This is a genomic window from Streptomyces sp. NPDC048349 (assembly GCF_040651925.1).
GTDB lineage: Bacteria > Actinomycetota > Actinomycetes > Streptomycetales > Streptomycetaceae > Streptomyces.
Window position 1 is genome coordinate 1 of sequence record NZ_JBEZLA010000038.1, and the last position, 55,826, is coordinate 55,826.

Here is a 55,826-nt window from a genome sequence, read left to right on the forward strand (position 1 = left end):
CCCCGGCCGGCGAGGCCGGCGGGGGCTGCGGGACGCGGTGGGCGCAGCGCCGCCGCTACTGGCGGACCTTCAGGACGTCACCCAGGACGTTGTCCGGAAGGAGCGAGTTGCACTGGAGTTCCGCCGCGTTCGTCAGGGCGTCGTCGCGACAGACGTAGAAGTCCTTGTAGGCCAGCTGCACGGCGTACGAGCTCATCGCCAGCAGGATCGCCAGCGAGGCCGTGACCAAGCCGCTCACCGCCGCCGTGCGCTGGGGGCGGGCCGCCTCGCCCAGGGCCGCCAGGCCCCCCGGGGCGGCCTCCCGGCCGGGTTGCGCCGATGCCGCCGGCTTGCCCCGCAGCGCGCTGACGCCCCAGTACAGGGCCAGCGCCCCCAGCAGCAGCCCCACCGACGGGATCCCGAAGATCCCGAAGAAGAAGCCCCACATGCCGGCGAGCAGCGCGTAGCGGGCCCGGCGCTGGATCGGGTCCGTCGGGTCCCAGCGCGCCGGGCCGCCCGGGCCGCCGGGACCGCCCCGGCCGCCGCCCTCGGGGTCCTGCCGGCCGTCGCCGCCACCGCCTTCGCCGTTGCCACCGCGGCGCGGCTGCCACGGCTGGTCGGGCCGGCCTTCCGGGGGAGCCGCGAAGGGGTTGTCGTCGGTGGGGGAGTCGGGCTGGCGGCGGTCCGGCATCGGGTGTGTTTCTTCCCCTGTGTCATGGACGTCCGGGCGACGTCGCGGCGGAGGCCAGGTGGGTGAGGCCTGTGCGGCTTGTAGGCCAGACGCTACCGCCCGGCCGTCACCCCGTCCCTCGGGGGCCGTCCGGTGTGCCGGTATCGTTGCAGGCGGTCGGTGGCTTCGTATGGTTCCCCGTATATCGGTACCCCGAAGTTTCGTATGACCACACAAAGACGAACACCGCATTCCCGTGAGAAAGGGCCTCCCATGGCCGCCTCCCGCCTGGTCGTGCTGGTCTCCGGTTCCGGCACCAACCTCCAGGCCCTGCTCGACGCCATCGACGCCCACCCCGGCGGCCCCGAGGGCTTCGGCGCCGAAGTCGTCGCCGTGGGGGCCGACCGCGAGAACATCGCCGGTCTGGAGCGGGCCGAGAAGGCCGGGATCCCCACCTTCGTGTGCCCGGTCAAGGCGTACGGCAGCCGAGCGGAGTGGGACACCGCCCTCACCGAGGCGACCGACGCCCACGCCCCCGACCTCGTCGTGTCCGCCGGATTCATGAAGATCGTGGGCAAGGCGTTCATCGACCGCTTCGGCGGCCGCTTCATCAACACCCACCCCGCTCTCCTCCCCGCCTTCCCCGGCGCCCACGGCGTACGGGACGCGCTCGCCTACGGCGCGAAGGTCACCGGCTGCACGGTCCACTTCGTGGACTCCGGCGTGGACACCGGTCCGATCATCGCCCAGGGTGTCGTCGAGATCCGGGACGAGGACGACGAAGCCGCTCTCCATGAGCGCATCAAGGAAGTCGAGCGCCAGCTGCTCGTCGACGTCGTGGGGCGCCTGGCCCGGCACGGCTACCGCATTGAGGGACGAAAGGTAACAATCCAGTGACCGCCGTAGAGACCGCAGAGAGCAACGAACCGACCACGACCCAGCGGCCGATCCGGCGTGCGCTCGTCAGCGTCTACGACAAGACGGGACTGGAAGAGCTGGCCCGCGGGCTGCACGAGGCGGGCGTCGCGCTCGTCTCCACCGGCTCCACCGCCTCCAGGATCGCCGCGGCCGGGGTGCCCGTCACCAAGGTCGAGGAGCTCACCGGCTTCCCCGAGTGCCTCGACGGCCGCGTCAAGACCCTGCACCCGCGCGTGCACGCCGGCATCCTCGCCGACCTGCGCCTGGAGGACCACCGCAACCAGCTCGCCGAGCTGGGCGTGGAGCCCTTCGACCTGGTGATCGTCAACCTCTACCCCTTCCTGGCCACCGTCCAGTCGGGTGCCACCCCGGACGAGTGCGTGGAGCAGATCGACATCGGCGGCCCGTCGATGGTCCGCGCAGCCGCCAAGAACCACCCGTCGGTCGCCGTCGTCACCAGCCCGGCCCGCTACGCCGACGTGATCGCCGCCGCCCGGGGCGGCGGCTTCGACCTCACCGCGCGCAAGCGGCTGGCGGCCGAGGCCTTCCAGCACACCGCCGCCTACGACGTGGCCGTGGCTTCCTGGTTCACGAACGCGTACGCCCCGCAAGAGGGAGCCGTCCTGCCGGAGTTCCTGGCCGGCGCTTGGGAGCGCAAGTCGACCCTCCGCTATGGCGAGAACCCGCACCAGGCGGCCGCCCTCTACACGGACGGCCGGCCCGGCGGGCTCGCCAACGCCGAGCAGCTGCACGGCAAGGAGATGTCCTTCAACAACTACGTGGACACCGAGGCCGCCCGCCGGGCCGCCTACGACCACGAAGAGCCCTGCGTCGCGATCATCAAGCACGCCAACCCGTGCGGCATCGCCGTGGACGCGGACGTCGCCGCCGCCCACCGCAAGGCGCACGCCTGTGACCCGCTGTCGGCCTTCGGCGGCGTCATCGCCGTCAACCGCCCGGTGACCGTCGAGCTCGCCGAGCAGGTCGCCGAGATCTTCACCGAGGTCATCGCGGCCCCCGGCTACGAGGACGGCGCCGTCGAGATCCTGGCCAAGAAGAAGAACATCCGCGTCCTGAAGGTGGACGGCACCCCGCACCAGCCGGGCGACCTCAAGCCGATCTCCGGCGGCGCACTGCTCCAGCAGTCGGACACGTTTGAAAAGGGGAGGGGCCAGGCCGAGGGCGACGACCCGGCCAACTGGACGCTCGCCACCGGCGACGCACTCTCCGCCGAGGAGCTCGCCGAGCTCGCCTTCGCGTGGAAGGCCTGCCGGGCCGTCAAGTCCAACGCGATCCTGCTCGCCAAGGACGGCGCCTCCGTCGGCGTCGGCATGGGCCAGGTCAACCGCGTCGACTCGGCGAAGCTCGCCGTCGAGCGGGCGGGCGCCGAGCGCGCGCAGGGCTCGTACGCCGCCTCCGACGCCTTCTTCCCCTTCCCCGACGGGCTGGAGATCCTCACGGCGGCCGGCATCAAGGCCGTGGTCCAGCCGGGCGGTTCGGTCCGTGACGAGCAGGTCGTCGAGGCCGCGAGGAAGGCCGGCGTGACGATGTACTTCACCGGCACCCGGCACTTCTTCCACTGATCCCGACGGACCGGTGAGAACGGCGAAGGCCGCGACCCGCACTGCGGGTCGCGGCCTTCGCCGTACGCGGTCTTGCGAGGATCAGAAGCGCGGACGCTTGAACCAGGCGACACCCGGCGCGGTGACCATGGCGGCGAGGATCAGGCCGCCGATGGCCAGGCTGATGACGCCGGCCGCGGGGCCGCCGCCCTCGGAGGCGCTGTTGGTGAAGTTGGCGAGGCCGCCGAGGATGGACAGCGCGCCGTAGACGATCGTCGTGATGCGCACGCCGTTGCCGCCCTTGGCGAACTTGGCGCCGAGGACGATGGCGAGCACGCCGAGGGCGAGCACGAAGACGCCGAGGGCGATCACGACGCCGCCGACCACGTCGCCCGCGGCGCCGCTGTCGGTGGTGGACAGCGCGGCGCCGCCGAGCAGCGCGAGAAGGCCGACGATGATCTGCAGGCCGCCCACGACGAAGAGCAGGACGCGCGCGGTCTTCACCAGACCCGGCATCTGCATCGGCGCGCCCGGGTAGCCGCCGGGGCCACCGGGGTAGGCCGGGTAGCCCTGGGGGGCCTGCTGCTGGGGGTAGGCGTAGCCGCCCTGCGGCGGAACGCCCTGCGGTGCCTGCTGCGGGTAGCCGTAGCCGGGCTGGCCCTGCGGGGCCTGGGGCTGCTGTCCGTACGGGTTGTTCGGGTCGCCGAAGCTCATCTTGGGGTGTTCCTCCGTGGAAGTGCGGGGACGCACGGCACGCGCGGAGGAAAGCTGTGTTCTACGGTCCGCCCCCCGGCACTGCCCGCGGCACTCTTTCCGGTCATCGTCGTCCGACCGGACCGGACTTGTCCAGCCGGGCGCTGCGGGGCCGGTGACTTGTTGTGCAAGTGCAATGAAGCCCATGGACCCGCGGGGCCGCGAGCGCCTTGACTGGAACCGGGGGCACTCCATCCGGGAGGATGGACACATGACCGCCCAGATTCTCGATGGCAAGGCCACCGCGGCCGCGATCAAGTCCGAACTGACCGCCCGTGTGGCGGCCCTCAAGGCCCGGGGCGTCACGCCGGGCCTCGGCACCCTGCTGGTCGGCGACGACCCGGGCAGCCGCTGGTACGTCAACGGCAAGCACAAGGACTGCGCCGAGGTCGGCATCGCCTCCATCCAGCGCGAACTGCCCGCGACGGCCTCCCAGGAGGACATCGAGGCGGTCGTACGGGAGCTCAACGCCAATCCGGAGTGCACCGGATACATCGTCCAACTCCCGCTGCCCAAGGGCATCGACACCAACCGGGTCCTGGAGCTGATGGATCCGCTGAAGGACGCCGACGGCCTGCACCCCATGTCGCTCGGCCGGCTGGTGCTGAACGAGCCGGGCCCGCTGCCCTGCACCCCGTACGGGATCGTCGAACTCCTGCGCCACCACGGCGTCGGGATCAACGGCGCGCACGTCGTCGTCCTCGGACGGGGCATCACCGTCGGCCGCTCGATCGGCCTCCTGCTCACGCGCAAGTCCGAGAACGCCACCGTGACGCTCTGCCACACCGGTACGCGCGACCTCTCCGGGCTGCTGCGCCAGGCGGACATCGTCGTCGCCGCGGCCGGCGTCCCGCACCTGGTCAAGCCGGAGGACGTGAAGCCGGGCGCGGCCGTGCTCGACGTGGGCGTCAGCCGCGACGAGAGCGGGAAGATCGTCGGCGACGTCCACCCCGGGGTCGCCAACGTGGCGGCCTGGATCTCCCCCAACCCGGGCGGCGTCGGCCCGATGACCCGCGCCCAGCTCCTCGTCAACGTCGTCGAGGCCGCGGAGCGGAGCACCAGTGCAGGCTGAGCGGGACGACGAGCACCCGGCGTCCGCCGCCGACGCCTTCCGGTCCCGCCGCTTCCCCTCGGTCACCCGGGACACCGCCCGTCCCGAGGGCAGCGGCCGGGCCGTGCCCGGAGCCGTGTCCACGCCCGCTCGGCAGTGGCCGATGCTCAGCGTGCTCACCGCGACCGCGGCCGGGCTCCTGGCGACCGCGATGGGGCATCCGCGGATCGGCTGCCTGGTGATCGGCGTGGCGCTGATCGCGGCCTCGGTGCTGCGGCGCGCCCTGCCCTCGGTGGGCATGCTCGCGGTGCGCTCCCGCTTCACGGACATGGTCACGTACGGGCTGCTCGGTGTGGCGATCACGCTGCTCGCGCTGGCGATCGAGCCCAAGCCGGTGCTGAACATCCCGTTCCTGGAGACGGCGGTCCGCTTCACCGTCCGCTGACCGCGCCGACACGGCGCTGCCGGAGCCGAATGGGCCCCCGGGGCTCCGGCGGCGCCAGGGTCCGATAGCCTGACCGCGGATGTCTCTTCACGTCAAGATTTACTGGGAAGCGGCGTCCTCCAGCACATGGGGCGGGGACGCCCCACCGCCAGCTGTCTAACGGAGAAGGCCATGACCCGCACTCCCGTGAATGTCACCGTCACCGGCGCCGCCGGCCAGATCGGCTACGCGCTGCTCTTCCGCATCGCCTCCGGCCACCTGCTCGGCGCGGACGTGCCGGTCAAGCTCCGCCTTCTGGAGATCCCCCAGGGCATGAAGGCCGCTGAGGGCACCGCCATGGAGCTCGACGACTGCGCCTTCCCGCTGCTCCGGGGCATCGACATCTTCGACGACCCGAACCAGGGCTTCGAGGGTGCCAACGTCGCACTGCTCGTCGGCGCCCGCCCGCGCACCAAGGGCATGGAGCGCGGCGACCTGCTCTCCGCCAACGGCGGCATCTTCAAGCCGCAGGGCAAGGCCATCAACGACCACGCCGCGGACGACATCAAGGTCCTGGTCGTGGGCAACCCGGCCAACACCAACGCGCTCATCGCGCAGGCCGCCGCCCCGGACGTACCGGCCGAGCGCTTCACCGCGATGACCCGCCTGGACCACAACCGCGCGATCTCGCAGCTGGCCGCCAAGACCGGCGCCGCCGTCTCCGACATCAAGCGCCTGACCATCTGGGGCAACCACTCGGCGACCCAGTACCCCGACATCTTCCACGCGGAGATCGCCGGCAAGAACGCCGCCGAGGTCGTCAACGACGAGCTGTGGCTGGCCGACACCTTCATCCCGACCGTCGCCAAGCGCGGTGCGGCGATCATCGAGGCCCGTGGCGCCTCCTCGGCGGCCTCGGCCGCCAACGCCGCCATCGACCACGTGCACACCTGGGTCAACGGCACCGCCGAGGGCGACTGGACCTCCATGGGCATCCCGTCGGACGGCTCCTACGGCGTCCCGGAGGGCATCATCTCCTCCTTCCCCGTCACCACCAAGAACGGCACGTACGAGATCGTCCAGGGCCTGGACATCAACGCGTTCTCCCGCGCCCGCATCGACGCCTCCGTGCAGGAGCTCGTCGAGGAGCGCGACGCGGTCCGCGAGCTCGGCCTCATCTGACGCGCGGCTCCACCCCCTTCGAAAGGCTCCGGCGCACAGCGCGCCGGGGCCTTTCGGCATCTTCCGGGCGCGCCCCTTTGGCGTGATCCGCCCTGTCCGGGCCGTGCCCGGCCCCGTACGGTTTCCTCCCACACCTGAGGGGGGACTCGGTGAGTGGCAGAGATCCGGACGGCAGAGCGCCCGTCCACCCGTCGCAGACGGAAGCGGGACGGCTCTTGTGCGCCGGGGCCTATCTCGACCCCGCGTACCGCGACCGGGTGATCGACGAGCTGTACGTCCACGAGGAGCGCTTCACCGCGCCCTCCTACGGATTCGACGCGGCCCGCGTCCTCGCCCACGCCCTGCGCGCCCGGCGCATCGAAACCGCCTGGGCCGCGGGGGTGGTGGCGGTGTGGGCGCTGGGCCTGCTGCTGCTCCAGACCTTCACCGTCTTCCTGGTCGTCCCCGCGCTCCTGCTCGGCGGCGCCGGCCGGATCAGGCGCCACCGCGACCGGACCGGCCGCGGCAGCCGCATCGTCGAGTACCTCCTGCGGGGTTACGCCGTCTGGATGCTCGGCAACGTCCTGTGGGGAGTCGTCGCCGGGTTCGCGGACAGCCCCGTCACGCCCCTGCGCTTCTCGGACGCGGACTGGTTCTTCCCGTACCTCGGCGAGGTGATCGCGCGGGACCCGCTCGGCATCTTCCTGCAGTGGCCGCGGATGGGACGGTTCCACGGGGAGGCCTACGCATGGACCGCCGTCCTCGTCTTCCTCCTGCTCACTACCGTTGCCGGGCTCCAGCGGGGCCACTTCGCCCGGGTCCTGCACGACTCGCTCGACCGGGAGGGCTACGCCGCCGGGGCGGGGGACCTGGTGGTGACGGGCCGGCGCTTCGGGCGGGCCCGCGCCCGGATCCAGCGGATCCAGCACGCGCCCCTGGTCCTGTACGACGTCGGCAACCCGTTCTGCGGCGCCGGGCGGGCGCACCTGCCCTGGCAGTTGTCCGTCGAACTGCGGCCGCGCGGCGACGGCGAGCCCGACCAGCTGGACAACGCGCAGATCGTGGACCGGATCCGGCCACGGCTGGAGGCCCTGCGCGTGCCGTCACCCCACGGCTCCCCGGACGCGGAGGCCTCCGTACTGGACCGGCTGCGCGAACTGGTCGTCGACGAGTGCGTGTTCCTGCCGGCCGACGGGCTGCCCGACGTCGACTCCCTGGACCTGTCGGACGAGGCGTTCGCCGAGCATCGGGCCGCCGCCGTCGAGGAGGGCGGCGAGCGGCGCCGGCACTTCCTGCGCGTGCGGATCGGCGGCTGGGACGAGAACCTCGTCCTCACCGTCTTCATCCGCGTGCACACGCAGGGCGGAATGCTGATGCTGGAGGTGGCGCCGCACGTCCTGCTGCCCGTCCGGCCGGACTTCCAGCGGGCCGACGACACCGTCCAGCGGCAGCGGCGCAGCACCCTTTTCGCCAAGGTGGTCTGGGCGGTCGTGAACGGGGCGGGCGCCCTCGGCCCGGCCCTGCTGACCCTGGCGCGCGCGGTCCGCATCCCGTGGCGGATGGCCACCGCGGGGCACGGCGTGGCGATTCCGGCGGGACCGGCCGTCTCCGTACGGGAGCTCGCCGCGCAGGCCGACGGCTCGCTGTTCCAGCTGATGGACCTGGACCGGTACGTGAAGACGGTCCAGGAGCGGATCGTCGGCGGGGTGGCCGTGGCCCTGCACGAGGCGGGCTGGCACACCAAGGAGTTCGCGGAGCGGGCCGTCAACGTCGCGGAGGGCGCGGTGTTCATCCAATCGGTGAACAACAGCGCCTTCGGCATCGGCGGAGTGAGCCACAACAGCGCGGTCAGCCACCAGGCGCCGGAGACGGACCGTGGCGCGGGCGCGGGCAAGGAGAAGGGGAGAGGCCGTGGCAACGAGCGGTGGTAGCGGGGGCGGCGGCGCGGAACAGTCCGCGGTACGGATCGGCGACATCCACGGCAGCAGCTTCAGCATCGGCGGCTCGCACAACACCAACAGCACCGTCCACCAGGGCGGTACGGGGGAGCGCGCGCAGCCGGGCGCCGAGGAACTGCTGGAGGCCGTACGGGAGCTGCGCGCGGCCCTCGTACGGCTGCCCCGCAGCCCCGAACGGGCGGCGCTCGACGGGGAACTGGACGAGGTGGCCGGTGAGTTGGAGGCCGGCGGCGAGGTGCGTCCGGGTCTGCCGGCCCGGTTGCGGGGGGCGCTCGAGAGATGGGCGCCGCTGGTGGACTCGGTGAGCGCGGCCACCGCCCTGGCCGGTCTGCTGACCTCACTGGGCGGCTGACGGTGGCCCAGGGGGAGGACGGGGCCCGCTGGAATCCGCGGTCGCAGCGGTGGGAGCGGGCGGCGCGGGCCGCGGCCCCGGCCGCCTCGGCCCCGGCCGCGGGGCAGCCGCCGGGCACGCCGCCCCCGACCGCTCCCGCGCCCCCGACCGCTCCGCCGCCCCCGACCGCTCCCGCGGCGCCGACCGCTCCGGCGACGCCGACCGCCCCCGCTGCGCCGGCTGCTCCCGCCGCGCCGGTCAGGTCCGCGCCGGGGGACGTGCCCCCGCCCTGGGCCACGTCCCCGTACGCGTACCCGCCGGTGCCGGCCCCCGCGCGGCGCCGGCGGATCTGGGTGGTGGGGACGGCGGTCGGCGTGGCCGTGCTCGCCGGCGCCGCCGTGGCCGGCCGGCTCTACCTGGGCGGCGAGGACCGGGGACCCGGTTCCGCGCAGGCCGAGTCCACGCAGGTGCGCGATACGGCGGCCGGTTTCTCGGTCCGCATTCCGGCGGGCTGGCAGGCCAGTCCGGGCGAGACCGGGTACGGCACCGTCTACCGCCCCGCCGGAGGCGACCGGAGCGCCGGCCTCCAGGTATTCCGGGCCACGGAGGACGCACAGACCGCCTGCGAGGTCCTGCGCGAGTCCACCGCGGAGCTGAGCAAGAGCCCCGGCTACCGGGAGATCTCGAGGGAGCCGGTGGCCGGGGAGGGCTGCGAGCAGGTCTACGAGTACGACGACCCCGCTTCGTCCGAGCCGGCCGCCCACGCCGTCGTCCGGCTCCTCGTCGCCGACAACGACACCCGCTGGGTGGTCATGGTGTACGGCCCCCGGACCGACGCCCCGCTCGTGCGCGAACGGCTCGCGGCGGCCGTCGGCTCCTTCCGGGCGGACTGAGCCGGGGGCGGCCGGGCCCACGCCGTCAGCTCTTGTACATGCCCGGCGTGTAGTGCCCGGGCACCATGCGCGTGGTGACGCCGATCCGGTTCCAGACGTTGATCGTCGCGATGACGCCGATCAGCTGGGCCAGCTCGCGCTCCTCGAAGTGCTTCGCGGCCTTCTCGTACACCTCGTCCGGCACGAAGCCGTCGGTCAGGACCGTCACCGCCTCCGTGAGCTCTATCGCGGCGAGCTCCTTCTCGGTGTAGAAGTGCCGCGACTCCTCCCAGGCGCCCAGCTGCACGATCCGCTCGACGCTCTCACCGGCCGCGATGGCGTCCTTGGTGTGCATGTCCAGGCAGAAGGCACAGTGGTTGAGCTGCGAGGCGCGGATCTTGACCAGTTCGACGAGGGCCGGGTCCAGACCCTTCTTGGCGGCGATCTCCAGGCCCAGGACCGCCTTGTAGACCTCGGGGGCGAGCTTCGCCATGTGCATGCGGGGGGTGTGCTCGGGCGCGTTCTGTGTGTGCGTCATGTGATCCACCGTAGGAGGCGGGCGGCCCGCCGCTATGGTCCATATCCATGACGGAATCCTGGGCCACTTTCGGCGCCGACCTGCACCTGGACCTCTCCTCCGGCCGCGGGTTGCGGGCCGGGCTCACCGAGGCGCTGCGCGAGGCCGCGCGCAGCGGGCGGCTGGCGGCCGGGACCCGGCTGCCGTCCTCCCGGTCGCTCGCCGCCGACCTGGGGATCGCACGGAACACGGTCGCGGAGGCCTACGCCGAACTCGTCGCCGAAGGCTGGCTGACGGCCCGCCAGGGCTCCGGCACCCGGGTCGCGGAGCGGGCGAGGCCGCGCCGGGCCGCGGCGGCCGCCCGGGTACGGCGTCCCGCGCGGCGCGGGCTCGCGTACAGCCTGCTGCCCGGCTCCCCGGACCTGAGCGGCTTCCCGAGGGCGGCCTGGCTGACGGCGGCCCGGCGGGCCCTGACCGACGCGCCGAACGACGCCTTCGGGTACGGGCCCGACGGGCGCGGCCGGCCCGAGCTGCGCGAAGCGCTGACCGGCTACCTGGCGCGGGCGCGCGGCGTGTACGCCGACCCGGAGCGGATCGTGCTGTGCGCCGGCTTCGTGCACGGGCTGACCCTGCTGGCCCGCGTGCTGCGGACGCGGCGGGTGCGCGAGATGGCGGTGGAGGGGTACGGCCTCGACATCCACCGGAACCTGCTCGCGCGCGCGGGCCTGCGCACCCGGCCGCTGGGGGTGGACGGGGACGGGGCGCGGACGCAGGAGCTGACCGCCGGGGCCGGCGCCGCCCTGCTGACCCCGGCGCACCAGTTCCCGACGGGAGCCGCCCTCACCCCGGCCCGCAGGGCAGCGGCCGTCGACTGGGCGCGGACCACCGGCGGGCTGATCCTGGAGGACGACTACGACGGGGAGTTCCGCTACGACCGCCAGCCGGTCGGCGCCCTCCAGGGACTGGACCCGGACCGGGTGGTGTACCTCGGCACGGCCAGCAAGTCGCTGGCTCCCGGGCTGCGGATGGGCTGGATGGTGGTCCCGCCGGGACTGCTGGAAGAGGTGCTGGCCGCCAAGGGCCTGAGCGACTGGACCTCCAGCGCCCTGGACCAGCTCACGCTGGCGGAGTTCATCACCTCGGGGGCGTACGACCGGCACGTGCGCGGCATGCGCCTGCGCTACCGCCGCCGCCGCGACGAGCTCGTGGCAGCCGTCGGCGACCGGGTCGGGGTTTCGGGGATCGCCGCGGGACTGCACGCGGTGCTGGACCTCCCGGCGGGGACGGAGCGCTCGGTGCTCCAGTCGGCGGCCTGGCAGGACCTGTCCCTGGACGGCCTGTCCGCCTTCCGCCACCCGGAGGCGGCCTTGCCGCCCCGCGACGCCCTGGTCGTGGGCTACGGCACCCCGCCGGACAGCGCCTGGACCCCGACCCTGGCGGCCCTGTCGGCGGCGCTGCCGTGACGGGGCGCCCCGGCCCGTCACCGCGCCGGCAGGGGCTCCGCGGCCTCCGGCGGCTCCCCGAAGCGGGCCAGTGCCAGTGCTCCGGTGACGGCCACCGCGAAGCCGAGGACCGCCAGCCAGGTCAGGCCCTCGCGGGTGCGGTCGCCGAGCCAGGCCACGCCGACCACCGCCGGGCCGACCGTTTCGCCCAGGACCAGGCCGGCCGTCGCCGCCGTCACCGAGCCGCGCTGGAGGGCCGAGGTGAGGAGGAGGAAGGCCGCGCCGCCGCCCAGGAGGAGGGCGTACAGGGCCGGGTTGCCCAGGTCCGTCACGGAGTCGATGAGGCGGACCGCGACTTCGACGACGCCGAAGCCCGTGCCCGACGCCAGGCCGAGTACGAGCGCCCGGGGCCCGTCGGGAAGCCGGCCCGCCACCGCTCCGACCAGCAGCACCAGCCCCGCCACTCCCAGCAGCCCCAGCTTCAGGGCGAGCGACCCGGCCCCCGTGCCCTCCGCCCCGGAGGCCAGCCCCAGCATCAGCAGTCCCGCGCACACCACCGCCACCGCGCCCCACTCGGTCCGCGACAGCCGGACCTTCAGCAGCCGGGCCGCGACCACCGCCGTCACCGCCAGGCTCGCGGCGAGCGCGGCCCCGACCGCGTAGATGGGGATGTGGCGCAGCGCGATGATCTGGAGCACGAAGCCCACCGCGTCCAGGCCCAGACCGGCGAGATAGCGCCACTGCCGCAGCGCCCGCAGCAGCAGCGCCGGGTCCACCCCGGAACCCGTCCCCGGCTCCGCCGCCCGCGCCGCGACCGCCTGCAGAACGGATGCCGTACCGAAGCAGACCGCCGCACCGAGCGCGCAAATCATCCCAATGAGCACGAACTGACTCTAGGTCACGGATCTGAGGACGGCCGGATTCCATCGGCCGGGGCCCCCGCTCTAGTCTGTCGGCAGCACGCCAGGACCTAGGGGGAGCAGCAGGTATGGACACCAGCAGCACCAACAAGCGCCGTATGCGCTCCGGCGCCGTCGCACTCGGCGGCATGGGCCTGCTCGCGGCCACGCTCGTGGCCTGCGGCAGCAGCAGCGAACCGGACAAGCGCTGCGCGTCCCGCTCCACGCTGGACCACCTGAACAACAAGGAGTGCAAGAAGGGCGGGACCGGCGCGTACTACTACGGCGGCACCGTGAAGAACGGCAAGGTCACCGGTGGCAGCTTCGACAAGTCCGCCGTCACCCGCGGCGGCATCGGCGGCCACTCCAGCTCCGGCTCCAGCGGCGGCTGAGGACACCGGAACCCATGCAGCGGCACACCATCGAGCCCCGCCCCGACTGGCAGAAGACCGTCGAGGAACAAGGGCTGATCTACCCCCTGACCCGCTACCCCGACGACTCCCTGCGCCCCTACTGGGACGAGAGCGCGTACTACTCCTTCTCCCTCCCCGAGGTGGAGGCGCTGGAGAACGTCGTCGAGGAACTGCACGCCATGTGCCTCGCCGCGGCCGCGCACATCGTCGAGCACGACCGCTTCGCGGACCTCGGCATCACCGACCCGAAACTGGCCGCGCTGATCGCCGAGTCCTGGCGCCGCCGCGCCGAACAGCCCTCCCTGTACGGCCGTTTCGACCTGCGCTACGACGGCACCGGCAGCCCGGCCAAGATGCTGGAGTACAACGCCGACACCCCCACCTCCTTGGTGGAGGCGGCCAGTCCGCAATGGTTCTGGATGGAGGAGCGCTTCCCCGGCGCCGACCAGTGGAACTCCCTCCACGAGCGCCTCGTCGACGCCTGGCGCCGGCAGGCCGAGCTGCTGCCGCCCGGCCCGCTGCACTTCGCGCACTCCGAGACCGACGAGCTCGGCGAGGACCTGATGACGGTCGCCTACCTCCAGGAGACCGCCGAGCAGGCGGGCCTGGACACCCAGGCCCTGTCCGTCGAGCAGATCGGCTGGGACAGCCTGTCCGGCCGCTTCGTGGACGAGAAGCTCCGCTTCATCCGCAGCTGCTTCAAGCTCTACCCGTGGGAGTGGCTGGCCACCGACCAGTTCGGCCCCCAGGTCCTCGGCACCTACGACCACGGCGGCGGCTCCGGCACCACCTGCTGGATCGAGCCGCTGTGGAAGATGCTGCTGTCCAACAAGGCGCTGCTCGCCATCCTGTGGGAGCTCTTCCCGGAGCACCCGAACCTGCTGCCCGCCTACCTCGACGGCCCGCGCGAGCTGGCCGCGGAGGGCGGTTACGCCGCCAAACCGCTGCTGGGCCGGGAGGGCGCCGGCGTCACCCTCCACGAACCCGGCGGTGAGCCGTTCACGGCCCGGGACGACGAGAAGTACTGCTTCCAGGGCCTGGCCCCGCTGCCCGACTTCGACGGCAACCGGGTGGTGCTCGGCGCGTGGGTCGTCGAGGACGAGGCGGCGGGACTGGGCATCCGCGAATCGGCGGGGCCGGTCACGGACGAGTACGCCCGCTTCCTGCCCCACGTCATCCTCTAGTGCTCCGACCGGTTTCCGGTCAGAGCACTGGACACCCCCGGCCGGGCCCAGGGGGCCGGGTGGGGTCCTGCCCGGCAGGGGCCGGTCAGGCGCGGCCGGTCAGGCGAGGACCGACCTGAGCTGCTCCAGCCCCCAGTCCAGGTCCTCCTTGCTGATCACCAGCGGCGGGGCGATCCGGATCGTCGAGCCGTGGGTGTCCTTCACCAGCACGCCCCGTTCCATCAGCTTCTCGGAGATCTCCCGTCCGGTCCCGCGGGACGGGTCGATGTCCACGCCCGCCCACAGCCCCCGTCCCCGTACGGCGGTCACCGCGCCCCCGCCGACCAGCAGGCCCAGCTCCCGGTGCAGGTGGTCGCCGAGCTCGGTGGCGCGCTGCTGGTACTCGCCGGTCTTGAGCATCGCGATGACCTCCAGGCCGACGGCGCAGGCCAGCGGGTTCCCGCCGAAGGTCGAGCCGTGCTCGCCCGGCCGGAACACCCCGAGCACGTCCCGGTCGGCGACCACGGCCGAGACGGGGACCACGCCGCCGCCGAGCGCCTTGCCGAGGACGTACACGTCGGGGACGACCCCCTCGTGCTCGCAGGCGAACGTCCTGCCGGTGCGGCCCAGCCCCGACTGGATCTCGTCCGCCATGAACAGGACGTTCCGCTCGCGCGTGAGCTCCCGTACGCCGCTCAGGTACCCGGCGGGCGGTACCAGCACCCCCGCCTCGCCCTGGATCGGCTCCAGCAGGACGGCGACCGTGTTCTCGGTGACGGCGTGGGCCAGCGCGGTGAGGTCGCCGTACGGGACGATCTCGAAGCCCGGCGTGTACGGGCCGAAGTGGTCGCGGGCCTCGTGGTCCGTGGAGAAGGAGACGATGGTCGTCGTCCGGCCGTGGAAGTTGTCGGCGGCGACCACGATCTTCGCGTGGCCGTCCGGGACGCCCTTGACCTCGTACCCCCACTTGCGGGCGGTCTTCACGGCCGTTTCCACGGCCTCCGCCCCCGTGTTCATGGGCAGCACCATCTCCTTGCCGCACAGCGAGGCGAGTTCGGTGCAGAAGTCGGCGAAGCGGTCGTGGAAGAAGGCGCGCGAGGTGAGCGTGACCCGCTCCAGCTGCGCGCGGGCGGCGTCGAGCAGACGGCGGTTGCCGTGCCCGAAGTTGAGCGCCGAGTAACCGGCGAGCATGTCCAGGTACCGGCGGCCCTCCACGTCCGTCATCCACGCGCCGTCCGCGGACGCGACGACGACGGGCAGCGGGTGGTAGTTGTGCGCGCTGTGCGCTTCGGCGGAGCGGATGGCATCAGCAGTTGTCGACACGGGGTCTCCGATCGTCCGTCAGGCCTGTGACGAGGGTGGCGTCACTGTCCATCCTCGCTCGCGAACGGGACGGAGAAACCTTTCTTGCGGCGCGCCCGCTAAGGTGGTCGGTACGCACGGCGACTGGCGTACGGAGAACGAACTCCGGGGGAGTCGTGCGCGCTCGACCGCAGACAGGGCCGCTCGCCTGGGCCTCGCGGGGTACCGATCACATCGACCCCGGAGGAGCCCGCCGTGTCCGCGAGCCGCCATCCCGCCCTGTCCGCGACCGACCCCGAGCTGGCGTCCTTCGTCGCGGCGGAGGAAACCCTGCAGGCCGAGACCCTGCGCCTGATCCCCAGCGAGAACTACGTGTCCGCGGCCGTCCTCGAGGCGTCCGGCACGGTGTTGCAGAACAAGTACAGCGAGGGCTACCCGGGCCGCCGCTACTACGAGGGCCAGCAGAACATCGACCGCGTCGAGGCGCTGGCCGTCGAGCGGGCGAAGGGCCTGTTCGGGGTGGACCACGCCAACGTCCAGCCGTACTCGGGTTCGCCCGCGAACCTGGCCGTCTACCTGGCCTTCGCCGAGCCGGGCGACACGGTGATGGGCATGGCGCTGCCGATGGGCGGGCACCTGACGCACGGCTGGGGCGTGTCGGCGACGGGCTCCTGGTTCCGGGGCGTGCAGTACGGGGTCCGGCCCGGCACCGGGCTCATCGACTACGACGCGGTGCGCGACCTGGCCCTGGCGGAGCGGCCGAAGATCATCTTCTGCGGGGGTACGGCCCTGCCGCGCACGATCGACTTCGCGGCGTTCGCGTCGATCGCCGAGGAGGCGGGCTCGGTCCTGGTCGCGGACGTGGCGCACATCGCGGGCCTGATCGCGGGCGGGGCGCACCCGTCCCCGGCGGGCCACGTGGACGTGATCTCGACGACCACGCACAAGACGCTGCGCGGGCCGCGGGGCGCGATGCTGATGTGCCGGGAGGAGCACGCGAAGGCCATCGACAAGGCCGTGTTCCCGGGGCTCCAGGGCGGGCCGCACAACCAGACGACGGCCGGCATCGCGGTGGCGCTGCATGAGGCGGCGCAGCCGTCCTTCACGGCGTACGCCCACGCGGTCGTGGCGAACGCCAAGGCCCTGGCGGAGGCCCTGCTGGAGCGGGGCTTCGACCTGGTGTCGGGCGGTACGGACAACCACCTGATCCTGATCGACCTCACCGGCAAGGACGTGCCGGGCAAGGTGGCGGCGAAGGCGCTGGACCGGGCGGGGATCGTGGTGAACTACAACACGGTGCCGTTCGACCCGCGCAAGCCGTTCGACCCGTCGGGGATCCGGATTGGCACGCCGTCGCTGACGTCGCGGGGGCTGGGGGTCGGGCACATGCCGCAGGTCGCGGAGTGGATCGCGCGGGCGGTCGGGGCGGCGGCGAAGGCGGACGAGGCTGCGCTGGCGGGGGTCCGCGCGGAGGTCGCGACCCTGATGGCCGCCCACCCGGCCCCGGGCCTCCCCCTGTCCTGACCGGGGCTCCGCCCCGCCCCCCCCCGGTTCGGGGCTTCGCCCCGTACCCCGCGCCTCAATCGCCGGCGGGGCTGGATTGTCTCCTGCCGTCCGGCGGTGCGGTCGGGTTGCCCGCGGGGGCAGGGGGCCCGATGCCGGGAGCGGCGCTCAGTCCCGGGGCTCGGCCCCGTGCCCCGGCGCCTCAATCGCCGGCGGGGCTCACAGTGCGGGGCTCCGCCCCGTACCCCGCGCCTCAATCGCCGGCGGGGCTGGATTTGCCTCCGGTCGTCGCTCGGGTGCGGCTGGGTTGCCCGCAGGGTAGTCCCAGCGCCCGGTGCTGGGCTGGCGGAGCCCTGGACCGGCGGCCCCGCGCAGCGGCACCCCCGCGGCGGAGCCGGGCCGGATCTTCAGCCTCGCCGGCGTTGCAGCGCGGGGGCTGGGCAGTGCCCTGCGAAGCCCGGCGCAGTGGCACCCCCACGGCGAAGCCGGGCCGTACCTTCAGCCTCGCCGGCGTTTGAGGCGCGGGGCCGGGCAGCGCCCCGCGAAGCCCCGCGCAGTGGCACCCCCGTGGCGGAGCCGGGCCGGATCTTCGGCCTCGCCGGCGTTTGAGGCGCGGGGGGCCGGGCAGCGCCCTGCGAAGCCCGGCGCAGCGGCGCCCCCCGGGGCCGGGCCGGGGCCGCATCTTCGGCCTTGTCGGCTGCCGGGGGTACCCCGGCTCCGCGACCCGGAAGGATCCGGCCGGCGGCGGGCCCGAGCCCGCCCCCGCACCTGAGAGAATGAAGCCATGGCTTCTGATCGTCCTCGCGCGCTCTCCGGCATCCAGCCCACCTCCGGCTCGTTCCACCTCGGGAACTACCTCGGTGCCATCCGCCAGTACGTCGCCCTCCAGGAGACGCACGACGCGTTCTACATGGTCGTCGACCTGCACGCGATCACCATGCCGCAGGATCCGAAGGACCTCCGCGCGAACACCCGCCTCTCCGCCGCGCAGCTGCTCGCCGCCGGCCTGGACCCCGAGCGCTGCACGCTCTTCATCCAGAGCCACGTGCCCGAGCACGCGCAGCTCGGCTGGGTCATGAACTGCATCACCGGCTTCGGCGAGGCCAGCCGGATGACCCAGTTCAAGGACAAGTCCGCCAAGGGCGGCGTGAACAACGCCACCGTCGGGCTGTTCACGTACCCGATCCTCCAGGTCGCCGACATCCTGCTCTACCAGGCGAACGCCGTCCCCGTCGGCGAGGACCAGCGCCAGCACATCGAGCTGACCCGCGACCTGGCCGAGCGCTTCAACCAGCGCTTCGGCCGGACCTTCACCCTCCCCGCCGCGCACATCGTCAAGGAGGTCGCGAAGATCTACGACCTCCAGGACCCGGCGATCAAGATGTCGAAGTCCGCGTCGTCCCCCAAGGGTCTGATCAACCTCCTCGACGAGCCCAAGGTCACCGAGAAGAAGATCAAGAGCGCGGTCACCGACACGGACACCGTGATCCGCTTCGACACGGAGAACAAGCCCGGCGTCAGCAACCTGCTCACGATCCTCTCCACCCTGACGGGCGAGTCGATCCCGGCCCTGGAGGCCTCGTACGAGGGCAAGGGCTACGGCGCACTGAAGACCGACCTGGCCGCCGTGATGGTCGATTTCGTCACACCCTTCAAGCAGCGCACCCAGGAATACCTGGACGACCCGGAGACGCTGGACTCCCTCCTGGCCAAGGGCGCGGAGAAGGCCCGCGCCGTCGCCGCCGAGACCCTCGCGCAGACGTACGACCGCCTCGGATTCCTGCCGGCCAAGCACTGACGCGGGCACTGACGGAAAGAGGGCCCTGGCGAGACCGGGGGTGCTGCCCTCACACTGGCGGCAGCAGTCCATCCAGACACACGGAGGAGAGATACGTGGGGACCGTAACGCTCGGCGTTTCGATCGCGGTCCCGGAGCCGTACGGCAGCCAGCTCCAGCAGCTGCGCGCCGGCTTCGGGGACGCCGCCGCGCACGGCATCCCCACGCATGTCACCCTCGTCCCGCCGACCGAGGTCGAGGCGGACCGGCTCCCGGGGATCCGCGCCCACCTGACCGAGGTCGCGGCCGCGTTCCGGGCCTTCCGGATGCGGCTGGCCGGGACGGGGACCTTCCGGCCCCTCTCGCCAGTCGTCTTCGTCCAGGTCGTCGAGGGCGCCGAGGGCTGCACCCGCCTCCAGGGAGAGGTCCGGGACCCCCAGGGGCCGCTCAGCCGCGAGCTGGCCTTCCCGTACCACCCGCACGTCACGGTCGCCCACGGGATCTCCGAGGAGGCGATGGACCTCGCGTTCACGACCCTCGCCGAGTACGCGGCCGAGTGGATCTGCTCGGGCTTCGCGCTCTACGAGCAGGGCTCGGACGGGGTGTGGCGCAAGCTGCGCGAGTATCCGTTCGGCACCGGTCCGACGGGCGTCCCGGCGCAGCCGGGGTCACCCGCCGACGAAGCGGCCGGGACGACCGCCCTGCCCTCCTGACGCAGGGGCCGCAGGGCCCGGAGCGTGCGGAACCTGAGTCCGCGCAGGACGAGGGCGTGGAACGGACGGTCCGTCGGGGGTACTCCGCGAAAAGTCACAGTCGACGACCGTAGTACCCGAAACCGGCAATCCCGGCGATTTCCGACAGCTCAATTACGGTGACTCCATGGACTGGCTGACGAAACTCCCGGTGATCGGCCCGGTCGCCTCCCGTCTGATGCGGACGCACGCGTGGCACTCGTACGAGCGCCTCGACCGCGTGCACTGGACCCGGCTCGCCGCGGCGATCACCTTCATCAGCTTCCTCGCGCTCTTTCCGCTGATCACCGTGGCCGCCGCCGTGGGCGCCGGGCTCCTCAGCCAGGACCAGCTCGACCGGCTGCAGAAGAGCCTCGCCGAACAGGTCCCCGGCATCTCCGACCAGCTCGACATCGACGCGCTCGTCGCGAACTCCGGCACCGTCGGCCTCGTCGCCGGCGCCCTCCTGCTCTTCACCGGCATCGGCTGGGTGGGCTCCATGCGGGACTGCCTGCGCGCCGTGTGGGAGAAGGACGACGAGGACGAGGGGAACCCCTTCGTCCGCAAGGGCAAGGACGGGCTGGTCCTCCTCGGCCTCGGCGGCGCCGGCCTGGCCTCGGCCGCCGCCTCGATCTTCGGGGCCAGCGCGGTCGGCAAGACCGCCGAATGGCTCGGCATCCCGCGCGAGGGCGCCGGAGGCGTGCTGCTGCGCACGGGCGCCTTCCTCGTCGGCGTCGTGGCCGCGTTCCTCCTGCTGCTGTACGTCCTGACCCTGCTCCCCGGCGTCGAACCGCCGCGCGCCCGGCTGATCCAGGCCGCCCTCATCGGCGCGGCGGGCTTCGAGCTGCTCAAGCTCCTGCTCAGCGGCTACATCAGCGGAGTCGCCACGAAGAGCATGTACGGGGCCTTCGGCGTGCCGATCGCCCTGCTGCTCTGGATCAACTTCACGGCGAAACTGCTGCTGTTCGTCGCCGCATGGACGGCGACCCGCGACGACGAAGGGGAGGAGGCGGACGAGGAGGCGACCTCCTCCGGCGCCTAGCCCTTACCCCTTCGGGTGATTTCAGGTGTCCACGAGACGGCCCTAGACCAGGTCCTCGCCCCGGCTGCGCCGGCCGCGCGGCCAGCGGCGGTTGACCACGAACGCCCCGACCGACAGCAGGGCCAGCGCCCCGCCCGCGACACCGAGCGCGGTACCGATGCCGCTCGAGCCCACACCGGCCGCCGCCGGGTTGTTCTCGTGGGACTGGGCCGGGGAGCCGAGCGAGGAGGTGTCCGCGCTCTTGGGCGGCACCAGCTCACCCACCGGCTTGACCTTCCCGGCCGCCGCGAAACCCCAGTCGAAGAGCGCGGCGGTCTCCTCGTACACCGAGTTGGCGCCCCCCGCGCCCGGGTTCATCACCGTGACCAGCAGCTTGCGCGCGCCCTGCTGCGCCGCGCCGGTGAACGTGGCGCCGGCCATCGTCGTGTTGCCGTTCTTCACCCCGGCGATGCCCTTGTACGGGGAGATGCCGCCCGCGCCCGTCATCAGCCGGTTGGTGTTCTGGATCTCGAAGTAGTCCCGCGGCTTCCCCGGCTCCTGCACGCCCGGGAACTTGGCCTCGACAGTGCCGCAGTACTCGCGGAAGTCCTGCTTCTGCAGACCGGAGCGGGCGACCAGCGTGAGGTCGTACGCGCTCGACACCTGCTCCGGGGCGTCGTACCCGTCGGGTGACACCACGTGGGTGTCCAGCGCCTGGAGCTCCTCCGCGTGCGCCTGCATGTCCTTGACGGTCTTCTCGATGCCGCCGTTCATGGCCGACAGCACGTGCACGGCGTCGTTCCCCGACCGCAGGAACACCCCGAGCCACAGGTCGTGGACGCTGTACTCGTGGTCCTCCTTGACCCCGACCAGGCTGCTGCCCGGGCCCACGCCTTCCATGTCCTGGTCGGTGACCTTGTGGACCTGCTCCTTGGGCAGGCCCGGCAGCACGGTGTCCGCGAAGAGCATCTTCATGGTGGAGGCCGGGGGGAGCCGCCAGTGCGCGTTGTGCGCGGCCAGCACCTCTCCGGACTCGGCGTCCGCCACGATCCACGACCGCCCCGTCAGGTTCGAGGGCAGGGCGGGCGCGCCGGGCAGCAGGTTGACCTGCGTCCCCGGCTGGCCGAGCAGGGCTCCGCCGACCGTGGACATCGACGGCGGGGGCGCGGGGGCCGCCGGGGCCTTCGCGGTCTTCGGCGGCTGCGCCTTCCCGTCGGCGGGCGGGACCGGCGGGGCCGGCACGGCATGCGCGGGGGCCGCGAACAGCGCGGGCGCCAGCAGCGCGGCGGAAAGGACCGTCAGCGCGGTCTTCTTTACAGACACGCAGGTGAAATTACCTCCCGATCGGCTGGACGGCGGCGCTGACCGGCCCATTCGGTACAACCACCGCCGGGACAGCCCACCCCGGCGCGTCCGTCCTGGGGACCGATCCGATACTGGGGCCATGAAACTCAGCCGTACCGCCTCCTGGTTCCTGCTCGCCTTCGGAGTGTGGACCTGGTTCATCTGGGTGTCTTTCGTCCGGAACCTGTGGAAGGACGGCAGCGGGCAGGCATTCGACGCGGCGGGTGCCCCCACGGCCTACTTCTGGGTGCACCTGACGCTCGCGGTGGTGTCCTTTCTCCTGGGGACGGCCGTCGGAGTGATCGGGTTGCGCGGGGTCCGGGCGCTGCGGCGCACATCACGCACGCAGCAGGGCGCGAAGGAGCAGGGCGCCAAGGAGCAGGGCGCGAAGGAGCAGGACGCATGAGAATCGCCGTCTTCGCGCTGGTCGCGCTCGCGGTCGTCGCCCTCCTGGTGCTGGTCCACCGCTGGCTGTGGATCCGCCTGGTCCGCGACACCACCGCCCCCGGCGGCCTGCCCCGCCGCATCGGCACCGCCTTGGCCATCGCCCTGCCCCTCCTGTCCGCGGCCGCGCTGACCGCCGGCCGTGCGGGTGTTCCGTTCCGGCTCGAGCAGGCCGTGGCCTGGCCCGGGTTCCTCTGGCTCGCGGTACTCCTGTACCTGACCCTGACGATGCTCGTCGCGGAGCCGATCCGCGCGCTGTTGCTCCGCCGACTGGCCCACCGGGTCCCCTCCCGGGTGGCGCAGACGGCCTCCCCCGGCCGCCAGGACGGCGCCTGCACGACCACCACGACCACGACGGCCACCGCTGTCGCCCCGCCCGTCGCACCCGTGGCACCTGTCGCGCCCGCCCCGCCAGGCGCGCCCGTCGCACCGTCCGCGCATGAGCTGACCCGCCGACGGTTCGTCGCGCGCACCCTGGGCGGTGCGGCGGCCGCCGTGGCCCTCGGGACCGTCGCGAACGGCGCGTACGGCGCGCACGGTGTCCTGCGCGGGCCCGGCGTCCGGCGGGTGCAGGTCCCCCTGGCCAAGCTGCCGCGCGCCGCGCACGGCTTCCGGATCGCCGTCGTCAGCGACGTCCACCTCGGCCCGATCCTGGGCCGCGCCCACACCCAGCGCATCGTCGACACCGTCAACCGCACCCAGCCCGACCTCATCGCCATCGTCGGCGACCTCGTCGACGGCGACGTCGATGACCTCGGACCGGCCGCCGAGCCGCTGCGCCGGCTCACCGCCCGCCACGGCACGTACTTCGTGACCGGGAACCACGAGTACTTCTCCGGTGCCCGGCAGTGGGTCGACCACGTCCGCGAGCTCGGCCTGACCCCGCTGGAGAACGCCCGCCGCCCGCTGCCGTACTTCGACCTCGCCGGGGTCAACGACATCGCGGGCGAGAGCGAGGGCCACGGCCCCGACTTCGGGGCGGCGCTCGGCGACCGCGACCGGGCCCGTACCGCCGTACTCCTCGCCCACCAGCCCGTCGTCATCCACGACGCCGTCAAGCACGGCGTCGACCTCCAGCTCTCGGGCCACACCCACGGCGGCCAGCTCTGGCCCGGCAACTACCTCGCCGAGCTCGCCAACCCCACCGTCGCCGGCCTGGAGCGGTACGGCGACACCCAGCTGTGGGTGTCCCGCGGAGCCGGCGCCTGGGGACCCCCGGTCCGGGTCGGGGCGCCGTCCGACATCACCGTCGTCGAACTCGCCTCCTATCAGGCCTGACCGCCCGTCCCCACCGGCGGGTGTCCGGCTGCCTTGCTGCCTTGCTGTCCTGCCCTACGCCCGCTTCGGGTCCCCCGGATCCGCTGGCGAGTCCGGGGCCCGGTCCGAGACCCGCTTGCGGGCACCCGCCGTGGCCGTCTGCGCCATACCCGGCAGGAAGTCCGCGAACAGCTCGTGCAGTTCGCGCACCAGCGGCCGCAGCACCCGGAAGCGGGCCAGCACGATGCCCCGCGTCGTCAGCTGCGCGCCGCGCTCGGCGAGCCGACGCGTCTTCTCGCTGTTCGGCGACCGGTCGAAGACCCAGTACAGGACCAGGCCCATCTGCGAGAGCCACATCAGCTCCGGCAGCAGCTCGGCCAGCTCGGCCGGCACCTTGGTCTTCGCCCCCGCGAGCACCTCGCGGTGGATGGCGATGGCCGCCTGCCGCGCGTCCTCCGACTCCGGCGAGAACGGGCTGAGCGGACTTTCAGGGTCCGCCGCGTTCTTGAAGAACTGCGAGGCGAACTCGTGGTAGGGGGCCGCGATGTCCAGCCAGCTCGTCAGCACGCCCGCGAGCCGCTTCTGCAGATCGGTCTCGCTGTCCAGGATGGGCCGGACCGCCGCCTGGTGCGCGGCGCCGATCCGGTCGTAGAACCCCTGGACCAGGTGTTCCTTCGATTCGAAGTAGTAATAGGCGTTGCCGACCGAGACACCGGCCTCCTTCGCGATACCCCGCATCGTCGTCTTGTCGAAGCCGCGTTCCTGGAAGAGACGGAGCGCGGTTTCGAGGATGAGCGTGCGGGTCTGCTCGCTCTTGGGAGCCTTCTGATCAGTCACGGTGTACGAGCCTATCGGGGGACGGAGCAGTGCTCGTCACAGGCCGGGTCCTGCGCCCCCTGCGGGTGGCTCTCGGTGCGCACCGCCGCCCGCCACTTCGAGGCGGTGAACATGGCCGCCCGGGCGAAGGGCCGCCCGGCGGGCGTGGCGAGCCAGTTGGCCTTCGGCCGGTGCTCGGCCAGCGCCCACAGGCACACGATGAAGGCGTCGGTGCCGGTCCACACCTGCCCGGAGTCCCCGATCACGGTGATCTCGCGGAGCGTGGACGCGTGGTCGAGCTCCGGGTACCGCCGCCGGGCCTCGAAGGACGCGGCGGGCAGGAGCCGCAGGGGTACCAGCCAGCGCTGGCCGAGCAGCCAGTGCCTGATGTGCACGCAGAGCGGACAGTCGGCGTCGTAGAGCACGGTCAGGTGCCGTACGGCCCGGCCGGGGGCGGCCACCGGTCAGGCTCCGGCCGGTGCGGTCCACCCCTGCGGGGCGACCGGCGGGGTCTGCTGGCGCTCCATGATGCCCCGGCGGCGCATCTTGTTCAGGACCCAGACGTTGCCGAGGTGCATGACTCCGAGGACCAGCAGGACGACGCCGAGCTTGACCGAGAGCGCCTCGAAGAGGTCGCGGGCCTGGACTATCTCCTCGCCTGAGCGGAGGTAGAGGGTCACGAAGCCGATGTTCACGAGGTAGAAGCCGACCACGAGGAGCTGGTTGACGGCGTCCGCGAGCTTCTCGTTGCCCTGGAGGACGTCGCCGATGAAGACGCGGCCGTTGCGGCTGAGCGTACGGGCGACCCAGACGGTGAGCCCGATGCTGATGAGCAGGTAGATGACGTACGCGACCACGGTGAGGTCCACAGCCCTCAGCCCCCTTGAACGTGTTCAATACTGCTGACGGACATGACTGTAGAGGCTTTTTTGAACAGGTTCAAGCGAATGTGGGCCCAGAGGGGCGAGGGTGGGCGCGCAGGCGGAATGACGCCGGGTACCCGGCCATGCCGAAGGGCCGGGGGCGAGTTGGGGGCTACGGCGGAGGTGGCGGCGGCCGGTGCGTGGACACCGCGACGCGGCCCGCCCTCACGCCCGCCCCTGCGACGGGGCCGCGTCCGTGACCCGCATGGCCCGCGTGACCCGCATGGCCCACATGACCCGCGTGCCCCGGTGACCCGCGTGCCCCGTCGGCCTCACGCCCCGGCCGCGTGGGCGGCCCACGCGGCGGTCACGGCCTGAACAGCACTCCGCGCCAGGTCCATCCCGCGGCCAGGACCGTGTTCCGGAGCGGATCCTTCACGCCCGGGCGTACGACGAACGGCAGGGCCCCGTCGTTGGGCGCGAGCAGCGCGTCCCGGACCTCCGCGGCGGGCCGGGGTGCGACACCCTTCGCCGGGTACCCGGTGCCCAGGTAGGTGTCCAGGAAGCGGCCCGTTACAGCTTGAACACCACTGCGCGCCAGGTCCATCCGGCGGCGAGGACGGCCTCCCGCAGCGGGTCCTTCAGCTGGGCCGTGTCGAAGTCGAAGATCTCCGTCTTGTGCAGGCTGCCGTCCTCGCCCCGCTCGACCGACCAGCGCTTGGAGACCGTCTTCACCTGGCCGCGGGACTGCTCGGCGGCGATCGCCAGCCGCGGCGTGTTGCCGGCCCAGGTGACCTCCCACTGCTCGTCCAGGGCGCGGACCTCGTGCTTCTCCGGGACCAGGCGCATGCGGACCTTGAGGGTCCGGGTGAGCTGCGTGCGCAGGAAGAAGGTGTTCCAGGCGGGCTCCAGGATCCGCCACTCCGCCAGGAGGTCGGCCTTCTCCGCGGGGGCGGCGTTGCGCACGGCGTACGCCACGTCCGGAGCGTTGAGCGCGAGCAGCGCGGCCCGGACCTCCTCGGCGGTACGGGGGGCGACATCGCCCGAGGGGCGCCGGGTGCCGGTCAGCTTGTCGAAGAGGCCCATCGGCTCAACCTTCCTTCGTCCCGGTCTCGGGGCGGACGGTGCGCAGGAATTCCTGGAAGTCTCCCAGGACGCTGTCGTGCTGGGCCGCAGTGGCGGTCAGGACCATCTTGATCACCGCGCGCCGGTGCGGATCCCCGGCGTCCACCATGGCCAGGTAGACGTGGGACTGGACGAGGTCGCGGCGCGCGCCGCCGGCGACCGCCGAGAACGTCAGCCGCTGGGTCAGGCCCGGGGCGTCGGAGGTGCCGATCTCCCTGCGGTGGACCACGGCGACGGACTCGGCGACCTCGTGCAGGTTCTGCACCGCGGCGTCGGCGAGGCCCTCCAGGCTCGCCTCCTGCGGCAGGAACTCGCCGTCGATGGTGATGTTGGCCGTGAACCCGGCGTCGGGGTGCGGATGCAGCGCGACGAAGGCCACGCCCGGGGCGTTGACCGCGTCCGGCGGTGCGGGGCGCCAGCCTTCCGGCAGGCGGAACTCGATCGGCACGGGCAGTGTCGTGGACATCTGGGACCTTCCTTCCGGGGCAAAGTACATCAGTCGAACCAGCTGACGACTTCGTCCTTGGCACCCCCGGCGAAGTCGCCGACCGCGTCGGCGGCGTCGCCCGCAGCGTTGGTGAACTTGTCCGGGTCGAAGGTGAACTCGGCGCCGACGGAGCCGCCGAACCCGAGGGCGAGGCCGGCCTTGCCGCCGATGTGGAACTTGCCGTCCTCGCCCTTGCCGAAGGTGGCGCTGGCCTCCGCGCCGACGCCGGCCCAGCCCTCGGCGGTCCCGCCGGCGCCGATGCCCGCCACCTCGCCGCCCCCGGCGACGCTGGCCTTGCCGCCGGCGAACGCCTTCGCTCCGGCGTTGAGGCCCTCCGGGCCCACCCCGGCGCTGACCCCGGCCTCGCCGCCGGCGAATCCCTCGACGCGGCCGTAGCCGCCGACGTGCCCGTACTCGATCCGGCCCTCGTTCAGGGCCCGGATGCCCGCGGAGACCTCGGCCTTGCCGACGAGGCCCTTGTTGGTGGCGCCGTAGTTCGCGGTGGCCCGGGCTCCGCCGTACCAGTCCTCGACGCCGGAGAGCTTGACCCCGCCCACGGTGGTCGAGCCCTCGGCCTTCGCGTGGAAGAGGTCGGCGTACGCCTTGACCGAGCCCTCCTTGCCGTACTTGGTCCCGCTGACCGTGAAACCGGCGTCGGGGCCGGTCACCGTGACCTTGCCCTCGCTGTCGGTCTTCGTCTCGACCTTGGACTCGTCGGGCTTCCTGACCTTCGCCAGGTCGCCTTCGGCGTAGTTGTTGAAACCGTTGAGGGTGGCGTCGGCGCCCTTGCCGAAGGCGTCCCGGTTGCTGTCGACGACGGCGGCCTCGAGGGCGATCTTGACGAGCTGGTCGGCCTCGGTGACGGCCTTCACCCGGTCGTCGATGTGCGTCTGCCACTTGGCGACCGCTTCGCGGATGATCGTCTGGCCGTCGGGGTCGTGGTGGTAGGCGCTGCGCTCGGACGGGGTGAGCTTGGCGTAGTCGAAGGCGACGCGTCCCTGCTCGGAGACGGTCATGCCGGCGGCTATCGCGTCGTCGCGGCCGCTCTCGAGCTTCTTCTTCAGGTCGGTGAACTTCTCGTGGGCGTCGCGCAGCAGGCTCGCGATCGCCTTGGCCTGGCTCTGCGCGGCGGCGTACTCGTAGCGGGTCGAGGCGAAGCCCGTGTGGGCGGCCCCGGCGCTGACGCCGGACCAGCTGTCGCCCATGGTGATCTTCTGGACGGTCTCGCCGTAGCGGGTCTCGACCTTCTTCAGCTCGCCGGCCATCGAGTCCCACTTGGCGGCGGCCGTCGTCAGCAGGCCCAGGTCCGTGGTCATGACGTCGTGATAGGTCAGCACCGGAGCCCCTACAGACCGTTCAGCTTCGACTGGGACGTGAACTGGCCTTACAGGCCCGTGTCGTTGCGGGCGAAGAGGCCCGAGGCCCCGCGCAGCGCGTTCTTCTCCGCGGCCAGGCGGCCCATCAGGGTCTTCACCTGCTGGTCCCAGGTGTCCGCGACCTTCTTCAGGCCGGAGGCGGTGTCCCAGCCCTCGAAGCCCTTCTGGGCGGTGGCGGTGGCGTCGTCCGCGTGCTCGGAGGCCTTCTTGGTGTTCGGCTCGAGCTCGGTCTCGATCGTGCCCGCCGCGGCCTTCTTCTCCGCGGGCGTGGAGGCGAAGTCGGCGGAGCCGCCGGGACCCCCCGGAGCCAGTGGCCCCGGGGCCGTCGGCCCCGGATCCGACGGCACCTGGTTCAACCGCATGCCCACCTGACCGAGACCCTCTGACATGTTCACGCCTCCCCGTTCACAGGGGCTCGATCATATGCACCGCAGATGTGATCCGGCCAAGGCGCCCTGCGCGGGGCCCTTCAAGAGGCCTGGCGCGGCTGTACCCACAGGGCCTCGGCGAAGGCGCAGAGGTCGCCGGACGCCGTGGCCAGGGCCGTGCCGGCCGTGTACTTGCGGCCCTCGGAGCCGAGCAGCCAGGAGTAGGTGACGAGGCCCTCGCCGACCGGAACCGGCCGGAGCAGCCGCGCGGTCAGCGCGGCCGTGACGGCGCCGGCCGGGCGGCCGCCGAGCAGGCGCCCGGCCGCGTTCCCCGGGCAGTCCAGCGAGCCCCACACCAGCTCCGGCGGCAACAGGCCGTCAGGACCGGCGAGTTCGGGGGCGGGCGTCCATGCGGTGGCGACCACGTCCGCACGGCCCGGCACCCGGCCGCAGTGCTGGCGCAGTCCGGTGGCGGGAGTACGGTCCAGGCCGCAGCCGAAGCAGTCCGTCGAGCCGTCCGGCGGTGCCGCCCGGTAGGCCTCGGCCGCGGCCGAGGCCGCCGCCCACGAGGGGGCGTCGGGTACGTCGGATGCGCCGGTGTGCAGCTCGACGGGCGTCGCGGCGGCCAACAGCTGGTCACCGGAGGTGAGTTCGGTGCCCCCGTCGGCCCTCCCGGTGAGCAGGACCGGCGCACCCGTCGGGACCGGGCGGCGGAAGTCCACCCGTACGGTCTTCGCCGCGGCCCGTTCGGCGAGCAGCCCCGCCACGTAGCCGCCGAAGGCGACTCCCGGGTATCCGCAGAGGTCGGCCGGAACCGTGATCGTCTCGAAGTCGGTCATGGCGACCACTCCATCACAGACCCCGCCCGGGGCCCGCGGTCACCCCGAACTCGGTGGACAGGGCTCGGGAGCCTGTCCGATAGTCCGCCGTATGACTTCTCTCGTACGACACCTCACCTTCGACTGTTCCGACGCCTACGCCCTGGGGCAGTTCTGGGCCGGCGTCCTGGACGGCAAGGTCTCCGACGAGGACTTCCCGGGCGACCCCGAGGCCCTGGTCACGGCGCCCGGTCAGGCGCTGTTGTTCGTGACGGTGCCCGACGCCAAGACCGTGAAGAACCGGGTGCACGTGGACCTCCAGCCGCAGGACCGCACGCGCGACGAGGAGGTGGAGCGGATCCTCGCCCTGGGCGCCACCCTCGTCGGCGACCACCGACGGCCCGACGGCACGGGCTGGGTGACGCTGGCCGACCCCGAGGGCAACGAGTTCTGCGTGGAGCGCAGCGAGGCCGAGCGGGGCACGTGACCCCGACCGGCGGCGGCCTTGGCGCGCAGGGCGGTGGTGCAGTGCGCCGTCAGCGGGTGCTCCTCACCGGAGGGGGTGGAGGAACTCCAGCAGCAGGTCCGTGATCGCGGCCGGGCGTTCCAGCGAGGGCAGGTGGCCCGCCCAGGGGAGTTCCACATGGCGGGCGCCCGGGACGAGGTCCGGGAGGTCGGCGGCGACGCGGCGGTAGTCGGGGACGTCGTGGGCGCCGCCGACGGCGAGGGTCGGGGTGGTGACGGCGGCGAGGTCGACGTCCGGCGCCGGGAGCTCGTGCTGCTCGGCGGGGAGCAGGGCGTTCTCGAAGTTCCTCAGCTGCATGGCCCGTACGAGCGCGTGCGCGGCCTCGTCGGCGTCCGGGCCGAGCCAGGTACGGGCGTTCAGCGCGGCCGCGCCGGCCAGATCACCGGCCTCCAGCAACGCGTCCTCGGCGGCGCCGAACTCCTTCACCTCGGGACTGTCGGGCCGGTACCCGGGGCGCCCCGCGCACAGCAGCGCCAGCCGGGTCACCCGCTCCGGGTGCAGCGCGGCGACCGTCAGGCCGACCTGGCCGCCGTAGGAGGAGCCGACGATCGCGGCGCGCTCGATGCCGAGCCGGTCCATCAGTGCGACGACGTCGCCGTCGTCGCTGTACGGCTCCCGCGCGGCGGGGGAGTCCCCGCAGGTACGGAAGTCCATCCGGACCACCCGGAACCCGGCTTCGCCGAGCGGTCCGTACTGCGGATCCCACATCCGCCGGTCGCAGACGGCAGAGTGCAGCAACACCACGGCGGGCCCGTCCACGGGCCCGGACACCTCAAAGAAGACGCTCATCCCCGGATCATGGCGGCCCATGCCCCCGCCCGCCACTGTGTTTCGATGCGGGACGGCGTGCACGCGGCGCAGCTCACAGGCCCGAACCCCCTGTTCCGTGGTCTCGGAGGGCCGCCTCGACCAGCTTGTCGATGTGGGCCCGCATCAGTTCGCCGTCCTTGGTGGCCGGTACGAGGGAGTAGACGACGGTCCGCGCTCCGCGCTCGGTGGCGAACACCCCGCTCGTGGAGCGGCCCATGGAGCCGGTCTTGCCCCACACCACGGTCCCGTCGACCTCGTGGCGCATCAGCCCGGCCATGCTGAAGCGGTCCCGGTTGCCCTCCGACAGCGCCGGCATGGTGAACAACTGCCGCTGCTGCGCGGGCCGCAGCAGGCGTCCGCGCAGCAGGGAGGTCAGGAAGCGGTCGAGATCGGGGGCGTTGGAGACCATGCCGCCCTCGGCCCAGGCCCATGGGTCGATCTCGGAGGGGTCCGCCAAGGCCGGGGCGGGGAGGGAGCCGTCGCCGGGGCGCGGGGAGTAGGTGTGGCGCAGGCCGAGCGGGCGGGCGATGCGGAGCCGGACCTCCTCGGCGTAGGTACGGCCGGTGGTCTTCTCGATCACCATGCCCAGCAGGAAGTAGTTGGCGCCGTTGTACTGCTGGGTGAGGACCGGGTACTGGGGCGCCGCGCACGTCGGTGCGGTCCAGTGGGCGATGACCTGCTCCGGCGCCGGGCGTTCGCCCCTCTCGAACGGGACGCACGGCAGCTGCAGGCCGCTGGTGTGGCTCAGCAGCCCGCCCACGGTGATCGGCTGCCAGTGGGCGGGGAGGGTGCCCGGGAGGAGCTCCTGCACCGGGGTGTCCAGGGTGAAGCGGCCCTCGCCGATCAGCTGGAGCACCACCGTGGAGGTGAACAGCTTGGTGATGCTGCCGATGCGGAAGTTGGCCTCCGGGTCCTGCGAGAGCGGCCCCGTGGCCCCGGTCCACCGGATGCCCGAGCCGCTGCCCGCCCGGACCATGGTCCCGCTCGCCACGGCGCCCGGGGCCATCAGCTCGGCCGGCGCCGCGGTGTGGACCGACCCCCGGTGCGGGCGCAGGGCCTCCGTCACGGGCGCCGGGGTCCGCTCGGCCGCCGAGACCGGCAGGGCGCCCGCGGCGAGCGACGCCACGGCCGCGCCCGCGGCGACCAGGGTGATCCAACGGGCTTTGCGAGAAGCGGAGTTCGCTGAGTTCGTCATGTCCGCAAGACTGCCGGGAGGAAGATCCACCGGCCATGGGTGAGGCCCCCCACCCGACCCTGAGGCGCCCCCGAGTACGCGTCGGGCCCGTACCCCGAGAGCTTGCGCTCAGGGAGTACGGGCCTCGGCACACCAGCAGCCTCGGAAAGGCCGGAAGGCCGGAAGGCTAGAAGCGGCGCGTGATCAGCGCACGCTTGACTTCCTGGATCGCCTTCGTGACCTCGATGCCGCGCGGGCACGCGTCGGTGCAGTTGAAGGTCGTGCGGCAGCGCCACACGCCGTCCTTGTCGTTCAGGATCTCCAGCCGCTGCTCGCCGGCCTCGTCACGCGAGTCGAAGATGAAGCGGTGCGCGTTGACGATCGCCGCCGGGCCGAAGTATTGGCCGTCGTTCCAGAACACCGGGCACGAGGACGTGCACGCGGCGCACAGGATGCACTTGGTGGTGTCGTCGAAGCGCTCGCGGTCCTCGGCGGACTGCAGGCGCTCGCGCGTCGGCTCGTTGCCCTTGGTGACCAGGAACGGCATGACGTCCCGGTACGCCTGGAAGAAGGGCTCCATGTCGACCACGAGGTCCTTCATCACCGTGAGGCCCTTGATGGCCTCGATGGTGATCGGCTTCTCCGGGTTGATGTCCTTGATCAGCGTCTTGCAGGCGAGCCTGTTCTTGCCGTTGATCCGCATCGCGTCGGAGCCGCAGATGCCGTGCGCGCACGAGCGGCGGAAGGTCAGCGTGCCGTCGAGGTCCCACTTGATCTTGTGGAGACCGTCGAGCACGCGCTCCTTCGGGTCGATCTCGATCTGGAAGTCCTGCCACTGCGCCTCGTCCGAGATCTCGGGGTTGTAGCGGCGGATCCGGAACGTGACCGTGATGTACGGCGAGGCCGCGGCCGCGGCCTCCATCGCGTCCGTCTTGGACAGGGTGGGGGTGGCCATCAGTACTTACGCTCCATCGGCTGGTAGCGGGTGACGACGACGGGCTTGTAGTCCAGCCGGACGGAGTCCTTGCCGTCGGCGCCGACCTCGCGGTACGCCATGGTGTGGCGCATGAAGTTGACGTCGTCGCGGTTCGGGTAGTCCTCGCGGTAGTGACCGCCGCGGGACTCCTTGCGCGCCAGCGCGGACACGGCCATGACCTCGGCCAGGTCGAGCAGGTTGCCCAGCTCGATGGCCTCCAGCAGGTCCGTGTTGAAGCGCTTGCCCTTGTCCTGGACGGACACGTTCTTGTAGCGCTCGCGCAGCTCGGCGATCTTCTCGACCGCCGTCTTGATGGTCTGCTCCGTACGGAACACCATCACGCACGCGTCCATCGTCTCCTGGAGCTCCAGACGCAGGTCGGCGACCCGCTCGTTGCCCGTGGAGTTGCGCAGCTGCTCGACGAGGTCGACGACCTGCTGGGCCGGGTTCTCCGGCAGCTCGACGTAGTCGTTCTCGGCCGAGTACTTCGCCGCGGCGATGCCGGACCGCTTGCCGAAGACGTTGATGTCCAGCAGCGAGTTGGTGCCCAGGCGGTTGGCGCCGTGCACCGACACGCACGCGACCTCGCCGGCCGCGTACAGGCCCGGGACGACGGTGGTGTTGTCCGCCAGGACCTCACCCTCGACGTTGGTCGGGATGCCGCCCATGGCGTAGTGCGCGGTGGGCTGGATCGGGATCGGGTCCGTGTACGGCTCGATGCCCAGGTACGTGCGCGCGAACTCGGTGATGTCCGGGAGCTTCGCGTCGAGCTGCTCCGGCGGCAGGTGCGTCAGGTCCAGGTACACGTGGTCGCCGGCCGGACCGCAGCCGCGGCCCTCGCGGATCTCGGTGTAGATGGAGCGCGAGACGACGTCACGGGACGCGAGGTCCTTCATGACCGGCGCGTACTTCTCCATGAAGCGCTCGCCGTCCTTGTTGCGCAGGATGCCGCCCTCACCGCGGGCGCCCTCCGTGAGCAGGATGCCCATGCGCCAGATGCCCGTCGGGTGGAACTGGAAGAACTCCATGTCCTCGAGCGGCAGGCCGCGGCGGTAGCAGGCCGCCTGGCCGTCACCCGTGAGGGTGTGCGCGTTGGAGGTCACCTTGAAGAACTTGCCGGTGCCGCCGGAGGCGTAGATGACGGCCTTGGCCTGGAACACGTGGATCTCGCCGGTGGCGAGCTCGTACGCGACCACACCGGCCGACTTCTTGACGCCGTCCTCCTCGACCAGGAGCTGGTCCAGGACGTAGAACTCGTTGAAGAACTCCACGCCCTCCTTGACGCAGTTCTGGTACAGGGTCTGGAGGATCATGTGGCCGGTGCGGTCCGCGGCGTAGCAGGACCGGCGCACCGGCGCCTCGCCGTGGTTGCGCGAGTGGCCGCCGAAGCGGCGCTGGTCGATGGTGCCGTCCGGGGTGCGGTTGAACGGCAGGCCCATCTTCTCGAGGTCGAGGACCGCGTCGATGGCCTCCTTCGCCAGGATCTCGGCGGCGTCCTGGTCGACCAGGTAGTCACCGCCCTTGACCGTGTCGAAGGTGTGCCACTCCCAGTTGTCCTCTTCCACGTTGGCGAGCGCGGCGGCCATGCCGCCCTGCGCGGCGCCCGTGTGGGAGCGGGTCGGGTACAGCTTCGTCAGCACGGCCGTGCGGCTGCGCTTCGTCGCCTCGATGGCGGCGCGCATGCCCGCGCCACCCGCGCCGACGATGACGGTGTCGTACTTGTGGATCTTCATTGGTTTCGCCTCAGCCCCGTTGCCTAGCGGATGTTCGGGTCGAAGGTGAAGATCACCAGCGTGCCCAGAAGGATGGTGAACACCGTGGCGGTGTAGAGCAGGCCCTTCAGCCACAGCCGCGTGTTGGCGCGCTCCGCGTAGTCGTTGATGACGGTACGCAGACCGTTGGCGCCGTGCAGCATGGCCAGCCACAGCATCAGCAGGTCCCAGACCTGCCAGAACGGGGAAGCCCACCGGCCGGCCACGAAGGCGAAGCCGATCTTGGAGACGCCGCCGTCGAGCACCAGCTGGATCAGCAGGTGGCCGATGACGAGGACGACGAGCACGATGCCCGAGAGGCGCATGAAGAGCCACGCGACCATCTCGAAGTTGCCACGGGTCGAGCGCGGGGTCTTGCCCGTGCGCTTGCGCGGGGCCTCGATGTACGGCGCCGGGTTGTCGACGTCGTACAGGGAGGCACCCTCGACGTCGCCGATGACCTTGGCGGAAGAAGTGTCAGAAGACATGCGTGTCACTTCCCGAACAGTTCAAGGTAGGCGTGGCTGAGAACGGGGTAGATGGCCCCGATCATCAGCGCGATCCAGATGCCCACGACGTACCAGAGCATGTGCTTCTGGTAGCGCGGGCCCTTGGACCAGAAGTCCACTGCGATCACGCGGAGACCGTTGAGCGCGTGGAACAGGATTGCGGCGACGAGGCCGTACTCCAGCAGCGCGACGATCGGCGTCTTGTAGGTAGCCACGACATCGTCGTACGCCTCGGGGGAGACGCGAACGAGAGCGGTGTCGAGGACGTGTACGAACAGGAAGAAGAAAATGAGGACGCCGGTGACTCGATGAGCCACCCAGGACCACATTCCTTCCCGGCCGCGGTACAACGTTCCAGCCGGCACGGAAAACCCTCCGGAAGCGGGGCGGGGGCCAGCCGGCTTCTTTGTCGGTCGGGCCCGGCCGGGTACGGTCCTCCGGCCCCGGACATCGTAGCGACGCTTTGTCGGTTCCTTCGCGCGGGGGCCATCGGTGTGATCAAACAGGCTCGGACGGACTATCCCACAGGGGCGAATAGCCCCATTTCCGCCCCGGTCGGGCCCGGGGGAACCGTCAGCCGATGTGTCAGGTCGCACAGCCGGGCCTGCGCGAGGCGGCGCAGCTCGTCGGCGGAGAGGGAGCGCTCCTCGTCGACGTCGTGCCCCATCCGGCGGCGGATCGCGGCCAGCAGCTGGTCCGCCTGCTCCTCCGGCGTGCGCCCTTCGAGGCAGATCACGAAGGCGTGGCCGAACTTGCGCTCGTACTCCGCGTGGCCCGCGTCGAGGGCCAGTACGGCGGCGTACGGTGCCCCGTGCCCCAGTTCCGCGGGGGACTCGGCGGCCAGCGCCTCCGCCAGGTCCGCCTGCGAGAGGTCGTACGACGCCTCGTCCGCGGCGGCGAGCAGGGCCTCGGAATCGGGGTAAGGGCGGTGTGTCGCGACCCGGTGGGCCCAGCGCCTGCTGCCGCAGCACTGAAGCAGGACCGCTTGGGCGGTCTCGGGGCTCAGGGCGTTGAACCGCGCCAGCCCGGAGCCGTGAGAGGGGTCGGAGCTTCCGCGGGCCTGTGCCGGAAGGTGGCTGGACAGCGGGGGGCTCCTCTGGGCGTGGCGCGGGTGTCCTGTCACGCTATCGACGCGGGGTGGGGTGTGTCGTACGCATTCGGGGAATTCACCCGGAAGTGAGCCGAAAGGATGACGGGAGCATCATGGACACGAACCGAAGAGGGGCCGGGAGCCGGAGACGGCCCGGGAAGGGGAGGGCGGCCGAGGCCGCCACCCCCCACAGGAGAGGCCCCGGCCACCATCCGTCACGGGCTCGTGCGACAAGCCCGTATCCCTCTCAGCGTCCTGAGTGCGTTTTGTGTCACACCTCGCTCCGCGCAGGAATGGTTGCTCGTTGTACAACTCGTGGACGAAGGTGCTTGAAAGCCGTAACGTGCTGATTTGCGCCAGACGTACAGGACAGTGAACGGGTTGGGGACTTTGCTGGGGGACGACGCGGAGCTGACCGCCGCGGTGCTCGCGGCACAGGGCGGCGAAGAAGACGCGTTCCGTGCTGTGTACCGCACCGTGCACCCACGCCTGCTCGGATACGTACGCACGCTCGTCGGTGACGGCGACGCGGAGGACGTGACGTCCGAGGCATGGCTGCAGATCGCCCGCGACCTCGCCTCCTTCACCGGTGACGCCGACCGCTTCCGCGGCTGGGCCGCCCGCATCGCCCGCAACCGGGCCCTCGACCACATCCGCATGCGCGGCCGCCGCCCCGCCATCGGCGGCGACGACACCGAGCTGACCGGCTGGGCCGCCGACTGCGACACCGCGGGCGCCGCGATGGAGTCCCTGTCCACCGGGAGCACCATGGCGCTCATCGCGCAGCTGCCGCAGGACCAGGCGGAGGCCGTCGTCCTGCGCGTCGTGGTCGGCCTGGACGCCAAGAGCGCGGCCGAGACCCTCGGCAAGCGGCCCGGCGCCGTACGGACCGCCGCCCACCGGGGTCTGAAGAAGCTGGCCGAGCTGCTCGGTCCGGAGGCCGCGGAGGGCGGCTTCGAACCGGATCCGGACCGTGAGGGGGGCCGTGCCTCGGACCCCGCCGCGCGCGTCGGCCATAATGCCGGTGGCCAGCCACGGGGCGGCAGGGGCGGGAGGGATCTCGACGCCGTACCCGCTCAGCGCGGCCACGGCGGGGGCCTCGTAGAACAAACCGGTGTGACGCATTCACGTTGGCGGACGCAGAAGGACATGTGATGGCCGACGAGCACGACAGGTGGCTGGACAGAGCCGCCGCGGAGAGACTGCTGCGCGGCGAACCGGTGGAACCTGTGGGACCGGCCGCCGACCCGCGGGCCCGGCGCGAAGCCGCCCGGCTGCGGGCCGCCCTCGACAGCCTCGGACCGGCCGCTGCCGCCGCCGGCGAACTGCCGGGCGAGGCCGCGGCCGTGGCCGCCTTCCGCGCGGCGTACGGCGCCACCGCGTCCTCGTCGGCCGCATCCTCGTCCGCCGCACCCGCGTCCTCGGCGTCCGCGTCTTCGGCCACCGCGTCCTCGGCGCTCCGGCCCGGGGCTGCTGCCCGCTCCGGCGAACCCCTGGTCGACCTCGGCCGCGCCGCCGTCCTGCGCGGGCCGGCACCCCGGCGCGCCCGGGCCGTGAAGTTCGGCCTCGCGGCGGCGCTGGCGAGCGTCGCGGTCGGCGGACTCGCCGCGGCGGCGGGCGTCGGCCTGCTGGACCAGCCCCGGCGCGACACCGCGGGTCCGGGACCCGCCATGTCCGTCAGTGCCGACGGGGAGCCGACCGCGGGCGACGGCAGCGGGGGCTCGACGCTCGACCCGCAACTACGGCCCACCCCCCTCGGGGACGGCGCCGGTCCGACGGCCACCCCGGGCACCTCCCTGCCGCCGGGCGCGGACGGGTTCACGTCACCCGGCGGTGACCTCCTCGGCGGGACCGGTTCCGGGAACTCCGCCACCGGCGGCGCGGGCAGGGACACCAAGGACGGCAAGGACACCGGGGACGGCACCTTCCGGGTGGACGGCGCCCCGGACGGGTCCGGCGACGGGAGCACCGGCCGGGACCGCGACAGCGACCGGGAGAACCAGCGCCGGGCCGTGGACCTCTGCCACGACTACCGGGCCGGGCACCTCAACGACGACCGGCGCGAGCGGCTGTCGCGCCTGGCCAAGGGCCTGGCGCGCATTCCGTACTACTGCGAGGCGCTGCTGGACGGCGTCGTCCACGAGGACGGGCGCACGAACACCCCGAGCGCGCCGGCGGACAGCGGTACGAGTGACGGGATCTTCAGGACTCCGAGCTCGGTTTCCGGGCCGGTCACGTCCCGCCTGTAACACTTTTCGAATCCGTGGCGCAGTACAGAGCGAGCCGACTGGTCATCGGCCGCGCATGAGCCGGGGTTCCCCCCGTACCCCTGGGCTCTGCGCAACCGGCGCGGGCGGGGCACGTTCCCCCGGCCCTGCCCGCGCCTCTCACTTCCCGACCGCGCAGCCCGCCCGGGCCCGGCCTCACCAGTAGACGACGACCTTGTCGCCGACCTGCACCTGGCCGAAGACCGCCGAGAGCTTGCCCTTGTCCCGGACGTTCACACAGCCGTGCGAGGCGCCGGCGTAGCCGCGGGCCGCGAAGTCGGCCGAGTAGTGCACCGCCTGGCCGCCGCTGAAGAACATCGAGTACGGCATGGCCGTGTGGTAGAGCGTGGACGTCCAGTCCTTCTCCTTGCGGTCCACCTTGAAGACGCCCTCACGGGTGGGGGTGTTCTCCGAGCCGAAGCGCACGTCCATCGTGGAGATGATCTTTCCGTCGATCATCCAGGCGAGGGTGCGGCTCTCCTTGCTGATGCACATGACCCGGCCCTCCATGCAGCGCGGGTCGGGCGCGTCCGCCTCGTTGACCGTCGGCGGGTTCAGCTCGTCGGCGGTCGGCTTCTTCGTGGAGTTCTGGATCTTCTTCCAGGTGGCCTCGTCGACCGAACCGGTGGGGTTCAGCCCGTGCTTCGACTGGAAGGACTTCACGGCCGCGGTGGTCTTCGTCCCGTAGAAGCCGGTCGGGGCGACCGACATCAGCTTGAGCTGCTTCAGGCGGGCCTGGAGCTCGCGCACCTGGTCGCTGTCATCGCCGTTGGCCATGATCTGCTTCACCGTCGGCGAAGGAGAGGCGGACGGGGACGCCGAGGCGGAGGCCGACGGGGACGGCGAGGCCGGCTTGTTGTCGGTGGAAGGGGAGGGTTCGGGGGAGGCGGCCGCCGTGGGCGACGAGGGGGCCGAGGAGGCGGAGCCCGCGGACTCCGACGTGTCCGGCCCACAGGCGGTCGCGGCGAGCGCGACGGCGGTGGCCACCCCGAGCGTGCGGAATATGACTCTCTGGCGGTGCATTAGCAGTCCCCCGATTTCTACGTCGTGTATCTAGGTGATGCCTCGCGCGCGCGGAGAGTTGCACGGGGTCGCGGGATGTTGCGCCATTGTGACCAGCAGTCGTCCGCAGCCTTACGAAGCGGGACGGTTGTACCAGCCCGGGGCCCGGTCGCTCTACGTCCCACCGGGGCGGTCTGTGTCACCTGCGGCCCCGAACAGCCGGATGGCCGCTGGGTATATCTGGATTTCCTCTCAACCGACCCATATGCCCGGCCGCTCCGGGGGTTGTGAGTCGGGACACCTCGGAAGGGCGGTCGTCAGGCGCGCCGAACGCGCCGAGCCCGCCACCGCACGGTAGGAGGGAGTCTCCCGGCCGTGCCGGGAGATCACTTCAAGGAGGTCTACGTCCCATGGCGCGTACCGAGAGCGGAATTCCGATCGAACCCGTCTACGGACCCCGCGACCTGACGGGGTGGATCCCGCGGGTCGAGCTGGGGGAACCGGGGGATTTCCCCTACACCAGGGGGATTTATCCCACCATGTACACCGGTCGGCCGTGGACCATGCGGCAGTACGCCGGCTTCGGCACGGCCGCCGAGTCCAACGCCCGCTACCGGCAGCTCATCGCGGGCGGCGGCACCGGGCTGTCCGTCGCCTTCGACCTGCCGACCCAGATGGGCCACGACTCCGACGCACCCCTCGCGCACGGCGAGGTCGGCAAGGTCGGGGTGGCCGTCGACTCCCTCGACGACATGCGGACCCTGTTCGACGGGATCCCCCTGGACCGGGTCTCCACCTCCATGACCATCAACGCGCCCGCCGCCCTGCTCCTGCTCCTCTACCAACTGGTCGCGGAGGAACAGGGCGTCTCGGGCGCGCAGCTGACGGGCACGGTCCAGAACGACGTGCTGAAGGAGTACATCGCCCGCGGGACGTACATCTTCCCGCCCGGACCCTCGCTGCGGCTCACGGCCGACACCTTCCGCTACTGCCGGGCCGAGGTCCCCAAGTGGAACACCATCTCCATCTCCGGCTACCACATGGCCGAAGCGGGGGCCTCCCCCGTGCAGGAGGTGGCCTTCACCCTCGCGGACGGCATCGCGTACGTCCGTACGGCCCTCGAGGCCGGGATGGCGGTCGACGAGTTCGCGCCCCGGCTCTCCTTCTTCTTCGTCGCCCGCACCACCCTCCTCGAGGAGGTCGCGAAGTTCCGCGCGGCCCGGCGGATCTGGGCCCGCGTCATGCGCGAGGAGTTCGGCGCGCGGGACCCGAAGTCGCTGATGCTGCGCTTCCACACCCAGACGGCCGGGGTCCAGCTGACCGCACAGCAGCCGGAGCTGAACCTCGTACGGGTGGCCGTGCAGGCACTGGCCGCCGTCCTCGGCGGCACGCAGTCGCTGCACACCAACTCCTTCGACGAGGCGATCGCGCTGCCCACGGAGAAGTCGGCCCGCCTCGCGCTGCGCACCCAGCAGGTCCTCGCGTACGAGACGGACGTGCCGCACACCGTGGACCCCTTCGCGGGGTCGTACGCGGTGGAGCGGATGACCGGCGACCTGGAGGCGGCCGCGCTCGACCTGATGGGGCAGGTCGAGGCGCGGGGCGGTGCGGTGGCCGCGATCGAGGCCGGCTTCCAGAAGGCGGAGATCGAGCGGAACGCGTACCGCATCGCGCGGGAGACCGACGACGGCGAGCGGGTGGTGGTCGGCGTCAACCGCTTCGCGCTGGAGCAGGAGGAGCGCTACGAGCCGCTGCGCGTGGACCCGCAGATCGAGGCCCGCCAGTGCGCGGCGCTGGCGCGGCTGCGGGCGGAGCGGGACGGGGAGGCGGTGGGGGCGGCGCTCGCGCGGCTGCGGGAGGCGGCCGCGGGGACGGAGAACGTGCTGTACCCGATGAAGGAGGCGCTGCGGGCGCGGGCCACCGTGGGCGAGGTGTGCGGGGCGCTGCGGGAGGTCTGGGGGACGTACGACCCGGCCGGTTCCACGTGGTGACATCCATGGGGTGAAATCCATGTTCTGACAGGTGTGTCCTTGTGGGACACTCCTGCGCATGCTGGGTGTGACAGATCTTCCTACTTATCTCGCCGGCCTGGTGCTGATCGTTCTGCTGCCGGGGCCGAACTCGCTCTACGTGCTGTCCGTCGCCGCCCGCCGCGGGGTGAAGGAGGGCTACAAGGCCGCCTCCGGGGTGTTCACCGGGGACACCGTGCTGATGGTGCTGACCGCGGCGGGCGCGGGGGCGCTGCTCCAGACGAGCCCGCTGCTGTTCACCCTGGTCAAGTTCCTCGGCGCCGGATACCTCGCGTGGCTGGCCGTGGGGATGATGCGGGCCGCCCGGGGGATGTGGCGCGACCGCCGGGCGCGGCAGGAGGAGCTGCTCACCGGTGAGGAACCGGCCGGCGGGATGGAGCGGCCGTACCGGCGCGCGTTGGTGGTGAGCCTGTTCAACCCGAAGGCGATCCTGTTCCTGCTCTCCTTCTTCGTGCAGTTCGTGGACCCCGGCTACGCCTACCCCGCCCTGTCGTTCCTGCTGTTGGGCACGCTGTCCCAGCTGGCGAGCTTCCTGTACCTGTCGACGCTGATCTTCACCGGGACCCGGCTCTCGGCCGCCTTCCGCCGCCGCAAGCGGCTGTCGGCCGGGGCCACCTCGGCGGCGGGCGTGCTCTTCCTGGGGTTCGCGGCCAAGCTCGCCGTCGGCTGAGGCCCGTCGGCCGGGCCCTCAGCCGAGGACGCGGCGCAGCCGCCGGGCTGCGCGCCGCACCGCCCGGCTGCGGGGCAGGAACGACAGCTGAGCGGGGATGCCGCCGGGCAGGCCCAGCGCGGTCAGCCGGCGCCGGGTGAAGTACCGCCGGGTGCGGTCGGTCAGGTGCCGGGACAGGTAGGCCTCGGCCAGGGGCCGGCGCGCGGCGAGGATCTGCGGCTGCATGGTGAAACCGACCGCCGTCAGCAGCCCGGCCGGCTCGGCACGGACGTGCTCCGGCGTCGGGGGAGTCCAGGCGCGCACCGCCTCGGCGTCCGCCAGGTCGGGGAGCAGGGCGTCCACCAGGGCGAGCGGCACCCGGTTGCTGTTGGGGTACGGGGTCAGGCGGGCCAGTACGGCGTCCGTGCCGGTCCGTGCCACGGGGAGCCCGTACAGCGTGGCGGCGGTCAGCAGCCCGGTGGAGAAGCAGCCGACGACCAGGGCCGGGCGCAGCCGCTGGTAGAGGGTCTCGGCCAGGCACGGCTCGTCGACCACGATCAGGCGGGCGCCCAGCCGCCCGGCCTCCTCCTGCGCGCGGCGGGAGTATGCGGCCGGGGCGCTGGGGTGCGCTTTGAAGACCAGGTCGGTGTGGCCCAGGGCGTGCGCGCCGCGGACCATCGAGACGTGGAGCTCCTCCTCCTGGTCCGGGGTCATGAGGTCGAGCGCCGAGAGGTACTGGCCGAGCAGGAGGGCGGGGGACTCGACGGCGCCGTCCGGGCCGGTGTCCGGCGAGGGCAGTTCCGCCAGCACCTTCACGAACGCCTCCGACGGGACCAGTTCGACCCGCACCCCGAACTCGGTCAGGAGCAGCGGCTCCAGCCCGGGGACGAGGTCCAGGTGCAGGACGCGCCGCACGCGCATGCCGAGCTGCGGGTCGAGGCGGATGCGGGTGGGTCCGTAGCTCATCAGGCCGTCGGCGTACACGTCGACGGCCGCGCCCGGGAAGAGGCGGCACAGGGCCTGCGCGGGCGGCACCTGGAGGGACTCCACGATCAGTTCGACGCGGTCCTCGCCCAGGTTCCACAGGGCGCGCAGCTGCCGTTCCCACAGCGGGACGTCCTCGGGGCGGGGGGTCCAGGTGCTCGGGTGCTGCGGTTCGATGACGCGGTTCCAGTCGAGCACCTCGTCGAAGCGGGGGCGCAGGGTATCGAAGCCCGGCATGTCGGCGAGCCCGGGGCTGACCTCGGCGGTGACGGCGTGGTTGCTGGTCAGCAGGATGCGGCGGCCCGACGGCGGGAAGGCGCCCGCGTCGATTCCGGCGGCCAGGGTGGCCGCGCCGTAGAGGGTGGAGGCCAGGAAGAGCTGGGTGGGCATCAGCAGTTCGCCCCCGGGGCGGTCGTGCGGCGGCGGCCGCGCACGCGGCGCAGCAGGGTGGAGCGCTCCGCGTCCATCGAATCCAGGACCCGGTCCAGAACGTCCTGGGGCATGCGGCCGAGCGCCGCCGTGCTCATGGCACGGAGTTTCCTGGCCACGTCCGGTTCGAACCTCTCGATGGATCCGAAATGATGGGCGATGATCGCGCAATAGGTCCGGACGGCTTTCGGGAGCAACAGGGCGGATTCTGTGTCCGACGCGGTGTCCGAGAGCACTTGATCGAATGCGCGGATGAAATCGAGCCGGCGTTCGTCGCCGATGTGCGTCAATGAGGTGGCGACCCCGCGCCGGTAGAAGGTTCCGGGCATTCCGATCGCCGCGAAGGATGCGGCCTCCCGGTGCAGCCGCCAGATCCACGGCCGGTCCTCCGCCGTCCGCAGGCCGTCGGTGAAGTGCAGCAGCCCGCGGTCCAACAGCCGCCGGTGGTACATCCCGGCCCAGGCGTACGGATAGTCCACCGAGGTGGCCCGGTCGGCGGGCAGGATCGCGGTGCGCGGATCGGCGACGACCGACTGGGGGCCGTAGGGGACGCGCTGCACGGTGCGCGACCTGCCCGTGCACTTCACATGATCGGTACGGACGAAATCGCAGCCCAGGGCCTCTATGGCGGCCAGGGTGCGGGCGAGGTGGCCGGGGGCCAGCCAGTCGTCCCCGTCCAGGAACGCGAGGTATTCGCCGTTCGCCGCGTCCAGGCCCGTGTTCCGGGCGGTGGCCAGGCCGCCGTTGCGGGCGTGCCTGAGGTGCACCGCCCCGGGCAGCTCGCGCGCCGCCCGCTCGAGCAGGTCCGGCGTCCCGTCCGTCGAGCAGTCGTCGACGAGCAGGAATTCGAAATCGTCCCGGGCGTTGAGTTCGAGACTCTTCAGGGCGTCCGGTGCATATGTCTGCACGTTGTAGAACGGCACGACGACAGAGAGCTTGGGCACCCGTGAGACATTAGGACGCCGCCCGGCATTCACCGTGACCCCGGTGCGGATTCCATGTGAACGGCGCGCGGCGGCCCCGTTAACCCGCACGCTTTCGTGTTCCGTCGGTGCGTTGTTAACCCGCTGTTGTGCGCTCGTTGGGCCGATCACCGAAATTGCGCAATAGCTTCTGCCGCGTGCCAGAACGCAAACGCGTCGCCGTTATCGCCGATTCCGACACGCGATGGAAATGGGGTGCCCTCACCGCCCGCCGTCTCGTGCCCGACCACCAGCTCGCCGGATTCCTGCTGCGCGGACGCGCCACACCCACCGCGCGCCAGCTCGGCGAGGTGGGCGTCCGGGGTGACCGGCCGGCCGAGGTGACCTGCGCGCACTTCCTCGCCGAGATCGGGCGGGAGCGCTATGACGTGGTCGTCCTCGCCCTCGTCGGCGGGGCCGTCCAGGCCGTCCTGCACGGGGCCCGCGCCCTGTGGCCCGAGCCGTCGGGCCGGCCCGTCCTGGTCACCGGGTACGTGGGCGTCGTGTACGAGAAGCTCGCCGACGGGCTGCTGCTGCGGCACGGCGCCGACCTCGTCCTGGCCAACTCCCGCCACGACGCGGAGCGGTTCCGCGCCGTGTACGAGGGGGTCGGCGCGGACCCGGGAGCGGTCACCGAGACCGCGCTGCCCTTCCTCGGCGGGGCGCCGTACGAGCCGGCCGGACTGCGGACCCGCACGGTGGTCTTCGCCGTCCAGCCCTCCGTGCCCGACAGCCGCGCCGACCGCGTGTACCTGCTGGAGCGGGCGGCGGGCCACGCGCGGCTGCACCCGGACCGCGAGGTGCTGGTCAAACTGCGCAGCCGCCCCGGCGAGCACACCACGCACCTGGAGGAGCAGCCGTACCAGCGGCTCGCCGCCAAGCTCCCCGGCGGGCTCCCGCCCAACTGCCGGCTGGTGTACGGGAACATGGGCGAGGTCCTGGACGGCACCGACCTCCTGGTCACCGTCTCCTCCACCGCCGCCCTGGAGTCCCTGCACCGTTCCATCCCGACGGCCGTCCTCACCGACCTCGGCATCCGCGAAGCGCTCGGCAACCACCACTTCCTCGGCTCGGGCTGCCTGGCCTCGTGGGACCAGCTCGACGCGGGGCTGCTGCCGCAGGCCGACCGGGAATGGCTGGCGGCCCAGGGCGTCCTGCCGGCCCCGGCGGCGCCGGACGCCACACCGCCCCCTCCGGCTGCGCAGGACGCCGCACCCGCACCGGCCGGCGGCCGCGTCCCCGCCGGGTCCGCGACCGACGCCGGGGGCGGGGATGCCTACGCCGGGGGCGGGGATGCCCACGCCTCGGGCGGGGATGCCCACGCCGGGGGCGGGGATGCCTACGCCGGGGCCCGGGCGAAGGTCGCCGCGCTGCTGGCCGAGCCCGTCCTGCCGTCGCCCGACCCGTACTACACGCTCACCACCGCCCCCCGGTACCTGCCAGGCATCCTCGCCCGCCAGCACCTGGCGCCCGACGGGACCCCGCTGCCCGGCGCGGTGCGCGGGACGGCGGGGCAGTCGCGGCTGCGCCGCAGGCTCCGCGCCCACCTGCGCGAGGCCGCCCGCGGTGCCTACCGGCACGGAGTGCAGCGCGTGGCCCCCGTGATCCGCCGGATGGGGGAGCTGTGAGCCCCCGCGTCCTCGCCGTCGTGCCCGCGCGCGGCGGCTCCAAGGGGGTCCCCGGCAAGAACCTCGCCGAGGTCGCCGGAACCCCGCTCGTCGCCCGCGCCGTCCGGGCCTGCCTCGCCGCGCCGACCGTCACCGACGTCGTGGTCTCCACCGATTCCGCGGCGATCGCCGCCGCCGCCCGTGTCGCGGGCGCCGGCGTCGTCACCCGTCCCCGCGCGATCTCCGGCGACACCGCGAGCAGCGAGGCCGCCCTGCTGCACGCCCTCACCGCCTTCGAGGAACTGCACCGCGTCGGCGTGGACGTGGTCCTCCTCGTCCAGTGCACCAGCCCCTTCCTGGCCGCCTCCGACGTCGAGTCCGTCGCCGCGGCCGTCGCCTCCGGGGCCGCCGACTCCGCCCTGACGGTGGCCCCCTTCCACGGCTTCCTGTGGCGGGAGGGCCCCGACGGCTCCGGCACCGGGGTCAACCACGACACGGCGTACCGCCCCCGGCGCCAGGACCGGCCCCAGGACCTGCTGGAGACGGGCGCCGCCTACGCCATGGACGCCGCCGGCTTCCGCACCGCCCGCCACCGCTTCTTCGGGCGCACCCTCCCCGTCGCCACCGACCCCGCGCGGGTCCTGGAGATCGACGACCCGCACGACCTCGAGCGCGCCCGGCTGCTCGCCCCGCTGCTCGACGTACGACCCGGCCCGCAGCCCACACCCCACGCGCCACCCGCCACCCCCGCTCTCGCACCCCCGCACCGAAGGACGTCCCCTGCCATGACCGCCTCCCCCGACAGCCGCCTGCGCACCTTCGGACCGCGCACCGCGGGCCCCGGCCGGCCCGTGTACGTGGTCGGTGAGATCGGCATCAACCACAACGGCGACCTCGCCCACGCTCTCGCCCTGATCGACGCCGCCGCCGACGCCGGCTGCGACGCAGTGAAGTTCCAGAAGCGCACCCCCGAGATCTGCACCCCGCGCGACCAGTGGGACATCGAGCGCGACACCCCCTGGGGCCGGATGACCTACATCGACTACCGCCACAAGGTGGAGTTCGGCGAGGACGAGTACCGCGCCATTGACGAGCACTGCGCCACCCGCGGCATCGACTGGTTCGCCTCCCCGTGGGACACCGAGGCCGTCGCCTTCCTGGAGAAGTTCGACCTCCCCGCCCACAAGGTGGCCTCCGCCTCGCTGACCGACGACGAGCTGCTGCGCGCCCTGCGCGCCACCGGCCGCACGGTCGTCCTCTCCACCGGCATGTCCACCCCGAAGCAGATCCGCCACGCGGTGGAGGTGCTCGGCAGCGACAACATCCTTCTGTGCCACGCCACTTCGACGTACCCGGCCAAGGCCGAGGAGCTCAACCTGCGGGTCATCCACACCCTCCAGGAGGAGTACCCCAACGTCCCGATCGGCTACTCCGGCCACGAGACGGGCCTGCAGACCACCCTGGCCGCCGTCGCCCTCGGCGCCGCCTTCGTCGAGCGGCACATCACTCTCGACCGCGCCATGTGGGGCTCCGACCAGGCCGCCTCCGTCGAGCCCGGCGGCCTGGCCCGCCTGGTCCGCGACATCCGCACCATCGAGACCGCCCTCGGCGACGGCGTCAAGCGGGTCTACGACTCGGAGCTCGGCCCCATGAAGAAGCTCCGCCGGGTGCAGGGCGAGCTCGCCGCCGTCTGAACCCGGTCCGGTCCCCGGTCCGCCGCCGCGTACGAGATCCGTCCCCAGCCGAGGAGTACGTGATGCCCGCTCCAGCCCTCACCCTCGCGTTCGTCGAGAGCCCGGTCCAGCTCCTGAACGTGCTGGAGTGGGCGTACGCCCCCGGTGGGCCCGTCCCGCTGCTCGACGGCGTCCCGCCGCAGCCCCCGCGCGGTACGGGCGGCCCGGGAACGGCGCCGGCACCGCGGATCCGGATCGTCGTCCTGCCCCCCACCGACCCCATGTCCCGCGGCCAGCTGCGCCGGATGGCGGCGCTCGCGCGTGACGAGGGGCACGAGGTCTGCTGGCAGGAGGCCCGCGGGGGCCGGCTCGCACCGCTGAAGGCGCTCGCCGCCCTGGCGGGCGACGTGCGCGCGGCGCGCACGGTCGTCGTCGGCGACCCCTTCTCCCGCTACGTCCAGCTGCTGCTCACCCTGGTGCGGGCCGAGCGGCTCGTGGTGGTCGACGACGGCACGGCCACCATGGAGTTCATCGCCCAGACGGCCCGCGGCGAGCGCCTGGTCCGCTGGCACCGCGTCGGCGGCGGCGGGCCGGCCGGCCGGGCGCGCGAACTGGCGTACGCCCCGGTCTCGGCGACCGCCCGGCGCCGCTTCACCCCCGCCGAGGGCGGCGACCGGCGCGTCGAGGTCTTCAGCTCGATGCCCGTCACCGCCCACGGCGCGATGACGCTCCGGACCAACGCCCTCGCCTGGACCCGGGCCCGCTTCGGCCCGCCGCGCCTGACCAAGGGCACCGACCTGGTCGGCACCTCGCTCGTGGAGACGGGCGTCGTGGACCCTGCCTGCTACCTGGACGCGGTACGCACCCTGACCCGCGTGCACGGCGCCACCCGCTACTTCGCGCACCGCAGGGAGGCCCCGGGGAAACTGCGCGCGCTGAGCGCGGCGACCGGGCTGGAGGTCGTGCGCCCGGACCTGCCGCTGGAGCTCGTCGCGCGGCGCGGTCCGGTCGGCCGGACCATCGTCAGCTTTCCGTCCACGGTCGTCCACACCCTGCCGTACGCGCTGACCGGCACCGGTGTGACCGTCGCCGTATGCGATATCGACCCGGATTGGCTCACCGGGTCCGCCTCGCCGCGCGCCCGCGGCTTCCTCGCGGGGGTCAGCGACAGCGCCAGCGGTGTGCGCAGACTGCCCGCTCAGGCGGCTCCCGCGGCCGGATGAGCGGGCGAGTGTACCCCCGCGTGCATCCGGTCATGCGTCCAGAGGCCGGGATTCTTTCCCCTAACGGCATGAACTTTTCGTGATCCTCAGCCAGTTGGGCCATTGGTGCGCCTACCCTTCAACAGGTGAACCAGTTGATGTCCCGCGAGTCCCAGACCGCCCAGCCCGCCGTGTCCGAGCGGCCCGAGCTGCCCGGCAAGCTTCCGGATCACCTGCGTGCCGAACTGATCGCCTTCCGCCGGGACTTGCACATGCACCCGGAACTCGGGCACCAGGAATTCCGCACCACGGCGGCGATCAAGGCCCGGCTCGAACAAGCCGGCCTGCGCCCACGGGTGCTGAACTCCGGAACCGGCCTGATCTGTGACGTGGGTACCTGGGACGGCATGCGGCCGATGCTGGCCCTGCGCGCGGACATCGACGCCCTTCCCATTCCGGATGCCAAGACGCACGTCTCGTACCGTTCGACCTTCCCGGACCGCGCCCACGCCTGCGGCCACGACGTGCACACCGCGATCGTCCTCGGCGCCGGACTGGTCCTCGCCGAACTCGACCGCCAGGGCCTGCTGCCCCGCCCCGTGCGCCTGCTGTTCCAGCCGGCCGAGGAGGTGCTCCCGGGCGGGGCGACCGAGGCCATCGAGTCCGGGGTCCTGGACGGCGTGGGGAAGATGATCGCCGTGCACTGCGACCCGCGGGTCGACGCCGGGCGGATCGGGCTGCGGCCCGGCCCCATCACCTCCGCGTGCGACCGGCTGGAGGTCAGCCTCTCCGGCTCCGGCGGGCACACCGCGCGCCCGCACCTCACCACCGACCTGGTGACGGCCGCCGCCCGGGTGGCCGTCGACGTCCCGGCGCTGCTGGCCCGCCGGATGGACGCGCGCTCGGGCATGTCGGTCACCTGGGGCCGGATCGAGGCCGGGCACGCCTGCAACGTCATCCCCATGCACGCCGAGCTGTCCGGGACCGTGCGGTGCCTGGACCTCAACGCCTGGCACGAGGCGCCGGACATGATCCACGCGGCGATCGACGAGGTCGCGACGATGCACGGGGCGAAGTTCGAGATCAACCACGTCCGCGGGGTCCCCCCGGTGGTCAACGATCCCGTGATCGCCGAGCTGCTGCGCGAGGCGATGACCGTCCGCTGCGGCGCCGGGTCGGTGGAGGACACCGAGCAGAGCCTGGGCGGCGAGGACTTCTCCTGGTACCTGGAGCACGTCCCGGGCGCCATGGCCCGCCTCGGGGTCCGCCGGCCGGGCGACACCGCCAAGCACGACCTGCACCGGGGCGACTTCGACGTGGACGAATCCGCGATCGCCGTCGGCGTCGAGTTCTTCACGGCCGCCGCCCTGCTGGACGGGCGGCGCGCGGGCGCCGTCAGGTAGGCCGCCGGGGGCGCGGGGCCGCCGGGGAGCGGCCCGCGGGCGCGTCCGGCGGAAATCTCGCTACCCCATCCGCGCGTCTCGCGTCGGACGTGTCCAGCCCTTGGTACACAAGGGCTGGGCGCGTGAGCAGTTACCGATCGGTCACTGTCCGGTTCGCGACGATCCGATAACGACTCATGAACGGGCCTTTAACTGACATCTACGCGCGTTACGATCGCGGCGAAACCAGCGCCGGTCGTGGCGCTTCGGTCAGGTTTTGAAGGAGCCTCCCCTTGCGCCGGATCACCAGGATCGCCACCGTGGGCCTCGCGTCCGCTGCGCTGGCCCTCTCGGCCACCGCCTGTGGCGGTAAGAAGTCGTCGGACACCGGATCCTCGGACTCGAAGGACGCCAGCGCCGCCATCGCGTACGACATCGGTGGCCGCGGCGACCAGTCGTTCAACGACGCCGCGTACGCCGGTCTGCAGAAGGCCGAGTCGGAGCTGAAGATCAAGGGCGCCGAGGCGGAGCCCACCGACGGCGAGGGCGAGGCCGACAAGGTCCAGCGCCTCACCGAGCTGGCCCGCAAGGGCAACAACCCGGTCATCGGCGTCGGTTTCGCGTACGCCCCGGCCATCAAGAAGGTCGCGCCGAAGTTCCCGGACACCACGTTCGGCATCATCGACGACACCTCGGTGACCGGCCCGAACATCGCCAACCTCGTCTTCAACGAGGAGCAGGGCTCCTACCTGGCCGGCGTCGCCGCCGCCAAGGTCTCCAAGACCGGCACGGTCGGCTTCATCGGCGGTGTCGAGGTTCCGCTGATCAAGAAGTTCGAGGCGGGCTTCACCCAGGGCGTCAAGGACACCAACCCGAACGCCAAGGTGCTCTCCCAGTACCTGACCCAGCCGCCGAACTTCGACGGTTTCGCCAAGCCCGACCTCGGCAAGGCCGCCGCGCAGGGCCAGCTCGACGCGGGCGCCGACGTGGTCTACGCCGCCGCCGGTCTGGCCGGCTCCGGTGCCATCGAGGCCGCCTCGGCCAAGGGCAAGTGGGCCATCGGCGTCGACTCCGACCAGTACAACCAGGCCGGTCTGTCGAAGTACAAGGACTCCATCCTGACCTCGGTCACCAAGGACGTCTCGGACTCCGTCTTCGACCTGATCAAGTCGGTCAAGGACGGCAAGCCGGCCACCGGTGAGATCCGCTACGGCCTGGACAAGGACGGCGTCGGCCTGGCCGACTCCAACCCGAAGTACAAGGAGATGGCCGACGTCATCGCCGCGGTGGAGAAGGCCAAGGCCGACATCATCGCCAAGAAGATCACCGTCAAGACCGCGCCGTAAGGCCGTCTGCGACAGGTAGTTCTTGGTCTCCGGGGTCCGGGCAGCGGTCTCTATCGCTCCCGGGCCCCGAACCGCGTTCGTCAATTCCACACGCCCGTGTTGCTTGTGGCCAGTTGGCCTCAAGTTTTCACTTCCGACAGTGCTACGCGCGTAGAAGCATCGTGGACGCGATACTTTCACTCCCCGCCCTGTCCCCCTGCCTCCCGCTCCTTCCGCGCCAAGGAGAGTGCGTCATCAACGCGTCCAGCCCGCCCCCCGCCGTAGAACTGCACGGCATCACCAAGCGCTTCCCCGGCGTCGTCGCCAACAAGGACATCGCGATCACCGTCCGCAAGGGCACGGTCCATGCCTTGATCGGCGAGAACGGCGCCGGCAAGTCGACCCTGATGAAGATCCTCTACGGCATGCAGAAGCCGGACGAGGGCACCATCGCCATCGACGGGGAGCAGGTCTCCTTCCACAGCCCCGGCGACGCCATCGCCCGCGGCATCGGCATGGTGCACCAGCACTTCATGCTCGCCGACAACCTCACCGTCCTGGAGAACGTGGTTCTCGGCGGCGAGAAGCTGTACGGCATCGGTGCCAAGGCCCGTAGGAAGATCAAGGAGATCTCGGACGCCTACGGCCTCGGGGTGCGTCCCGACGCCCTGGTCGAGGACCTGGGTGTCGCGGACCGCCAGCGCGTGGAGATCCTCAAGGTCCTCTACCGCGGCGCCAAGATCCTCATCCTCGACGAGCCGACCGCCGTGCTCGTGCCGCAGGAGGTGGACGCCCTCTTCGACAACCTGCGCGAGCTCAAGGCCGAGGGTCTGACCGTCATCTTCATCTCGCACAAGCTGGGCGAGGTGCTGAAGGTCGCCGACGACATCACCGTCATCCGGCGCGGTACCACGGTCGGCACCGCCGACCCGAAGACGGCCACCACCAAGCAGCTCGCCGAGCTGATGGTCGGCTCCGAGCTCCCCTCGCCGGAAACCCGCGAGTCCACGGTGACCACCACCCCGATGCTCCAGGTCGCAGACCTGCGGCTGGCCGCGGTGGACCCGGACGGCATCGTGCGCGAGGTGCTGGCCGGCATCGACTTCACCATCCACAAGGGTGAGGTGCTCGGCATCGCCGGCGTCGAGGGCAACGGCCAGACGGAGCTCATCGAGGCCCTCATGGGCATGAGCATCCCGGACGGCGGAACGATCACGCTGGACGGCACCGACATCTCCACGGCCGCGACGCGCAAGCGCCGCGAGGGCGGCATCGGCTACATCCCCGAGGACCGGCACCGGCACGGCCTGCTGCTCGAGTCCCCGCTGTGGGAGAACCGCATCCTCGGCCACGTCACCGAGGCGCCCAACTCCAAGCGCGGCATCCTCGACCCGAAGGCGGCGCGCAAGGACACCGAGCGGATCGTGCGCGAGTACGACGTCCGCACGCCCGGCATCGAGGTCACCGCGGCCTCGCTCTCCGGCGGCAACCAGCAGAAGCTGATCGTCGGCCGCGAGATGAGCCACAACCCGAAGTTCCTCATCGCCGCCCACCCCACCCGCGGTGTGGACGTCGGCGCGCAGGCGCAGATCTGGGACGCGATCCGGGAGGCCCGCCGCGAGGGCCTGGCCGTCCTGCTCATCTCCGCGGACCTGGACGAGCTCATCGGCCTGTCCGACACCCTGCGGGTGATCTACCGCGGCCGCCTGGTCGCGGACGCCGACCCGGCGACCGTCACCCCGGAGGAGCTCGGCACCGCCATGACGGGCGCCGCCTCCGGGCACCTGGAAGCAACCGACAACCACTCCGCCACCGGTACCGAGCCCGGTACCGCTGCACCGGAGGACGAGGCCCGATGAAGAAATTCGACAAGGACCGGCTGCTCCTCGGCCTGGCCGGGCCCGTGCTCGCCCTGGTCAGCGCCTTCCTGCTGACCGTGATCGTGCTCGCGGCGACGGGCATCGACCCGATCGAGCCGCTGCGCCTCATGGTGGAGAACGCCGCCTACGAGGACGTCCAGGTCCTCATCGTGAACCAGGCCGGCACGTACTACCTGGCGGCCCTGGCCGTGGCCATCGGCTTCAGGATGAACCTGTTCAACATCGGCGTCGACGGCCAGTACCGCCTCGCGGCGATGCTCTCCGCCGTGGTCGGTGCGGCCGTGGCCCTGCCGGGCCCGCTGCACCTGCTGCTGATCATCTTCGTGGCGATGCTCGTCGGTGCCTTCTGGTCCGGCATCGCCGGTGTGCTCAAGGCCAAGCGCGGGGTCAGCGAGGTCGTCTCCACGATCATGCTGAACGCCATCGCGACCAGCCTGATCGCCTGGATGATGCTGCCCAAGAACCTCGGCGTGCAGCTGGAGGGCTCCAACGACCTGACGACCGGCGACATCGCCGAGTCGGGCTGGTTCCCGGCCGTGTCCCTCGGCGACGGGCTGGAGATCTACGGCTTCACCTTCGTGGCCTTCGCCCTCGGCATCGTCTACTGGTTCGCCCTCAACCGGACCCGCTTCGGCTTCGACCTGCGCGCCACCGGTGCCAGCGAGTCCGCCGCCCAGGCCTCCGGCGTCGACGCCAAGAAGATGATCATCACCTCGATGCTCATCTCCGGCGCGGTCGCGGGTCTCGCCGGCATGCCGCAGCTGCTGGGCGAGACGCACACCTACAACCTGGCCTTCCCGGTCGGTGTCGGCTTCACCGGCATCACCATCGCGCTGCTCGGCCGCAACAGCCCGGTCGGCATCCTCTTCGCCGCGTTCCTGATGGCCTTCATCGACAAGGCCTCGGCCTCGCTCGACCAGGCCGGCTACGCGAAGGAGATCGGCACGATCATGAAGGGCCTGATCGTGATCGCGGTCGTCGTCTCGTACGAACTCGTCCGCCGCTACGGCATCCGGCGCCAGCAGCAGAAGGTCGGCGAGGAGCTCGCCGCCGGGCACGCCCTCAAGACCGACAAGGAGGTCGCGGCGTGAGCACCAGCACTGTCTCCGCGACGGCTGCCGCCCCGAAGAAGTCGGCCGGCCGCAAGAAGCTCACCCTCCCCTGGATCATGCTGATCATCGCGGGCGGCCTCGCGCTGGTCTCGCTGGTCCGCCTGATCAGCGGAGCCAACGACCTGACCTCGGTGGGCCAGGTCTCGGGCGCGCTGTCCCTCGCCGTCCCGATCGGCCTCGCCGGCCTCGGCGGCCTGTGGGCCGAGCGTGCGGGCGTCGTCAACATCGGCCTCGAGGGCATGATGATCCTCGGCACCTGGTTCGGTGCCTGGGCCGGCTACCAGTGGGGCCCGTGGACCGGTGTGCTCGTCGGCATCGCCGGCGGCGCGGTCGGCGGCCTGCTGCACGCGATCATCACCGTCACGTTCAACGTCAACCACATCGTCTCCGGTGTGGCCATCAACATCCTGGCGCTGGGCTTCACCCAGTACCTGTCGAACTTCACCTTCGCGGACGCGCCGGGCGGCTCCTCCAAGCAGTCGCCGCAGGTCGAGCCGATCTACAAGATCACCGTGCCGGGGTTGTCCGACTGGATGTCCGACCTCCAGGGCAAGCACTGGTTCTTCGTCTCGGACCTCGCCGGCGTCATCGGCGGCCTGGTCACCGAGCTGTCGCTGCTGACCATCGTCGCCCTGCTGCTGATCCCGGGCACCTGGTGGGTGCTGTGGCGGACCACCTTCGGCCTGCGGCTGCGCTCCTGCGGTGAGAACCCCATCGCGGCGGAGTCCCTCGGCGTCAACGTCTACAAGTACAAGTACATCGCCGTGGTCGTCTCGGGCGCCCTGGCCGGCCTCGGCGGCGTGTACCTGTCCGAGGTCGCCAGCCCCATCTACCAGGAGGGCCAGACCGGCGGTCGCGGCTACATCGGTCTCGCCGCGATGATCTTCGGCAACTGGATGCCGGGCGGCATGGCGCTGGGCGCCGGCCTGTTCGGCTTCATCGACAGCCTCAAGCTGCGCGGCGGCGCCACCAACGTCCACGCGATGCTGCTGCTGATCGCGATCCTGCTGGTGCTGGTCTGCGCCTGGCAGCTGTACAAGAAGAAGTACCTCCAGGCCGGCATCTCGGCGGTCTGCGCGGCCCTGCTCTTCCTCTGGTACGTGCTCACCGACTCGGTGCCCAGCCAGTTCGTGGACGCCGC

General features: G+C 72.1%; 55 protein-coding genes, 1 pseudogene and 1 riboswitch (1 of these 57 running past the window's edge). Of the genes and pseudogenes, 31 read left to right on the plus strand and 25 right to left on the minus strand.

The features are described from left to right. Nucleotides 1-55: 55 nt before the first annotated feature. Nucleotides 56-670 carry a hypothetical protein gene (locus AB0D44_RS21020; protein WP_362593053.1) on the minus strand — a complete coding sequence of 205 codons (615 nt, stop codon included), beginning with the start codon at nt 668-670 and terminating at the stop codon, nt 56-58. 252 nt (nt 671-922) lie between these two features. On the opposite strand from AB0D44_RS21020, the gene purN reads away from it, so the two are divergent. Both purN and purH read left to right on the plus strand, forming a co-directional pair. Continuing rightward, nucleotides 923-1,546 carry a phosphoribosylglycinamide formyltransferase gene (purN, locus tag AB0D44_RS21025; RefSeq protein WP_362593056.1) on the plus strand — a complete coding sequence of 208 codons (624 nt, stop codon included), beginning with the start codon at nt 923-925 and terminating at the stop codon, nt 1,544-1,546. Continuing rightward, entirely contained in the window at nt 1,543-3,150 is a 1,608-nt protein-coding gene (gene purH, locus AB0D44_RS21030) for a bifunctional phosphoribosylaminoimidazolecarboxamide formyltransferase/IMP cyclohydrolase (protein WP_362593058.1), read from the plus strand. Before purN ends, purH begins: the two co-directional genes overlap by 4 nt. A gap of 81 nt (nt 3,151-3,231) precedes the next feature. Here purH and AB0D44_RS21035 read toward each other — a convergent pair whose 3' ends face one another. Continuing rightward, nucleotides 3,232-3,843, minus strand: coding sequence for a hypothetical protein (locus tag AB0D44_RS21035; protein WP_362593061.1), 612 nt, complete (start codon nt 3,841-3,843; stop codon nt 3,232-3,234). Between the two features lie 250 nt (nt 3,844-4,093). Here AB0D44_RS21035 and AB0D44_RS21040 point away from each other — a divergent pair, with 250 nt between their 5' ends. The 6 genes from AB0D44_RS21040 to AB0D44_RS21065 all read left to right on the plus strand — a co-directional run bounded on the left by AB0D44_RS21040 (nt 4,094) and on the right by AB0D44_RS21065 (nt 9,700). Further along, nucleotides 4,094-4,954, plus strand: a complete 861-nt coding sequence (locus AB0D44_RS21040; RefSeq protein WP_362593064.1) for a bifunctional methylenetetrahydrofolate dehydrogenase/methenyltetrahydrofolate cyclohydrolase — start codon at nt 4,094-4,096, stop codon at nt 4,952-4,954. Beyond that, a complete protein-coding gene (locus AB0D44_RS21045; RefSeq protein ID WP_362593067.1) occupies nt 4,944-5,378 on the plus strand; it encodes a DUF3017 domain-containing protein in 435 nt (144 codons plus the stop codon). The genes AB0D44_RS21040 and AB0D44_RS21045 overlap by 11 nt, the downstream gene beginning before the upstream one ends. Before the next feature lie 171 nt (nt 5,379-5,549). Continuing rightward, nucleotides 5,550-6,539, plus strand: coding sequence for a malate dehydrogenase (locus AB0D44_RS21050; protein WP_362593070.1), 990 nt, complete (start codon nt 5,550-5,552; stop codon nt 6,537-6,539). Between the two features lie 149 nt (nt 6,540-6,688). Next, nucleotides 6,689-8,449, plus strand: coding sequence for a hypothetical protein (locus tag AB0D44_RS21055; protein WP_362593072.1), 1,761 nt, complete (start codon nt 6,689-6,691; stop codon nt 8,447-8,449). Then, complete coding sequence (locus AB0D44_RS21060; protein ID WP_362593075.1) at nt 8,430-8,828, plus strand: hypothetical protein; 399 nt, start codon at nt 8,430-8,432, stop codon at nt 8,826-8,828. Before AB0D44_RS21055 ends, AB0D44_RS21060 begins: the two co-directional genes overlap by 20 nt. A gap of 2 nt (nt 8,829-8,830) precedes the next feature. Further along, nucleotides 8,831-9,700, plus strand: coding sequence for a hypothetical protein (locus AB0D44_RS21065; protein ID WP_362593078.1), 870 nt, complete (start codon nt 8,831-8,833; stop codon nt 9,698-9,700). A 25-nt stretch (nt 9,701-9,725) separates the two neighbouring features. Here AB0D44_RS21065 and AB0D44_RS21070 read toward each other — a convergent pair whose 3' ends face one another. Beyond that, nucleotides 9,726-10,217, minus strand: coding sequence for a carboxymuconolactone decarboxylase family protein (locus AB0D44_RS21070; protein WP_362593080.1), 492 nt, complete (start codon nt 10,215-10,217; stop codon nt 9,726-9,728). Nucleotides 10,218-10,264: 47 nt separating this feature from the next. Between AB0D44_RS21070 and AB0D44_RS21075 the strand changes: the two genes are divergently transcribed. Beyond that, nucleotides 10,265-11,659 (plus strand): PLP-dependent aminotransferase family protein, encoded by a 1,395-nt coding sequence (locus AB0D44_RS21075; protein WP_362593083.1) that lies wholly within the window; start codon nt 10,265-10,267, stop codon nt 11,657-11,659. A 17-nt stretch (nt 11,660-11,676) separates the two neighbouring features. Here AB0D44_RS21075 and AB0D44_RS21080 read toward each other — a convergent pair whose 3' ends face one another. Continuing rightward, nucleotides 11,677-12,510, minus strand: a complete 834-nt coding sequence (locus tag AB0D44_RS21080; protein ID WP_362593242.1) for a hypothetical protein — start codon at nt 12,508-12,510, stop codon at nt 11,677-11,679. Between the two features lie 116 nt (nt 12,511-12,626). On the opposite strand from AB0D44_RS21080, the gene AB0D44_RS21085 reads away from it, so the two are divergent. Together AB0D44_RS21085 and AB0D44_RS21090 are read left to right on the plus strand one after the other, a co-directional pair. Further along, nucleotides 12,627-12,929 (plus strand): hypothetical protein, encoded by a 303-nt coding sequence (locus tag AB0D44_RS21085; RefSeq protein WP_362593085.1) that lies wholly within the window; start codon nt 12,627-12,629, stop codon nt 12,927-12,929. A 14-nt stretch (nt 12,930-12,943) separates the two neighbouring features. Then, nucleotides 12,944-14,134 (plus strand): glutathionylspermidine synthase family protein, encoded by a 1,191-nt coding sequence (locus AB0D44_RS21090; RefSeq protein ID WP_362593088.1) that lies wholly within the window; start codon nt 12,944-12,946, stop codon nt 14,132-14,134. 99 nt (nt 14,135-14,233) lie between these two features. Here the strand turns inward: AB0D44_RS21090 and rocD are convergent, their stop codons facing one another. Continuing rightward, a complete protein-coding gene (rocD, locus tag AB0D44_RS21095) occupies nt 14,234-15,436 on the minus strand; it encodes an ornithine--oxo-acid transaminase (RefSeq protein ID WP_362593091.1) in 1,203 nt (400 codons plus the stop codon). 109 nt (nt 15,437-15,545) lie between these two features. Continuing rightward, nucleotides 15,546-15,636, plus strand: a riboswitch (ZMP/ZTP riboswitch). A 34-nt stretch (nt 15,637-15,670) separates the two neighbouring features. On the opposite strand from rocD, the gene glyA reads away from it, so the two are divergent. The 4 genes from glyA (at nt 15,671) to AB0D44_RS21115 (ending at nt 20,468) form a co-directional block, all read left to right on the plus strand. Continuing rightward, complete coding sequence (glyA, locus tag AB0D44_RS21100; RefSeq protein ID WP_362593094.1) at nt 15,671-16,939, plus strand: serine hydroxymethyltransferase; 1,269 nt, start codon at nt 15,671-15,673, stop codon at nt 16,937-16,939. Nucleotides 16,940-17,702: 763 nt separating this feature from the next. Further along, a complete protein-coding gene (gene trpS / locus AB0D44_RS21105) occupies nt 17,703-18,716 on the plus strand; it encodes a tryptophan--tRNA ligase (RefSeq protein ID WP_362593097.1) in 1,014 nt (337 codons plus the stop codon). Between the two features lie 95 nt (nt 18,717-18,811). Beyond that, nucleotides 18,812-19,408, plus strand: coding sequence for a 2'-5' RNA ligase family protein (locus AB0D44_RS21110; RefSeq protein ID WP_362593100.1), 597 nt, complete (start codon nt 18,812-18,814; stop codon nt 19,406-19,408). Nucleotides 19,409-19,574: 166 nt separating this feature from the next. Beyond that, nucleotides 19,575-20,468: a YihY/virulence factor BrkB family protein gene (locus AB0D44_RS21115; RefSeq protein ID WP_362593102.1), complete on the plus strand. Its 894-nt coding sequence runs from the start codon at nt 19,575-19,577 to the stop codon at nt 20,466-20,468. A 42-nt stretch (nt 20,469-20,510) separates the two neighbouring features. Here the strand turns inward: AB0D44_RS21115 and AB0D44_RS21120 are convergent, their stop codons facing one another. Then, nucleotides 20,511-21,770: a D-alanyl-D-alanine carboxypeptidase gene (locus tag AB0D44_RS21120; protein ID WP_362593105.1), complete on the minus strand. Its 1,260-nt coding sequence runs from the start codon at nt 21,768-21,770 to the stop codon at nt 20,511-20,513. Nucleotides 21,771-21,891: 121 nt separating this feature from the next. Between AB0D44_RS21120 and AB0D44_RS21125 the strand changes: the two genes are divergently transcribed. After that, nucleotides 21,892-22,197 carry a hypothetical protein gene (locus tag AB0D44_RS21125; RefSeq protein WP_362593107.1) on the plus strand — a complete coding sequence of 102 codons (306 nt, stop codon included), beginning with the start codon at nt 21,892-21,894 and terminating at the stop codon, nt 22,195-22,197. Continuing rightward, entirely contained in the window at nt 22,194-23,513 is a 1,320-nt protein-coding gene (locus tag AB0D44_RS21130; RefSeq protein WP_362593110.1) for a metallophosphoesterase, read from the plus strand. The genes AB0D44_RS21125 and AB0D44_RS21130 overlap by 4 nt, the downstream gene beginning before the upstream one ends. A 54-nt stretch (nt 23,514-23,567) precedes the next feature. Here the strand turns inward: AB0D44_RS21130 and AB0D44_RS21135 are convergent, their stop codons facing one another. The 9 genes from AB0D44_RS21135 to AB0D44_RS21175 form a co-directional block, all read right to left on the minus strand. Beyond that, nucleotides 23,568-24,329 carry a TetR family transcriptional regulator gene (locus AB0D44_RS21135; protein WP_362593112.1) on the minus strand — a complete coding sequence of 254 codons (762 nt, stop codon included), beginning with the start codon at nt 24,327-24,329 and terminating at the stop codon, nt 23,568-23,570. Nucleotides 24,330-24,340: 11 nt separating this feature from the next. Continuing rightward, entirely contained in the window at nt 24,341-24,769 is a 429-nt protein-coding gene (locus AB0D44_RS21140) for a DCC1-like thiol-disulfide oxidoreductase family protein (protein ID WP_362593115.1), read from the minus strand. A gap of 3 nt (nt 24,770-24,772) precedes the next feature. Next, on the minus strand, nt 24,773-25,177 hold the full coding sequence (locus AB0D44_RS21145; protein WP_362593117.1) for a hypothetical protein: 405 nt from the start codon (nt 25,175-25,177) through the stop codon (nt 24,773-24,775). A 361-nt stretch (nt 25,178-25,538) separates the two neighbouring features. After that, a complete protein-coding gene (locus AB0D44_RS21150) occupies nt 25,539-25,778 on the minus strand; it encodes a hypothetical protein (RefSeq protein ID WP_362593120.1) in 240 nt (79 codons plus the stop codon). Further along, the gene (locus AB0D44_RS21155) at nt 25,745-26,257 is read right to left on the minus strand and encodes a hypothetical protein (protein ID WP_362593122.1); all 513 of its coding nucleotides are present in this window, start codon (nt 26,255-26,257) and stop codon (nt 25,745-25,747) included. The genes AB0D44_RS21150 and AB0D44_RS21155 overlap by 34 nt, the downstream gene beginning before the upstream one ends. Nucleotides 26,258-26,261: 4 nt before the next feature. After that, a complete protein-coding gene (locus tag AB0D44_RS21160; RefSeq protein ID WP_362593124.1) occupies nt 26,262-26,762 on the minus strand; it encodes a hypothetical protein in 501 nt (166 codons plus the stop codon). 29 nt (nt 26,763-26,791) lie between these two features. Further along, entirely contained in the window at nt 26,792-28,099 is a 1,308-nt protein-coding gene (locus AB0D44_RS21165) for a hypothetical protein (protein ID WP_362593127.1), read from the minus strand. 68 nt (nt 28,100-28,167) lie between these two features. After that, complete coding sequence (locus AB0D44_RS21170; protein WP_362593130.1) at nt 28,168-28,548, minus strand: hypothetical protein; 381 nt, start codon at nt 28,546-28,548, stop codon at nt 28,168-28,170. A gap of 80 nt (nt 28,549-28,628) precedes the next feature. Further along, the gene (locus AB0D44_RS21175; protein ID WP_362593132.1) at nt 28,629-29,366 is read right to left on the minus strand and encodes a hotdog fold domain-containing protein; all 738 of its coding nucleotides are present in this window, start codon (nt 29,364-29,366) and stop codon (nt 28,629-28,631) included. 91 nt (nt 29,367-29,457) lie between these two features. On the opposite strand from AB0D44_RS21175, the gene AB0D44_RS21180 reads away from it, so the two are divergent. After that, on the plus strand, nt 29,458-29,832 hold the full coding sequence (locus AB0D44_RS21180; RefSeq protein WP_362593135.1) for a VOC family protein: 375 nt from the start codon (nt 29,458-29,460) through the stop codon (nt 29,830-29,832). 63 nt (nt 29,833-29,895) lie between these two features. On the opposite strand, the gene AB0D44_RS21185 is transcribed toward AB0D44_RS21180, so the two are convergent. The 7 genes from AB0D44_RS21185 to AB0D44_RS21215 form a co-directional block, all read right to left on the minus strand. Continuing rightward, complete coding sequence (locus AB0D44_RS21185) at nt 29,896-30,660, minus strand: alpha/beta fold hydrolase (RefSeq protein ID WP_362593138.1); 765 nt, start codon at nt 30,658-30,660, stop codon at nt 29,896-29,898. Nucleotides 30,661-30,733: 73 nt separating this feature from the next. Next, the gene (locus AB0D44_RS21190) at nt 30,734-31,876 is read right to left on the minus strand and encodes a serine hydrolase domain-containing protein (RefSeq protein WP_362593141.1); all 1,143 of its coding nucleotides are present in this window, start codon (nt 31,874-31,876) and stop codon (nt 30,734-30,736) included. A gap of 166 nt (nt 31,877-32,042) precedes the next feature. Further along, complete coding sequence (locus AB0D44_RS21195; protein ID WP_362593144.1) at nt 32,043-32,810, minus strand: succinate dehydrogenase iron-sulfur subunit; 768 nt, start codon at nt 32,808-32,810, stop codon at nt 32,043-32,045. Beyond that, nucleotides 32,810-34,564, minus strand: a complete 1,755-nt coding sequence (gene sdhA, locus AB0D44_RS21200; protein WP_362593147.1) for a succinate dehydrogenase flavoprotein subunit — start codon at nt 34,562-34,564, stop codon at nt 32,810-32,812. Before sdhA ends, AB0D44_RS21195 begins: the two co-directional genes overlap by 1 nt. A 23-nt stretch (nt 34,565-34,587) precedes the next feature. Continuing rightward, on the minus strand, nt 34,588-35,070 hold the full coding sequence (locus tag AB0D44_RS21205; protein ID WP_362593150.1) for a succinate dehydrogenase hydrophobic membrane anchor subunit: 483 nt from the start codon (nt 35,068-35,070) through the stop codon (nt 34,588-34,590). Between the two features lie 5 nt (nt 35,071-35,075). After that, nucleotides 35,076-35,456 carry a succinate dehydrogenase, cytochrome b556 subunit gene (gene sdhC, locus AB0D44_RS21210; protein ID WP_362308165.1) on the minus strand — a complete coding sequence of 127 codons (381 nt, stop codon included), beginning with the start codon at nt 35,454-35,456 and terminating at the stop codon, nt 35,076-35,078. Nucleotides 35,457-35,608: 152 nt separating this feature from the next. Then, complete coding sequence (locus tag AB0D44_RS21215; protein WP_362593245.1) at nt 35,609-36,175, minus strand: 2-oxo-4-hydroxy-4-carboxy-5-ureidoimidazoline decarboxylase; 567 nt, start codon at nt 36,173-36,175, stop codon at nt 35,609-35,611. A 396-nt stretch (nt 36,176-36,571) separates the two neighbouring features. Here AB0D44_RS21215 and AB0D44_RS21220 point away from each other — a divergent pair, with 396 nt between their 5' ends. Then, complete coding sequence (locus tag AB0D44_RS21220) at nt 36,572-37,336, plus strand: RNA polymerase sigma factor (RefSeq protein WP_362593247.1); 765 nt, start codon at nt 36,572-36,574, stop codon at nt 37,334-37,336. Then, nucleotides 37,336-38,430, plus strand: coding sequence for a hypothetical protein (locus AB0D44_RS21225; protein WP_362593153.1), 1,095 nt, complete (start codon nt 37,336-37,338; stop codon nt 38,428-38,430). Before AB0D44_RS21220 ends, AB0D44_RS21225 begins: the two co-directional genes overlap by 1 nt. Before the next feature lie 174 nt (nt 38,431-38,604). Here the strand turns inward: AB0D44_RS21225 and AB0D44_RS21230 are convergent, their stop codons facing one another. Beyond that, a complete protein-coding gene (locus AB0D44_RS21230; protein WP_362593155.1) occupies nt 38,605-39,471 on the minus strand; it encodes a L,D-transpeptidase family protein in 867 nt (288 codons plus the stop codon). A 389-nt stretch (nt 39,472-39,860) separates the two neighbouring features. On the opposite strand from AB0D44_RS21230, the gene AB0D44_RS21235 reads away from it, so the two are divergent. Beyond that, entirely contained in the window at nt 39,861-41,441 is a 1,581-nt protein-coding gene (locus tag AB0D44_RS21235) for a methylmalonyl-CoA mutase family protein (protein ID WP_362593158.1), read from the plus strand. A 58-nt stretch (nt 41,442-41,499) separates the two neighbouring features. Further along, nucleotides 41,500-42,150, plus strand: a complete 651-nt coding sequence (gene leuE / locus AB0D44_RS21240; RefSeq protein ID WP_362593161.1) for a leucine efflux protein LeuE — start codon at nt 41,500-41,502, stop codon at nt 42,148-42,150. Between the two features lie 18 nt (nt 42,151-42,168). Here leuE and AB0D44_RS21245 read toward each other — a convergent pair whose 3' ends face one another. Further along, the gene (locus AB0D44_RS21245; protein ID WP_362593164.1) at nt 42,169-43,503 is read right to left on the minus strand and encodes a polysialyltransferase family glycosyltransferase; all 1,335 of its coding nucleotides are present in this window, start codon (nt 43,501-43,503) and stop codon (nt 42,169-42,171) included. Next, nucleotides 43,503-44,486 (minus strand): glycosyltransferase family 2 protein, encoded by a 984-nt coding sequence (locus AB0D44_RS21250; RefSeq protein ID WP_362593167.1) that lies wholly within the window; start codon nt 44,484-44,486, stop codon nt 43,503-43,505. Before AB0D44_RS21250 ends, AB0D44_RS21245 begins: the two co-directional genes overlap by 1 nt. A gap of 176 nt (nt 44,487-44,662) precedes the next feature. Between AB0D44_RS21250 and AB0D44_RS21255 the strand changes: the two genes are divergently transcribed. The 9 genes and pseudogenes from AB0D44_RS21255 to AB0D44_RS21295 form a co-directional block, all read left to right on the plus strand. Beyond that, nucleotides 44,663-46,132, plus strand: a complete 1,470-nt coding sequence (locus AB0D44_RS21255) for a DUF6716 putative glycosyltransferase (protein WP_362593169.1) — start codon at nt 44,663-44,665, stop codon at nt 46,130-46,132. Between the two features lie 20 nt (nt 46,133-46,152). Further along, nucleotides 46,153-46,503, plus strand: a pseudogene (locus AB0D44_RS21260) (NTP transferase domain-containing protein); the annotation flags it as partial. A gap of 393 nt (nt 46,504-46,896) precedes the next feature. Continuing rightward, nucleotides 46,897-47,805, plus strand: a complete 909-nt coding sequence (locus AB0D44_RS21265; RefSeq protein WP_362593250.1) for an N-acetylneuraminate synthase family protein — start codon at nt 46,897-46,899, stop codon at nt 47,803-47,805. Nucleotides 47,806-47,867: 62 nt separating this feature from the next. Beyond that, nucleotides 47,868-49,007, plus strand: coding sequence for a hypothetical protein (locus AB0D44_RS21270; protein WP_362593172.1), 1,140 nt, complete (start codon nt 47,868-47,870; stop codon nt 49,005-49,007). Nucleotides 49,008-49,144: 137 nt separating this feature from the next. After that, on the plus strand, nt 49,145-50,389 hold the full coding sequence (locus AB0D44_RS21275) for an amidohydrolase (protein ID WP_362593253.1): 1,245 nt from the start codon (nt 49,145-49,147) through the stop codon (nt 50,387-50,389). A 272-nt stretch (nt 50,390-50,661) separates the two neighbouring features. Continuing rightward, the gene (locus AB0D44_RS21280; RefSeq protein WP_362593175.1) at nt 50,662-51,714 is read left to right on the plus strand and encodes a BMP family ABC transporter substrate-binding protein; all 1,053 of its coding nucleotides are present in this window, start codon (nt 50,662-50,664) and stop codon (nt 51,712-51,714) included. A 233-nt stretch (nt 51,715-51,947) separates the two neighbouring features. Further along, entirely contained in the window at nt 51,948-53,552 is a 1,605-nt protein-coding gene (locus AB0D44_RS21285; RefSeq protein WP_362593256.1) for an ABC transporter ATP-binding protein, read from the plus strand. Further along, a complete protein-coding gene (locus AB0D44_RS21290; RefSeq protein ID WP_362593178.1) occupies nt 53,549-54,664 on the plus strand; it encodes an ABC transporter permease in 1,116 nt (371 codons plus the stop codon). Before AB0D44_RS21285 ends, AB0D44_RS21290 begins: the two co-directional genes overlap by 4 nt. Further along, nucleotides 54,661-55,826, plus strand: partial view of an ABC transporter permease gene (locus tag AB0D44_RS21295; protein WP_362593180.1) — the 5' portion only. Its footprint extends 100 nt past the window's final position; 1,166 of the gene's 1,266 nt are visible here — the first part of the coding sequence; the start codon lies at nt 54,661-54,663; its stop codon lies beyond the right edge, outside the window. The genes AB0D44_RS21290 and AB0D44_RS21295 overlap by 4 nt, the downstream gene beginning before the upstream one ends.

Coding starts and splice junctions, on each gene's coding strand:
- AB0D44_RS21020 (WP_362593053.1), bottom strand. CDS start 670: ATGCCGGACCGCCGCCAGCCCGACTCCCCCACCGACGACAACCCCTTC.
- purN (WP_362593056.1), top strand. CDS start 923: ATGGCCGCCTCCCGCCTGGTCGTGCTGGTCTCCGGTTCCGGCACCAAC.
- AB0D44_RS21035 (WP_362593061.1), bottom strand. CDS start 3,843: ATGAGCTTCGGCGACCCGAACAACCCGTACGGACAGCAGCCCCAGGCC.
- AB0D44_RS21040 (WP_362593064.1), top strand. CDS start 4,094: ATGACCGCCCAGATTCTCGATGGCAAGGCCACCGCGGCCGCGATCAAG.
- AB0D44_RS21050 (WP_362593070.1), top strand. CDS start 5,550: ATGACCCGCACTCCCGTGAATGTCACCGTCACCGGCGCCGCCGGCCAG.
- AB0D44_RS21070 (WP_362593080.1), bottom strand. CDS start 10,217: ATGACGCACACACAGAACGCGCCCGAGCACACCCCCCGCATGCACATG.
- AB0D44_RS21075 (WP_362593083.1), top strand. CDS start 10,265: ATGACGGAATCCTGGGCCACTTTCGGCGCCGACCTGCACCTGGACCTC.
- AB0D44_RS21080 (WP_362593242.1), bottom strand. CDS start 12,510: ATGATTTGCGCGCTCGGTGCGGCGGTCTGCTTCGGTACGGCATCCGTT.
- AB0D44_RS21085 (WP_362593085.1), top strand. CDS start 12,627: ATGGACACCAGCAGCACCAACAAGCGCCGTATGCGCTCCGGCGCCGTC.
- AB0D44_RS21090 (WP_362593088.1), top strand. CDS start 12,944: ATGCAGCGGCACACCATCGAGCCCCGCCCCGACTGGCAGAAGACCGTC.
- trpS (WP_362593097.1), top strand. CDS start 17,703: ATGGCTTCTGATCGTCCTCGCGCGCTCTCCGGCATCCAGCCCACCTCC.
- AB0D44_RS21115 (WP_362593102.1), top strand. CDS start 19,575: ATGGACTGGCTGACGAAACTCCCGGTGATCGGCCCGGTCGCCTCCCGT.
- AB0D44_RS21125 (WP_362593107.1), top strand. CDS start 21,892: ATGAAACTCAGCCGTACCGCCTCCTGGTTCCTGCTCGCCTTCGGAGTG.
- AB0D44_RS21130 (WP_362593110.1), top strand. CDS start 22,194: ATGAGAATCGCCGTCTTCGCGCTGGTCGCGCTCGCGGTCGTCGCCCTC.
- AB0D44_RS21150 (WP_362593120.1), bottom strand. CDS start 25,778: ATGGACCTGGCGCGCAGTGGTGTTCAAGCTGTAACGGGCCGCTTCCTG.
- AB0D44_RS21155 (WP_362593122.1), bottom strand. CDS start 26,257: ATGGGCCTCTTCGACAAGCTGACCGGCACCCGGCGCCCCTCGGGCGAT.
- AB0D44_RS21160 (WP_362593124.1), bottom strand. CDS start 26,762: ATGTCCACGACACTGCCCGTGCCGATCGAGTTCCGCCTGCCGGAAGGC.
- AB0D44_RS21165 (WP_362593127.1), bottom strand. CDS start 28,099: ATGACCACGGACCTGGGCCTGCTGACGACGGCCGCCGCCAAGTGGGAC.
- AB0D44_RS21170 (WP_362593130.1), bottom strand. CDS start 28,548: ATGTCAGAGGGTCTCGGTCAGGTGGGCATGCGGTTGAACCAGGTGCCG.
- AB0D44_RS21175 (WP_362593132.1), bottom strand. CDS start 29,366: ATGACCGACTTCGAGACGATCACGGTTCCGGCCGACCTCTGCGGATAC.
- AB0D44_RS21180 (WP_362593135.1), top strand. CDS start 29,458: ATGACTTCTCTCGTACGACACCTCACCTTCGACTGTTCCGACGCCTAC.
- AB0D44_RS21185 (WP_362593138.1), bottom strand. CDS start 30,660: ATGAGCGTCTTCTTTGAGGTGTCCGGGCCCGTGGACGGGCCCGCCGTG.
- AB0D44_RS21190 (WP_362593141.1), bottom strand. CDS start 31,876: ATGACGAACTCAGCGAACTCCGCTTCTCGCAAAGCCCGTTGGATCACC.
- AB0D44_RS21195 (WP_362593144.1), bottom strand. CDS start 32,810: ATGGCCACCCCCACCCTGTCCAAGACGGACGCGATGGAGGCCGCGGCC.
- sdhA (WP_362593147.1), bottom strand. CDS start 34,564: ATGAAGATCCACAAGTACGACACCGTCATCGTCGGCGCGGGTGGCGCG.
- AB0D44_RS21205 (WP_362593150.1), bottom strand. CDS start 35,070: ATGTCTTCTGACACTTCTTCCGCCAAGGTCATCGGCGACGTCGAGGGT.
- AB0D44_RS21225 (WP_362593153.1), top strand. CDS start 37,336: ATGGCCGACGAGCACGACAGGTGGCTGGACAGAGCCGCCGCGGAGAGA.
- AB0D44_RS21230 (WP_362593155.1), bottom strand. CDS start 39,471: ATGCACCGCCAGAGAGTCATATTCCGCACGCTCGGGGTGGCCACCGCC.
- AB0D44_RS21235 (WP_362593158.1), top strand. CDS start 39,861: ATGGCGCGTACCGAGAGCGGAATTCCGATCGAACCCGTCTACGGACCC.
- leuE (WP_362593161.1), top strand. CDS start 41,500: ATGCTGGGTGTGACAGATCTTCCTACTTATCTCGCCGGCCTGGTGCTG.
- AB0D44_RS21245 (WP_362593164.1), bottom strand. CDS start 43,503: ATGCCCACCCAGCTCTTCCTGGCCTCCACCCTCTACGGCGCGGCCACC.
- AB0D44_RS21265 (WP_362593250.1), top strand. CDS start 46,897: ATGACCGCCTCCCCCGACAGCCGCCTGCGCACCTTCGGACCGCGCACC.
- AB0D44_RS21270 (WP_362593172.1), top strand. CDS start 47,868: ATGCCCGCTCCAGCCCTCACCCTCGCGTTCGTCGAGAGCCCGGTCCAG.
- AB0D44_RS21275 (WP_362593253.1), top strand. CDS start 49,145: ATGTCCCGCGAGTCCCAGACCGCCCAGCCCGCCGTGTCCGAGCGGCCC.
- AB0D44_RS21290 (WP_362593178.1), top strand. CDS start 53,549: ATGAAGAAATTCGACAAGGACCGGCTGCTCCTCGGCCTGGCCGGGCCC.